At 36.8% G+C, this 45,395-nt stretch carries 33 protein-coding genes and 6 tRNA genes; 6 read left to right on the top strand and 33 right to left on the bottom strand.

The window, feature by feature from the left end; all coding sequences use genetic code 11:
- Nucleotides 1-1,661: glycosyl hydrolase family 28 protein (locus WMO38_RS13120; RefSeq protein WP_349163008.1), on the bottom strand; the 1,661-nt coding region annotated here is incomplete at its 3' end.
- A gap of 407 nt (nucleotides 1,662-2,068) precedes the next feature.
- Here WMO38_RS13120 and trhA point away from each other — a divergent pair.
- Complete coding sequence (trhA, locus tag WMO38_RS13115) at nucleotides 2,069-2,758, top strand: PAQR family membrane homeostasis protein TrhA (protein WP_349163007.1); 690 nt, start codon at nucleotides 2,069-2,071, stop codon at nucleotides 2,756-2,758.
- On the opposite strand, the gene WMO38_RS13110 is transcribed toward trhA, so the two are convergent.
- The 7 genes from WMO38_RS13110 to WMO38_RS13080 all read right to left on the bottom strand — a co-directional run bounded on the left by WMO38_RS13110 (nucleotide 2,748) and on the right by WMO38_RS13080 (nucleotide 14,680).
- Nucleotides 2,748-3,677: an AEC family transporter gene (locus WMO38_RS13110; protein WP_349163006.1), complete on the bottom strand. Its 930-nt coding sequence runs from the start codon at nucleotides 3,675-3,677 to the stop codon at nucleotides 2,748-2,750. The genes trhA and WMO38_RS13110 overlap by 11 nt on opposite strands.
- Nucleotides 3,678-3,682: 5 nt before the next feature.
- Nucleotides 3,683-5,011: an alpha-amylase family glycosyl hydrolase gene (locus WMO38_RS13105; RefSeq protein ID WP_349163005.1), complete on the bottom strand. Its 1,329-nt coding sequence runs from the start codon at nucleotides 5,009-5,011 to the stop codon at nucleotides 3,683-3,685.
- 297 nt (nucleotides 5,012-5,308) lie between these two features.
- Nucleotides 5,309-6,157 (bottom strand): peptidoglycan DD-metalloendopeptidase family protein, encoded by an 849-nt coding sequence (locus WMO38_RS13100; RefSeq protein WP_349163004.1) that lies wholly within the window; start codon nucleotides 6,155-6,157, stop codon nucleotides 5,309-5,311.
- Nucleotides 6,158-6,280: 123 nt separating this feature from the next.
- On the bottom strand, nucleotides 6,281-7,201 hold the full coding sequence (locus WMO38_RS13095) for a SpoIID/LytB domain-containing protein (protein WP_021866673.1): 921 nt from the start codon (nucleotides 7,199-7,201) through the stop codon (nucleotides 6,281-6,283).
- A gap of 180 nt (nucleotides 7,202-7,381) precedes the next feature.
- Nucleotides 7,382-9,853: a glycogen/starch/alpha-glucan phosphorylase gene (locus WMO38_RS13090; RefSeq protein WP_186837106.1), complete on the bottom strand. Its 2,472-nt coding sequence runs from the start codon at nucleotides 9,851-9,853 to the stop codon at nucleotides 7,382-7,384.
- 136 nt (nucleotides 9,854-9,989) lie between these two features.
- Nucleotides 9,990-13,208 carry an isoleucine--tRNA ligase gene (gene ileS / locus WMO38_RS13085; protein WP_349163009.1) on the bottom strand — a complete coding sequence of 1,073 codons (3,219 nt, stop codon included), beginning with the start codon at nucleotides 13,206-13,208 and terminating at the stop codon, nucleotides 9,990-9,992.
- A gap of 455 nt (nucleotides 13,209-13,663) precedes the next feature.
- Entirely contained in the window at nucleotides 13,664-14,680 is a 1,017-nt protein-coding gene (locus tag WMO38_RS13080; protein WP_349163003.1) for a sugar kinase, read from the bottom strand.
- Between the two features lie 169 nt (nucleotides 14,681-14,849).
- Here WMO38_RS13080 and WMO38_RS13075 point away from each other — a divergent pair, with 169 nt between their 5' ends.
- The gene (locus WMO38_RS13075; RefSeq protein WP_349163002.1) at nucleotides 14,850-15,287 is read left to right on the top strand and encodes a MarR family winged helix-turn-helix transcriptional regulator; all 438 of its coding nucleotides are present in this window, start codon (nucleotides 14,850-14,852) and stop codon (nucleotides 15,285-15,287) included.
- 21 nt (nucleotides 15,288-15,308) lie between these two features.
- Here the strand turns inward: WMO38_RS13075 and WMO38_RS13070 are convergent, their stop codons facing one another.
- The 3 genes from WMO38_RS13070 to WMO38_RS13060 form a co-directional block, all read right to left on the bottom strand.
- Entirely contained in the window at nucleotides 15,309-16,433 is a 1,125-nt protein-coding gene (locus WMO38_RS13070; RefSeq protein WP_349163001.1) for a 5-methyltetrahydropteroyltriglutamate--homocysteine S-methyltransferase, read from the bottom strand.
- Between the two features lie 147 nt (nucleotides 16,434-16,580).
- Nucleotides 16,581-17,480, bottom strand: coding sequence for a LysR family transcriptional regulator (locus WMO38_RS13065; protein WP_349163000.1), 900 nt, complete (start codon nucleotides 17,478-17,480; stop codon nucleotides 16,581-16,583).
- Nucleotides 17,481-17,483: 3 nt separating this feature from the next.
- Nucleotides 17,484-18,374, bottom strand: a complete 891-nt coding sequence (locus tag WMO38_RS13060; RefSeq protein ID WP_186837103.1) for a LysR family transcriptional regulator — start codon at nucleotides 18,372-18,374, stop codon at nucleotides 17,484-17,486.
- Nucleotides 18,375-18,645: 271 nt separating this feature from the next.
- On the opposite strand from WMO38_RS13060, the gene WMO38_RS13055 reads away from it, so the two are divergent.
- The 3 genes from WMO38_RS13055 to WMO38_RS13045 are packed head-to-tail and all read left to right on the top strand — an operon-like array spanning nucleotide 18,646 to nucleotide 21,648.
- Complete coding sequence (locus WMO38_RS13055; protein WP_349162999.1) at nucleotides 18,646-19,947, top strand: adenylosuccinate synthase; 1,302 nt, start codon at nucleotides 18,646-18,648, stop codon at nucleotides 19,945-19,947.
- Nucleotides 19,944-20,885, top strand: a complete 942-nt coding sequence (gene pyrB, locus WMO38_RS13050; protein ID WP_349162998.1) for an aspartate carbamoyltransferase — start codon at nucleotides 19,944-19,946, stop codon at nucleotides 20,883-20,885. The genes WMO38_RS13055 and pyrB overlap by 4 nt, the downstream gene beginning before the upstream one ends.
- Before the next feature lie 43 nt (nucleotides 20,886-20,928).
- The gene (locus WMO38_RS13045; protein ID WP_349162997.1) at nucleotides 20,929-21,648 is read left to right on the top strand and encodes a YoaK family protein; all 720 of its coding nucleotides are present in this window, start codon (nucleotides 20,929-20,931) and stop codon (nucleotides 21,646-21,648) included.
- 64 nt (nucleotides 21,649-21,712) lie between these two features.
- Here the strand turns inward: WMO38_RS13045 and WMO38_RS13040 are convergent, their stop codons facing one another.
- The 3 genes from WMO38_RS13040 to WMO38_RS13030 all read right to left on the bottom strand — a co-directional run bounded on the left by WMO38_RS13040 (nucleotide 21,713) and on the right by WMO38_RS13030 (nucleotide 26,914).
- The gene (locus tag WMO38_RS13040) at nucleotides 21,713-22,198 is read right to left on the bottom strand and encodes a QueT transporter family protein (protein WP_021866830.1); all 486 of its coding nucleotides are present in this window, start codon (nucleotides 22,196-22,198) and stop codon (nucleotides 21,713-21,715) included.
- Between the two features lie 193 nt (nucleotides 22,199-22,391).
- Nucleotides 22,392-24,770, bottom strand: a complete 2,379-nt coding sequence (locus WMO38_RS13035; RefSeq protein WP_349162996.1) for a hypothetical protein — start codon at nucleotides 24,768-24,770, stop codon at nucleotides 22,392-22,394.
- 53 nt (nucleotides 24,771-24,823) lie between these two features.
- Entirely contained in the window at nucleotides 24,824-26,914 is a 2,091-nt protein-coding gene (locus WMO38_RS13030; protein ID WP_349162995.1) for an efflux RND transporter permease subunit, read from the bottom strand.
- Nucleotides 26,915-27,098: 184 nt separating this feature from the next.
- Here WMO38_RS13030 and WMO38_RS13025 point away from each other — a divergent pair, with 184 nt between their 5' ends.
- Nucleotides 27,099-27,743 (top strand): TetR/AcrR family transcriptional regulator, encoded by a 645-nt coding sequence (locus WMO38_RS13025; RefSeq protein WP_349162994.1) that lies wholly within the window; start codon nucleotides 27,099-27,101, stop codon nucleotides 27,741-27,743.
- A gap of 98 nt (nucleotides 27,744-27,841) precedes the next feature.
- Here the strand turns inward: WMO38_RS13025 and WMO38_RS13020 are convergent, their stop codons facing one another.
- The 19 genes from WMO38_RS13020 to WMO38_RS12930 all read right to left on the bottom strand — a co-directional run bounded on the left by WMO38_RS13020 (nucleotide 27,842) and on the right by WMO38_RS12930 (nucleotide 45,395).
- Nucleotides 27,842-28,693 carry a deoxyribonuclease IV gene (locus WMO38_RS13020; protein ID WP_021866826.1) on the bottom strand — a complete coding sequence of 284 codons (852 nt, stop codon included), beginning with the start codon at nucleotides 28,691-28,693 and terminating at the stop codon, nucleotides 27,842-27,844.
- Nucleotides 28,683-29,549 (bottom strand): 16S rRNA (cytidine(1402)-2'-O)-methyltransferase, encoded by an 867-nt coding sequence (rsmI, locus tag WMO38_RS13015; protein WP_349162993.1) that lies wholly within the window; start codon nucleotides 29,547-29,549, stop codon nucleotides 28,683-28,685. The genes WMO38_RS13020 and rsmI overlap by 11 nt, the downstream gene beginning before the upstream one ends.
- A complete protein-coding gene (locus tag WMO38_RS13010) occupies nucleotides 29,542-30,291 on the bottom strand; it encodes a tRNA1(Val) (adenine(37)-N6)-methyltransferase (RefSeq protein ID WP_186837536.1) in 750 nt (249 codons plus the stop codon). The genes rsmI and WMO38_RS13010 overlap by 8 nt, the downstream gene beginning before the upstream one ends.
- A complete protein-coding gene (locus tag WMO38_RS13005; protein ID WP_021866823.1) occupies nucleotides 30,284-31,198 on the bottom strand; it encodes a PSP1 domain-containing protein in 915 nt (304 codons plus the stop codon). Before WMO38_RS13005 ends, WMO38_RS13010 begins: the two co-directional genes overlap by 8 nt.
- 32 nt (nucleotides 31,199-31,230) lie before the next feature.
- Complete coding sequence (locus tag WMO38_RS13000; RefSeq protein WP_021866822.1) at nucleotides 31,231-32,223, bottom strand: DNA polymerase III subunit; 993 nt, start codon at nucleotides 32,221-32,223, stop codon at nucleotides 31,231-31,233.
- A 73-nt stretch (nucleotides 32,224-32,296) separates the two neighbouring features.
- Nucleotides 32,297-32,737: a YaaR family protein gene (locus WMO38_RS12995; protein WP_021866821.1), complete on the bottom strand. Its 441-nt coding sequence runs from the start codon at nucleotides 32,735-32,737 to the stop codon at nucleotides 32,297-32,299.
- 14 nt (nucleotides 32,738-32,751) lie between these two features.
- A complete protein-coding gene (locus WMO38_RS12990) occupies nucleotides 32,752-33,351 on the bottom strand; it encodes a nucleoside/nucleotide kinase family protein (RefSeq protein ID WP_349162992.1) in 600 nt (199 codons plus the stop codon).
- 68 nt (nucleotides 33,352-33,419) lie between these two features.
- Nucleotides 33,420-34,829 (bottom strand): aminotransferase class I/II-fold pyridoxal phosphate-dependent enzyme, encoded by a 1,410-nt coding sequence (locus WMO38_RS12985; protein WP_349162991.1) that lies wholly within the window; start codon nucleotides 34,827-34,829, stop codon nucleotides 33,420-33,422.
- A gap of 46 nt (nucleotides 34,830-34,875) precedes the next feature.
- Nucleotides 34,876-35,115: a PF20097 family protein gene (locus tag WMO38_RS12980; RefSeq protein WP_349162990.1), complete on the bottom strand. Its 240-nt coding sequence runs from the start codon at nucleotides 35,113-35,115 to the stop codon at nucleotides 34,876-34,878.
- A gap of 66 nt (nucleotides 35,116-35,181) precedes the next feature.
- Nucleotides 35,182-36,222 carry a L,D-transpeptidase family protein gene (locus WMO38_RS12975; protein WP_349162989.1) on the bottom strand — a complete coding sequence of 347 codons (1,041 nt, stop codon included), beginning with the start codon at nucleotides 36,220-36,222 and terminating at the stop codon, nucleotides 35,182-35,184.
- Nucleotides 36,223-36,348: 126 nt separating this feature from the next.
- Nucleotides 36,349-38,007: a hypothetical protein gene (locus WMO38_RS12970; protein ID WP_349162988.1), complete on the bottom strand. Its 1,659-nt coding sequence runs from the start codon at nucleotides 38,005-38,007 to the stop codon at nucleotides 36,349-36,351.
- 11 nt (nucleotides 38,008-38,018) lie between these two features.
- On the bottom strand, nucleotides 38,019-40,310 hold the full coding sequence (locus WMO38_RS12965; protein ID WP_349162987.1) for a tetratricopeptide repeat protein: 2,292 nt from the start codon (nucleotides 40,308-40,310) through the stop codon (nucleotides 38,019-38,021).
- 345 nt (nucleotides 40,311-40,655) lie between these two features.
- Nucleotides 40,656-44,621 carry a type VI-A CRISPR-associated RNA-guided ribonuclease Cas13a gene (gene cas13a / locus WMO38_RS12960; RefSeq protein ID WP_349162986.1) on the bottom strand — a complete coding sequence of 1,322 codons (3,966 nt, stop codon included), beginning with the start codon at nucleotides 44,619-44,621 and terminating at the stop codon, nucleotides 40,656-40,658.
- Nucleotides 44,622-44,803: 182 nt separating this feature from the next.
- Nucleotides 44,804-44,876 (bottom strand) — tRNA-Phe (locus WMO38_RS12955).
- A gap of 4 nt (nucleotides 44,877-44,880) precedes the next feature.
- Nucleotides 44,881-44,954: transfer RNA gene (locus WMO38_RS12950), tRNA-Met, on the bottom strand.
- 67 nt (nucleotides 44,955-45,021) lie between these two features.
- Nucleotides 45,022-45,103: transfer RNA gene (locus tag WMO38_RS12945), tRNA-Tyr, on the bottom strand.
- 33 nt (nucleotides 45,104-45,136) lie between these two features.
- A tRNA-Thr gene (locus WMO38_RS12940) sits at nucleotides 45,137-45,208 on the bottom strand.
- A gap of 6 nt (nucleotides 45,209-45,214) precedes the next feature.
- Nucleotides 45,215-45,287, bottom strand: a tRNA-Val gene (locus WMO38_RS12935).
- 34 nt (nucleotides 45,288-45,321) lie between these two features.
- Nucleotides 45,322-45,395 (bottom strand) — tRNA-Asp (locus WMO38_RS12930).

Raw genomic sequence — 45,395 nt, 5'->3', positions numbered from 1 at the left:
TCAAAGAGAACGTCCTGAATACCATTACCTGTGTGGCTTCCTGCTGCAAGTCCGCCGTGACCTTCACGAAGGAAGTTGTTAAACATCCAGATTTCTGAGTTTGTCTGAATTCCACAGTCTCTTGCTGCCTCACCTACAGAAGCACCGAAACCTAAGTTATCGTCACCTGTATCTGTGAAGTTACCCCAGCAGACAACATTCTGTGAGCATCCAAATCCAAGACCATCACCATTGTTGCCATCAAATGAAAATACTTTTACATTTGTTGTAGCAATATTTCTTGAATCAAGAATATTTACTGAGTGGTTTGATGGATTCTCAATTGTGATATCACCAACATATACATTTTCACAGTTTCTCATAATGAGAAGGCTTGAACGTGTTGCATATGCATTCTTTAAATCTGTATCAGAAATACCTGTTGCATTTTTATCAAGTGCTGCAATCTGTTCATCTGAATATTTACGTGTTCCATCTTCGTTAAATACATTTGCAAGGTATTTTCTTGCTGAATCAGCAGCCTGAACGCCATAATCAAATACCTTCTTATTATTACCACCTACATATCTTGGTGTACCCCATGTCTTTGTGTCTGCAGGGTCGCCTGCCTGTATACTCTCACCCTTGTTAGATGTATAGCCGTCTCCTTTTATTGTATCTTTAATGCCATACTTCCAGCCATTACCATAAAGAGTACCTGTACCTGTTACTCTTACATTTGTAATAGGATTTGACTCGTCTGCTGTCATTGCATTTACAAGTCCCCATCCTCTTGTATCTGTATAGAATGGATACATAAGGAAGCCGATTTCAAAATGGTCGCTGTTTGGTGATGCCCAGAGTGTACCATTTACTTCAAGTGTCATATTGCTCTTGAGCCAGAGAGCACCACTTACGAATACCTTTCCGTCTGTATTTTCAGGGATTACAACTTTGCCGCCTTCAGGACATGCATCAATTGCTGCCTGTATAGCCTTTGTATTCTTTACAATTTTTTCATTTATTTCATCATTATAAGTTACATAACCTTCTGATTCCTCAGCACCAAAATCCTTAATATTAAGAGCTTCTGCTTTGGCAGTTGTTTTCTGTTTAATTTCCTTGGCAGTTCCAAGTTCCTTGCCATCTTTATCGATTGCAACAACCTTGAATGTATATTCTGTATCAGCTTCAAGACCTGTAGCTCTGTAAGCATGGATATCTACATTTACCATGTCTATATCACTTTTGCCCTGAGCTGTATAATAATCATAGAAAGAATCCATATACTGTGAAGCCCATGCTGCATTTACCTTATAATTTTCTCTTGCTGTACCTGCAAGCTTTCCATTAATGTAGACATTATAATCTGCTACATTGTCATATTTCTCCGGCTTCTGCCATACAAGACCAATGCTTGATTCGTCATATGCAAGTGTTGGCACCTGTAAATCTGTAATATCACTAGAACCTTTTGTCTTATCAAACAAAGGACTCTCAAGTTCCTTTGTACCAAATGTGTCGCTTGAAATTACATCAAATACGTTCTTATTTACGTACTTGTCATGTCCGTCTGTTGTTGGCAGACCAGCGGCTCCTGTCGTAACTCCAGCAAAATTCACTGAGCCGACCGCCATCAGTGCAGCAAGACCAAGTGCCGCTGCTTTTCTGAATCTCCTCATAAAATCCTCCTTTTGCACTCTTTGTGCCTATAGAAATAATCTATAGAATAACTCTTTATACAGGTTTTAAAAACTTGGGGTGACCATATACACCCCATTTGTAAAAACCCATCTTAAATAAAATACATTATTTTCACGACTTTTGCACAAGTATTTTATTTAAGTATCTTTATCATAAAACATTGTGCATTTTTTGTCAATTTAATTTAAGTTTATTTTAGTTTTTTGTGCATATTATATATTTTTCATTGAATTTCCGAGGATACAGGCTGATTTTATTGTGAATATTTTTTACATAAATTTTACATAGATGTATTGATTTTTTATACTTCTTGATATATCATCATTACATCAACACGTAGTTTTAATTACTACTTGTCATTGTTTTAATGAAAGGAATGATTTTTATGACTAATTTTACAAGTAACAATAATCACTTTAAGATAAAAGATCCCGGCAGTGCAATTACACATTTTATAGGAATGCTTATGGCTGTATTTGCAGCAACGCCTCTTATAATACGTGCATTGTCCGCACCGGACACTGTGCATGTTATTTCTCTTACTATATTTATAGTAAGCATGATTCTTTTATACGCGGCAAGCACAACATACCACACATTCGACCTTTCTCCAAAGGTCAATATGATTTTTAAAAAGCTTGACCACTGCATGATATTTGTGCTTATTGCCGGTTCATACACGCCAGTATGTTTAATCGTACTACATGGGCACATCGGACTTGTCCTTCTTGCTCTTGTATGGGGAATTGCCGCTCTTGGAATCATTTTCAAACTCTGCTGGGTAACATGTCCAAAATGGGTTTCTTCAGTATTGTATATTCTCATGGGCTGGATTTGCGTTCTTGCATTTACACAGATTATTAATGCACTTCCAAAAGCCGCATTCAATTGGCTTCTTGCCGGTGGAATTATATATACAATCGGCGGTGTCATTTACGCACTGAAGCTTCCTATATTTAATGCACAGCATAAATATTTTGGGTCACATGAAATCTTTCACTTATTTGTTATGGCAGGAAGTATATGCCATTTTATTATGATGTTTAAATATGTAGCGATAATGCCTATTTTATAATATTTGTTAATATAAGTGCATATAATGGCAATGTTATTATAGAAAGAAGTGTCGTAAATACAACCGAACCTGATGCAAGATTCTCATCATGTCCGAATTCTATTGAAAACATTGTTGTTATAGCTGCACAAGGACATGCCTCAAGCATAAGTGCAACCATTGCTGTTGTACCGTTACCACCGATAATACACATTACAAGAAGGCATGCTGCCGGAATAAGAAAAAGCCTTATTCCTATAACTTCAAACAGACGCTTGTTTTTTAAAAGAACGGCCATACTGCTGCCCGCAATAGTTACACCTGTTATAATCATTGAACCCGGTGTATTTATTGCGGCAATCATTGAAAGCGGAGTGCCTATAATATCCGGCACATGCACATTTAATCCATATAGAATAAGTCCTATAAACACAGCAATTATACACGGTGCCGTAAGTATACTCTTTGCAATCTCTTTTACATTTACTTTTTTCGTGACAGACGAATATCCAACCGTCCACAATAAAATATTGTATACAGTAACATATACACTTGCATAAAGTATTCCCTCAGCACCGAAAAGTGCCTGAATAAGTGGGAATCCCATATATGCTGCATTGGAGAATCCACATGCAAACCGCATAATTCCTCTGTCTTTATTTTTCTTTGAAAATAAAACCGCATAAGTAATTACAAGTCCTGTTCCAACCATAAGTATACTATATATAAGCATTCTGACAAGATTTCCTGTCATTGATGAATCATGTTCTACAAGATACGAATTTACAATCATTGCCGGAACTACAAGATACAAAAGCAGATCAGACAATGCTTTTTTACCTTCTTCCTTGATTACTCCTGTTTTAAAACATATGAAACCTGCAAGTATCATAAGAAACATCTCAAGTACCTGCTTTGCTGCTATAATTGCTAAATCCATAATTTCTATCTCTCTGTTTTCCAAAATACACATGAATATGGCTGTAAATCACTTCCTCCGCCAAAATCATGCTCTTTTCCTGTTATCAAATCAACTGCCTTTCCCGATCTTGCATCAAAATCAGCATGATATACATTGCTGTCAGAATTAACAGCAACGATAACTCTTTCTGTGTCACATTCTCTTTCAAATATAAGCTGCTTCGGCATTGTAAGAAGATTTCTGTAACCTCCGTAACACAATGCCTTGCTTTTTTGTTTCGCATTTGCAAGAGCCGTTATCCAATCAGTAAGTTCATTATGTTCCGGCTTTTCTATTGCAGGACGCAATGTGTTGTCGCCATTACATTTTTCTCCTGTAATTCCCCACTCACTTCCATAATAAACACCGGGCACTCCGGGCATGCCAAACAAAAGACCATATACAGGAAAAAGATTATTTTTATCTTCAAGAATACTTGCAATTCTTGTAACATCATGATTGTCAACAAAAGAAAACAGATGTTTTCCACGGTATATGCACCACTGTTCATTTCCAAATTGTCTGTTAAGGCTATATGCTATTTCATGCATGTTTGAAGAATTAAAACTTGAATAAATGCCTTTATAACATTCATAATTTGTAACGCTGTAGCATGCGTTATCATTAACCCATTGGTTATAATCTCCGTGAAGAGTCTCACCCATTAATACAAATCCGTTCTTCAACCCATCGGTAAAATGTCTCAATTCTGACAAAAACTGCCTGTCCAGACAATATGCAACATCAAGCCGCAAGCCGTCTATGTCATATTCATTAACCCAGTTTTTTACCGCGTCAAACAAATATTCTTTTACTTCAGGATTTGACAGATTAAGTTTTACAAGCTCATTACAGCCTTCCCAGCTTTCATACCAGAATCCATCATTATAATTGGTATTTCCATCAAACGATATGTGAAACCAGTCCTTGTATCTGCTGTCCCATTTTTTCTGTCTTACATCTTCAAATACAAAAAATCCACGTCCTGCATGATTAAATACTCCATCAAGCATAACTTTCATGCCTGATGCATGAATCGCATCGCAGACTTTCTTAAAATCTTCATTTGTTCCGAGACGCCTGTCCACTTTATTATAATTCCTTGTATCATAACCATGTGCATCACTCTCAAATAATGGATTAAATAATACGCATGACGTTCCCATTGACTTAATATGGTCTATCCAATCCAGAATTCTTAAAATTCTATGATTCCCGGCCTCTTCCTCACATTCACCACTATTATTTACCAACGGTGCTCCACATAAGCCAAGTGGATATATCTGATAAATTACTGCTTCGTCAAACCACATATTAAGGACCTCCTTTGGTCTAACCTGATATTCCATCACTATATTGCGTTTTATCCCAATCATGCTCCGTCACATTTGTACGCCCTGTGATAATATCAGAATATCTGTATTTTTTTAAGGTGTCAAGGCTTATAAGCATATTTATATGTACCGCGGGAGCATATCGCCCCCACATCTATATAAAGCACCCGGCACATCCTATATATCCACCCAATACAACAAAATTTCTGCATTTACAGCAATGACAACCCTTACAGCCTTTTTGTAAATTTTTAACCGGATGCCGATTATCTTACGTTATTCAAAATAATCCATCGGATTAACAGGTATTCCGTCTTTTGTAAGTTTAAAATACAAATTTGCACCCTCTTTTACATAATATGCACTTGGTTCTGCTACTGTTCCAAGATGCTGTCCTTTGTATACACTATCACCGGATTTTACGTTGACGCCGTCAAGCAAACCATATGTCGCCTCATAGCCATCCCCAAGTCCTACGGTAACTGTTGTTTTTGTCTCTTCACTATCAACTACTGACTGGACAATTCCATCTGCTGCAACAGCAACGCTGTCCCCCACATTTGCCGCAATAGAAATTGCCGGATTGCATTTGTATACATTAAGCGATTCAAAATAAATCGTACTGTCCATGCTGTACTTTAAAACAACATCTCCATTTACAGGACGTAAAAGACTGTCTGACTCACTAAATGAATATGCATCAAGAGGATTCTTTTTTACCGAAGCCGCCACCGGAACCTGTTCCTGCTTGTCATCTGCCTGTAAATCTTCATTTACACTATTTTCATTTACGCTATTTGACGAAACATCTGACGTACTTCCTGGGCCGGAATTATTAACCGATGCTATTTCATTACCCATAGGGTCATCATCACCCGTGGCTGCATCTTCTTTAGAATCTGACGAGTCGGTGTTTTCAGGCTCTACTCCTCCATCCTCCGTTCTTATTGCAACATTATTCTGCGTTCTCTCATTAAGGTCAACTACATTATTTTTATTGTCATTGGCACGCCTGCTCTCTTTCACAACTGAATAAACACCTGCCGAAAGCGTAAGTATAACCGCACAGGCAACTATTGCAGAAATAATTTTCTCTTTTCCCCAACCTTTACTCTTGCCTTTCATATTAACATAACCTCCATTGCTACAATTTATGTTAATATGTTGCCCGATTTATACAGGATTATTCAAACTGTCTTTCTTCATTATTATTACACGAACCGATACCACTGTGTCCTTTATATGATTTTATCTGCTCACAATTGCTACACCGGAATAAAATTTATTAATTATATCTTCATATGTACTGCCCGAACGTGCCATAATATTTGCAGTATAAAGGCTGACTCCGAATCCGCTTCCCTTTCCTTTGGTTGTAATTTTTCCATCTTTAATTGCAAAAAAAGGCGAATTAAGTCCCAGTATTTTTGCAAATACATCACCCGACATTACAACATTTCCCACTTGAATTTTTGTCACATACCCCATATTAGTCTGTGAAACCACCTGAATATCGCCAAACGGATTATTTTCATCCAGCCCGGAATCCTTATATGCGGTATTTATTTTTTTTACAAACTGTTTTTTTGAATATTCCTCAGTTTTGAGAAAATCAGGGCTTGTCATATCTTCCGGGCAGTCTGCCGGCACCAGATATGCATAATCCGCTCCCAGAAGTTCCGTGCCGGAAAGCGTCTTTTCATTGCACACACGCGAATATTTTGCATCAATCAGATTATTATTATATGTTATAACCATCTGACCTGTTGACATTACACTGTCATTTACATGATTATAATATTCCTCGAAATTATTCCCCCATTCATTTTTCATTACATTTTTTGTGAAATACTCCATGCCAAGCGTTTCGCTGTCAACACTCATCTCATCCCCCATAACACGGTAAATATCTGTTCTTATCATTATACCCATAGCCTTTAACGTTTCCGTCTCATCACCTGACTCAAATCTTTTTGCGAGAACCATTGTGACAAATTCATTTACCGATACAGATTTTGTTCCATTTTTATATTTAACATTAACCCTCGGTCCATAAATATTTTCCTGAGATACCCCCTGCGAATCATCAGAATTAACCGACAAAGTTATCACAGCCGGCACAGCAACATATATACAAAATATCAATATGACCGTAAGTATTTTTTTCATATCTGCAAAAAATCCCCTCTTAATCAAGAATTCATCAAGCCGGAATAATCCAACATAGAATCATAGAAATAATCCGGCATAGAATCATATGATATAAAAGCATATGCAGCTAAAATAAAAAATATGCCCCGCACCGTCAAAACGGTAAACGAGGCATACTCATTATAAATTTTTATAAAATTATTTCACATCCGGAATGTGAACTTTTTCAAGCTTCCAGATATCATGAACATATTCTTCAATAGTTCTGTCTGATGAGAACTTACCGGCACTGGCAATATTTAACATCATTGACTTCGCCCATGCCTTTTCATCAGAATACCTTTCGTTAATAATCTTCTGTGCATCAGCATATGAACGGAAATCCTTGAGTATAAAGTATGTGTCCGCTCTTCTGCCGCCCTGATTATTAAGGAGTGAATTGTAAATATCTCTGAATCTTTCTGTATCATCAGGAGAATATTTGCCATTGATAAGTTCCATCAATACCTCACGGATATTCTGGTCATTATTAAATATCTCCATTGGGTCATAACCGCCCTCATTTTCATAGCGAATAACTTCATCAGATGAAAGTCCGAATATTACGGCATTTTCAATTCCGACTTCCTGAACAATCTCAACATTAGCACCATCCATTGTACCAAGTGTCATGGCTCCGTTGAGCATGAACTTCATATTACCTGTACCTGATGCTTCCTTTGATGCTGTAGAAATCTGTTCGCTTACATCTGCTGCCGCGAATATGATTTCACCGTTTGAAACTCTGTAATTTTCAATAAATACTACCTTAATCTTGCCATTAATTGAAGCATCGTTATTAATTACATCTGCAACGCTGTTGATAAGTTTGATTGTCTGCTTTGCAATCTTATAACCTGCGGCTGCTTTTGCACCAAAAATAAATGTTCTTGGCTTAATATCCATATCAGGATTCTTCTTTACTTCATTGTAAAGATACATTACATGAAGAATATTAAGAAGCTGTCTCTTATATTCATGAAGTCTCTTAACCTGGACATCAAAAATAGAATTCGGGTCAACATCAATTCCATTATGCTCTTTTATATATTTTGCAAGGCGAACCTTATTTTTATACTTAATCTGCATAAGCTCCTGCTGGCATTTTGCATCATCAACATATACTTTAAGCTTTTTAAGCTGTGTTAAATCTGTAATCCATCCATCGCCGATTTTGTCTGTAATCCATGCTGCAAGAAGCGGATTTGCATGAAGAAGGAATCTTCTCTGCGTGATACCATTAGTCTTATTATTGAACTTCTCCGGCATCATTTCATAGAAATCTTTAAGTTCCTGCTTTTCAAGAATCTCCGTATGAAGTTTTGCAACACCATTTACAGAATATCCTGCACATATTGCAAGATTAGCCATCTTAACCTGACCATCATAAATAATTGCCATCTTGCGGATTTTATCCTGATTGCCTGGATACTTAGCCTTTATTTCTTCTACAAAACGACGATTAATCTCCTCCACAATCTGATAAATTCTAGGAAGAAGTCTTGAGAAAAGCTCAATTGGCCATTTTTCAAGTGCTTCTGCCATAATTGTATGATTTGTATATGCAACAGTCTTAGTTGTTACATCCCATGCTTCATCCCATTCAAGACCTTCTTCGTCCATGAGAATTCTCATAAGTTCCGCTACAGCTACTGTAGGATGTGTATCATTAAGCTGGAAAGTTACCTTTTCATAAAGCTTTCTTACATCATCATGTCTTTCCTTATACTGTGCAATCGCACGCTGTACGCTGGCTGATACAAAGAAATACTGCTGTTTTAAACGAAGTTCCTTACCCGCATAATGATTATCATTAGGATAAAGTACCTCAACAATATTCTTTGCAAGGTTCTCTTCCTCAACCGCTTTCTGATAATCACCCTTATCAAATGAACTTAAATTAAATGTATCTACCGGTTCTGCATCCCATATTCTTAATGTATTAACTGTATTTACGCCATATCCAACAACAGGAACATCATAAGGAATAGCTGTTACAGCTCTGTAATCCTCCTGAACAAACATATCTCTTCCTGTCTTTTCATCTCTGTATGAACGTACATATCCTCCGAACTTAACTACTGTCGGATATTCAGAACGCTTAATCTCAAACGGATTACCGTCTTTAAGCCAGTTATCAGGAACTTCTACCTGATAGCCATCTTTAATCTCCTGCTTAAACATACCATATTTATAACGTATTCCGCATCCATATGCCGGATATTCAAGTGTTGCAAGTGAATCAAGGAAACATGCGGCAAGTCTTCCCAGACCACCGTTACCGAGTGCTGCATCAGGTTCCTGGTCCTCTATGACATTAATATCCATGCCAAGTTCTTCAAGAACTTCCTTCATTTCATCATATGCCATAAGATTAATCATATTGTTACCTAAAGCCCTGCCCATAAGGAATTCCATAGACATATAGTAAACAGTCTTTTTATCCTGTTTTGCATATTCCTTCTGTGTCGCAATCCATCTATCAATTATAATTTCCTTTACAGCATATGCTACAGACTGGAAAAGCTGCTGTTTATCTGCCTCATCAATATTTTTTCTGAATAAGGATTTACAGTTGCTTATAATATTTTTCTTGAATTCATCTTTATTAAACCATGAAGTATTACTCATTCATTTTTCCTCCTGAAATATGGTATTGATAAAATGTTTAAAGCATTATAATTATACTACATTAATTACTTAAAATGCAAATAAGTGCCCGGTTTATTTTTACCAAAACCGGACACTTTTATAATCTGCTGTTTAATTACTGTTTTTCAACGCCTAAAGTTACATCTTCGCCGTTGATATTCCAATCCTTTGTAAATCCTTTTGCTTCACCGGCAATAATATTGTCAGCAAGTACAACTGCTTTAACCTGTTCTGCATTTTTCTCCATAAGAGCTGCAATCTTATCATTTCCAGAAACATATACATTGATTCTGTCCATAACTTCAAATCCTGCATCCTTACGCATTGTCTGGATTTTACTTACAAGTTCTCTTATAAAACCTTCCTCGATAAGTTCAGGTGTAAGCTTTGTATCCATAACAACTGTAATTCCCTTATCAGAATTGGCAACATATCCTTCTGCCTGAACCATCTCGATAAGGAGATCTGCCTTTTCGAGCTGAATATCCTGTCCATTTACAGAAAGTGTGATATATCCTGCATTGTTAAGGTCATCCATAGCCTTATTGCCATCAAGTTCTGAAAGCTGCTTTCTGATTTCACCGAGGAACTTGCCATACTTAGGTCCCAATGTTTTAAGCTGCGGCTTGAATGTGTATGATGTGAAATCTCTTACATCATCCTTATATTCAACGCTCTTTACATTAAGCTCATCTGCGATAATATTTGTAAAGAAATCATCAAGTTTCCATGGTGCTTTGATAAACATCTTTCCGATTGGCTGTCTGTTCTTGATATTTGTTGCATTTCGGCATGCACGTCCGATTACAACTGCATTAAGGACATCTTCCATGTTCTCTTCAAGTTTTGTATCAATCCAGTCTTCATTTACCTTAGGGAAATCGCAAAGGTGAACGCTTATAGGTGCTGTCTTGTCAATGCTGCATACAAGATTTCTGTAAATGCTCTCTGTCATAAACGGAATCATTGGAGCTGCTGCTTTACAAAGTGTAACAAGTGTTGTATACAATGTCATGTAAGCATTAATCTTATCCTGTTCCATTCCCTTTGCCCAGAATCTCTCACGGCATCTTCTTACATACCAGTTAGAAAGTTCATCAACAAAATCTTCAAGAACTCTTGCAGTCTCTGTAATCTTGTAGTTGTTAAGATTGTCATCAACAGTCTTAACCATTGTATTTAACTTTGAAAGAATCCATTTATCCATTACCGGAAGCTTATCATATTCCAAAGTATATTTTGTTGCATCAAAATCATCAATATTTGCATATAATACGAAGAATGCATATGTGTTCCAGATTGTACCCATGAACTTTCTCTGACCTTCTGTAACAGCCTTGTCATGGAAACGGTTAGGAAGCCATGGTGCTGAATTTTCATAGAAATACCAGCGGATTGCATCTGCTCCGTGTTTCTGTAATGCATCAAACGGATCTACTGCATTGCCCTTTGATTTACTCATCTTCTGGCCGTCAGCATCCTGAACATGTCCTAAAACGATAACATTTTCGTAAGGTGCCTTGTTAAATAAGAGTGTTGAAATAGCAAGAAGTGAATAGAACCATCCTCTTGTCTGGTCAACAGCTTCTGAAATAAACTTGGCTGGGAACTGCTGTTCAAATAATTCCTTATTTTCAAATGGATAGTGATGCTGTGCAAATGGCATTGAACCTGAATCGAACCAGCAGTCGATAACTTCCGGAACTCTCTTCATTGTGCCGCCACACTTGCCACACTTGCATGTAACCGCATCGATATATGGACGGTGAAGCTCGATATCATCAGGACAGTTGTCTGAATGTTCCTTGAGTTCTGCAATGCTTCCGATTGAAAGCATTTCGCCACAATCCTCACACTGCCAGATATTAAGCGGTGTACCCCAATAACGGTTACGGCTGATACCCCAGTCCTGGACATTTTCAAGCCATGCTCCAAAACGTCCTGTTCCGATTGTCTCTGGAATCCAGTTGATTGTCTTATTATTAGCAATGAGATTAGCCTTAACTTCAGGATCTGTCATCTTGATAAACCATGACTCTCTTGCATAATAAATAAGAGGTGTATCACATCTCCAGCAGAATGGATAATCATGCTCAAACTTAGGTGCGTCAAAAAGCTTTCCTTCCTTATCAAGGTCTTTTAATACTTCCGGATCCGCTTTCTTAACAAATAATCCGGCATAAGGTGTTTCTTCTGTCAAATCACCCTTGCCATCAACAAACTGAACAAATGGAAGGTCATATTTTCTGCCTACTTTGGCATCATCTTCACCAAATGCAGGTGCAATATGAACGATACCTGTACCATCTGACATAGTTACATATGTGTCACATGTAACAAAATGTCCCTTCTTGTGCTGTTTTGCGGCACAATCAGCTGCACACTGATATAATGGTTCATACTCTTTATACTCTAAATCCTTACCTTTGTAAGTCTCTAATACTTCATAATCAATACCGGCACCATTTGCGTCTTTTGCATCCTCATCAAGTGACTCGCCTTTTACAGTCTGTCCCGCCTTAACTGCAAGTCCGCCTAATACTTTGTCAAGAAGTGCCTCTGCCATATAATAAGTATATCCATCAGCAGCTTTTACCTTAACATATGTCTCATCAGGATTTACACAAAGGGCAACATTAGACGGAAGTGTCCAAGGCGTTGTTGTCCATGCAAGGAAATAAGCATCTTCGCCGACAACCTTGAAACGTACTACTGCTGAACGCTCTTTTACAGCCTTATATCCCTGTGCAACCTCATGAGAAGAAAGAGGTGTGCCACATCTTGGACAGTAAGGAACAATTTTAAAACCTTTGTAAAGAAGTCCCTTATCCCAAATCTGCTTTAAAGCCCACCATTCAGACTCGATAAAGTTATTGTCATAAGTAACATAAGGGTTATCCATATCAGCCCAGAAACCTACAGTAGATGAGAAATCCTCCCACATGCCCTTATATTTCCATACACTCTCTTTACAATGCTTGATAAATGGCTCAAGACCATACTCTTCAATCTGTTCCTTGCCATCAAGTCCGAGCTTCTTTTCAACTTCAAGCTCAACAGGAAGACCATGTGTATCCCATCCTGCCTTACGTGGAACCATGTATCCTTTCATTGTACGGTATCTTGGAATCATATCCTTAATAACTCTTGTAAGGACATGACCGATATGAGGCTTACCATTAGCCGTTGGAGGACCATCATAGAATGTATATGTCTCTCCCTCTTTACGATTTTCAATACTTTTTTCAAAAATGTCATTTTCTTTCCAGAACTTCTCGACTTGTTTTTCTCTATCAACAAAATTAAGTTCCGGTGATACCTTTTCGTATACCATCTTAAAAATCCGTCCTTTCATAATTGTGCCAATTCTAATAATCTGCGTCACCAGCAAATGCTCCATGCACATAAAACAATCTGATACCCGCATTAAAAAAGCCCCTGCCGTAATAAACGACAGGGGAATTATCGACCTAATCTTAATTACGACATACCAGCATATGCGTCCCTTTTAACGGTAGGATTTCCGTCCCGGCTTAATTGAAGTGCTTTCATGTTCCGCTACGCTTACACGCCCGAAACAAACTCCGTTCAGCCCGGATGCTTGGAAGTGATGTTCAGATATAAGCTACTCGTACCGGCTCTCACCACCCCGGCTCGCTGCGACTTTTCCTTATATCCTACTGTCTTCGTCATTGCAGTTGGCTTTATTGTATATAACAAGGTCTGAAATGTCAAGCACTTGTCTGCCTTGCTCTTATCTTAGTACAAATTGTACTAAAAATCACATAATTATCTTTGTACATCAAATGAAGCATTGTTCATAAGTCTCTTAATCTGATCTACACTTGTGATATTTGTATCGCCTCGGATAGCATGCTTCATTACAGAAGATGCAACAGCAAAATCAACTGTCTCCTGTGGTGTCATATCATTCTGCATAAGTGCATAAATAAGACCTGATGAAAATGCATCACCACCACCGACACGGTCAACAATTTCAAAGTTAATCGTCTTACTCTCATAAGTCTCTCCATTAGTATAGAAGAAAGCTTTGAGAGAATTGTTGCTGCCTGAGTGAACATATCTTACAGTTCTTCCGATTGCTTTCATATGATACTGCTCATCAATAGCCTTAAATACTCTGTCCATATCCTTAAAAGACGGATCCATTGTAAGACCATCTTTGACATCTGTTCCGTCTGGATTGTATACATGAATAGGTTCTATACCAATCAATACATCTACATATGGAAGATACTTACTAAGAACATCTCTGGCTGTACTGAATGACCATAATGTACTTCTGAAATTAGGGTCAAAACTTACAGTAAGTCCAAGCTTCTTTGCAGCCTTAACAGCCTTGTCTATAAGGCGGCGGCAGTTATATGAAAGTGCCGGTGTAATACCGCTTAAATGAAGCCAGTCATAATCTTTTAATATATTTTCAAAATCTACATCCTTATAGTCATATTCAGCAAATGCAGAACCCGAACGGTCATAGATTACCTGTGAAGGTCTTACAGATACACCCTCTTCAAGATAATACAGTCCCATTCTTCCGTCTGCCTTTATAATATGCTTTGTATGTACATCATTTGCCTTAAAATAATTAATAGCAGACTTACCAATATCTGAATTCGGAAGTACAGTAAAGAATGTACTGTCAACTCCGAGATTTGCCAAAGATACTGCCACGTTTGCCTCAGCACCGCCATAATTTACAATATAATTATGAGTAGATACAATCTTTTCATAATTTGGCGGAGATAATCTTAACATCAATTCTCCGATTGCTATGAACTTCATATATTTCTCCTTTTTAGTAACGAACTACATATACATATTTATGATACTACGTAAGGTACAAAAAAGCAAATCAAATTCATTGCAAATAGGACTTATTTCGTATATACTATAGAAAAAGATTCGTATTTTATTATTAAAACATATTACAAAGAAAGAGCAGGTGCTTCTTATGGATACATTTGAAGTTTTGAATAATTTACTTGTAAAACTGTTTAATGACATTTTAGACGTAGAGGAAAAAGCCCTCATAACTGATGAATTCAAAGACATTTCTGTTACAGACATGCATATTATTGAAGCCGTTGGAACAGAAGAACCACGTACAATGACTGCCATCTCCAAAACACTCGGAGTTACAATGGGAACACTTACTATAGGAATGAATGCACTTGTCAAAAAGGGATATATAATACGTACACGCAATCCGAAAGACAGAAGAATCGTATTTGCCACACTCACACCAAAAGGCGTGAGTGCATACAAACATCATGCTGCATTTCACAAAAACATGATTGACAGCGTTATGGATAGTCTGAACGAAGAAGAGGCTGCCGTTCTTACAAAGTCTCTCAACAAACTTGAAGACTTTTTCGGTCAGTGGAAGTAATCCGGCACTGCCGTTCTTATTCTATTTTCCCCATATCTCTTCTGCGATTTCTTTAACAAGTTTAAGTTTTGCCCACTGCTCATCTTCTGTGAGCTTATTTCCGATTTCGCAAGATGCAAATCCACACTGCGGACTAAGATATAATCTGTCAAGAGGGGCAAACTTTTCTGCTTCACGGATTCTTGCTATCACCTGTGCTTTATCCTCAAGTACAGGTGATTTTGTTGTTATAAGACCAAGCACAACCTTCTTATTGCCTGAAACCTTTGCAAGAGGCTCAAATCCACCTGAACGCTCATCATCAAATTCAAGATAATATGCATTTGCATTTTCCTCGCCGAAAAGCACGTCTGCAACGGGTGTATACGCACCGCTGCTTGCATATGTAGAATGGAAATTGCCACGGCACACATGTGTATTAATAATCATATCCTCCGGTGCCTGGTCAATCACTCTGTTATTAATATCTTTATATAATTTCTGGACTTCTTTTAATCCTTCAAATGTCTTTTTCCCATATACCAAAGTTGCTGTCTTATCTGCCAGCATGCCCCATGTACAGTCATCAAGCTGAAGATTGCGGCAGCCTGCTTTGTATAAATCATCAATAAATGAAGCATAAGCCTTTACAATATCATCTGCAAGTTCATCATCAGATGAATAATACTTTTCTGTCTCAACTCTGTTGAAAGGCATTGTAAACTGTGCAAAGAACTGTGCCGGTGCAGGAATTGTCTGTTTTGCAACTGTTTCTTCGTCCTCAAACTGCTTTACAAATCTGAAATGTTCCACAAATGGATGTTCCTTTGAAGATTTTATCTTTCCAACAAGAAATGTATCATCAATCATTGCAGCTTCACCATGGAACGGAAGTCCTGTCTTTGTCTCAACATGTCCCACTCCGTCAAATCCCCACATAAAATCAAGATGCCATGTTGCTCTCCTGAACTCGCCATCTGTGATAACATGGTATCCTATTTCTTTTAATCTGCCTACAAGTTCCGTAATCGTTTCATCTTCAACCTTCTTTAACTCATCATATCCGATAGCACCATCATCAAACTTTCTTCTTGCCTCCTTTAATTTTTCAGGACGTAAAAAGCTTCCAACATGGTCATATCTGAATGGTGTTTCTAATCTGCTCATCTATTTTTCCTCCAAATTTATAATAATTTTCTGTTTTCTGTGAGTCTTATTATAAATTGAAGTTTTGTCATCTGTATAATACATAAAAATATATGTTCGACATAGTTTAAAACTATGTCAAATTATTCTATTTGATATTACTTCCCATTATTGCAGATACTTTTTTAATGCTTCAATATATGTATTTCCAAGCCTGCTTATCATGCCTTTTCTATGTGTGATATATCCTATACGCATGTCTTTTTCATCTGCAAGCGGAACTGCAATTATATCTTTTCCATTAAGTTTTTTGTCAATAATTCCGCTGCATACCGTATATCCGTTTAATCCTATAAGCAGATTAAAAAGCGTTGCACGGTCTCTCACCCTGATATTTTTCTTTCTTTCATAAGTTGAAAATATTTCCTCTGAAAAATAAAACGAATTGTGCTCTCCCTGTTCATATGACAGATACGGATATGCTTCCAGCTGTTCATTTGTAATAATTTGCTTTCCAGCCAGTGGGTTCCTCCTGCTTATGAAAACATGTGGTTTTGCCGAATAAAGCTGATGGAATTCCAAATCATTGGATTTTAAAATTTTATTAAGAACGACATCATTAAAATCATCCATAAAAATAATTCCCAACTCACTGTTCATCTTAGCAACATCTTCTATAATCTCATACGTCTGCGTCTCACGTATGCTGAAATCATATTCATCCTGTCCATATTTTTTTATCAAATCAACAAATGCATTAACCGCGAATGAATAATGCTGCGTTGAAATACAGAATTTCTTCTTTCCACCACCGCCACCTTTATATTTATCTTCAAGAACCTCTGCCTGTTCCAGCACCTGCCTCGCATATCCCAGAAAATCCTCACCGTCTTTTGAAACAATTATTCCTTTATTAGTTCTTGTAAATATTTCAATATTCATTTCTTTTTCAAGTTCGTGTATTGCATTAGTAAGGCTCGGCTGTGAAATATATAACTTTTCTGCAGCCTCTGTAATCGTTCCTGTCTGTGCAACTGTTATTGCATATTTTAATTGTTGAAGTGTCATATTCTACCTGCCTTCCATAATAACTTTCTGCAATTCTCTTGCCGCAGAGTTGAGTGGATGTCTTGAATCGTATACCATACAGATATTTCTTCCGGGAATTTCATCTCTTAACTGGATTCTGACAATTTCATTTTTATTAATTGCCTCTGCCGCCATCGGCTCTGGAATAAATGCAAGCCCAAGTTCACTCTTCACAAGAGGAAGTATCTGGTCTGTCGTTGCCGCCTCCGTGTCCGGATTAAGTTCAAGTCCATGCGACAAAAATATTTTGTTATAAAAATCATACGTTGCTGTCTCTCGTCCAAGACATATAAGCGGATAATCCTTTAATTCGCTGAGCGAAAGTTCCTGGCTTCCAAGTGCCGTAAATGTTTTTCCACCTATAAGAATCTCCCTGAACGGAACTAATTTCACGCTTTTTAATGGTGACTCAACATCTGCTGGCGTGGATACAACCGCAAAATCAATTATTCCATTCTTAACTGCATCTATCGCCTGAGGTGTTGAGTGATTATATATTTTCAGCCTTATTCCCTGATACATCATATGAAACGATTTCAATTTATCAAGAAGAAATATATTAAGAGCCGTCTCGCTCGCTCCGATAGAAATACTTCCGTGCGAAAGGCTCATGCTGTCAGAAAGTTCCTCCTCTGCCTCAAATATCTGTGCCATTGCCGCTGAGACCCTTATGTACAGTTTTTCACCCTCAGGCGTAAGCTCAACTCCTCTGTTTGTTCTCACAAACAGAAGTGTGTTAATCTGCTGTTCCAGACAATTCATTGCTCTCGTAACATTTGGCTGGCTGTTTCCAAGTACATGTGCGGCTTTTGTAAAATTATGATACTTCGCCACATAGAAAAAAATCTTATAATACTCAAAATTTACATTCATAACCCCCTGCCTCCTGTTTATTCTTATTATGTCAGAAATCTGCAACCGCTATAAACGTTCATCTGTCATATCAATTGCTTATGTTTATTATATCAATTATAGTTTTTACTTATCGCAAATTCAATAGTATAATTTAGCCAATTCTGAAAAAGAAAACAAGGAGGAAAAGCCTCTGCTCCCATAGCGGTCGCATTTTCCCTCGGAAAACAAGGAGGAAAAGCCTCTGCTCCCATAGTGGTCGCATTTTCCTTCGGAAAACAAGGAGGCTAATATGCTTACAGCAGTAACAGGAATCAACTGGGGCGATGAAGGCAAAGGCCGTGTAATCGATCTGCTTGCCGAAAATGCCGATGTTGTTGTCAGATATCAGGGCGGAAACAACGCCGGACATACAGTTGTAACAGACAACTGTAAATTTGTACTTAATCTTCTTCCATCAGGAATATTACATCCTGATGTCACATGCGTTCTTGGTGATGGCATGGTTGTAGATTTAGACCATCTTGAAAACGAGATTGAAAGCATAAGAGAGAAAGGAATTGTAATTTCTCCTCAGAATTTAAAGCTCTCAAAGCATGCTACTATATCAATGCCATGGCATAAAATTCAGGATGAACTTGAAGAAGACAGGCTTGCAAAAACAGGTTCTGCCTTTGGTTCTACACGCCGCGGCATTGCATACGCATACAGCGATAAATATAAGAAAAAAACATTGCGTCTCGGCGACCTTCTTCATCTTGACAAACCACATATTCAATCAAGATTAAAAACTATGCTTGAATACAAAAATCTGGAACTGGGCGGCTGCTACCACCAAGCTCCAATGTCTTATCCGGCTCTTTTATCATGGTGTAAAAAAAAGGCTGAACAATTTGCTCCATATATTACAGATACCGGAAATTACATTACAGCTGCCCTCTCCAATCACCAAAAAGTTGTTCTTGAGGCTCAGCTCGGTGCCATGCGTGACATCGATTATGGAATTTTCCCATACACCTCAAGCTCATCAACTATCTCCGCATATGGTCCTATCGGTGCCGGCATTCCGGGAACTTTGCCTGACCACATCGTCGGTGTGTTAAAGGCTTATTCTACATGTGTCGGTGCAGGACCATTCACGGCAGAAAAAGCAATGCCGGAAAAATGGATGGAATCACTAAGAAAATCCGGCGGTGAATACGGTGCTGCAACAGGACGTCCTCGCCGTGTCGGTCCATTTGACGCCGTAGCCTCTGCTTATGGTCTGAAATGCCAGAATGCTGATAAAATCGCACTCACAAAACTGGATGTGTTAAGCCGGATGGATGAAATTCCGGTAATCACAGCATATAAATTAAACGATGAACTCATAACTGAATTTGATCCATTAGACGATTTAGACAGCATGACTCCTGTCATCCAAACGCTTCCCGGCTGGAATACTGACATTTCAAAATGCAGGAAATATGAAGAGCTGCCTGAAAATGCAAGAAAATACATTGAAACTCTTGAACATCTTTTGAATCATGAGATTCAGTTTATCTCTGTAGGAGCTGAAAGAAATCAATATTTGACAAAGGGAGAATGGTTATGAGACACTTGATTGACACACTTGATTTTACACTTGAAGAAACTAAAAACATATTGGACCTCGCTGACAGGATCAAGCAAAATCCTGATTCCTATAGCCATGTTGCCGATGGAAAAAGAATTGCAACACTCTTTTATGAGCCAAGTACAAGAACACGTCTGTCATTTGAATCAGCAATGCTCAGCCTCGGCGGTCAGGTAATCGGATTCGCCGGTGCTGAAATGTCGAGTGCAAGCAAAGGTGAAACAGTTGCCGATACTTCCCGCGTTGTAAGCTGCTACGCCGATATTATTGCAATGAGACATCCAAAAGAAGGTGCTCCGCTGGTTGCATCAATGTATTCTTCAATTCCTGTAATAAATGCCGGTGATGGCGGTCATAATCACCCGACACAGACTCTCATCGATTTAATGACCATAAGACAACTGAAAGGCCACCTTGATAATATTACTATCGGATTCTGCGGCGACTTAAAATTCGGACGAACTGTACACTCACTCGTAAACAGTCTTGTGCGTTACGAAAACAACCGTTTTTACTTTATCTCTCCCGATGAATTAAAAGTGCCCGCATATACAATAGAAGACACATTAAAACCTTATAATTCAGAATATTATGAGGTTTCAAGCCTTGAAGAAACACTTCCTAAGCTTGATGTACTCTATATGACACGAGTACAAAAGGAACGTTTTTTTAGCGAAGATGAATATTTACGCCTCAAAGATACATATATTCTCAACCGTGAAAAACTTAATCTTGCCAAGCCTGATATGCCGGTTTTACACCCACTTCCAAGAGTTGATGAAATATCAACAGACGTTGATGACGACAACCGTGCTGCATATTTCAAGCAGGTACAGAACGGAAAATATGTACGTATGGCAGTAATTATGGCCTTACTTGAAATTACCGACCCACTTACCGGTCAAAAAGTGTTATAATGTTAAAACATTACCCAAAAAACACTTTACGGAGGAATATAAAATGAAACACAAAATACACGGACAGATGTCTGACTCATTCTTAACCGCCGCATTTTTATCAGTTTCAGGTGGTCTACAGGACGCATACACATACATATTCCGTGGAAAAGTATTTGCCAATGCACAGACAGGAAACATTGTGTTGTTAAGCCAGAGCATTGCAGAAAAGAACTGGCATCTTGCACTTCATTATCTTGTGCCGCTTGTATTTTTTGCTTTGGGCATTGCCGTCTCGGAATTCGTACACATCAAATACCGTAAAATTCAAAAATTCCATTGGCGGCAGCTTGTGGTTCTCAATGAAATAATTCTTCTTTTTGTGGTAGGTTTCCTGCCTCTGGAATTGAATCTTCTTGCCAACGCAATTGTTTCATTTTCATGTGCAATGCAGGTACAGGCATTCAGAAAAGTAAACGGATATGCATTTGCAAGTACAATGTGCATCGGCAATATGAGAAGCGGTGTTGAATCACTTTGTGCATACGTTAAAACAAAGGATAAAAAAATCCTTCATAAATCGCTTTGTTACTGGGCTATTATCATAATGTTTGCAATTGGTGCAGGACTTGGCGGATATTTCATTAAGTTCTTTAACATGCGTACCATCTGGGTTTCATGTGGACTCTTATTTGTAAGTTTTATGATTATGTTTATAAAAGAAGATGTTCCCGAAATAGAAAAAGATGTGCGTAAACTTGAAAAAGATATTAAAAAACAGTAAAAATCACCCCCGGTAGTCAGCACTTACTGACCGCCGGGGGTTTTAGACTTTTAAATATTTAATTTTATAAATCTTTGAATATCTGATGTCTGTATTTATTCAATGCAAACAGAAGAAGCATACCGAGAATACCACATACAATAATCTCTCCGCCGCCTACCGTAAGCATAAAGAATGGAATCATTCCCTCACTGCCATACGCATATTTTAATACCCATGGTACTATAATTGTGTTGGCAATAATTGGAGGAAGAGGGGCAAGCCATTTGTTTTTACGAAGCAAATATGTACCAACTGCACCAATAAGTGTTGCAATGCTTCCGAATACAATATCCCAGATTACTGCTCCGCCAAGTATGTTAGCGATGAGACAGCCGATAAACAATCCCGGTATAGCCGCCGGTGTAAAGTATGGGAGTATTGTCAATGCTTCTGCAACCCTGAACTGTATCGGACCAAAGCTCCAATAGTCAAAAACAATGACAAGCACTACGTAAATCGCAGCAATAACTGCACCTTGTGTAATAAACACAGCCTTTTTGTTTTTCATATTAAATTTTCTCCTTTAGTTTTGTTTTACGAGTGGAAGGTCTCGAACACTCGGATATCTAATGTCGCATGACATCACCCCAAAAGACCTTTAATTTACTATGGGGCAACTCATAGAGAATATCATAAGTCTTTCGGGGTGTCAATTATAAAATCAATTTATTTATAAGCCTTTTGTTACTTTCCGGAATCAATTATTTTGTGATTCCTTCAGTCTTATATATGAACTTGACAGTTCCCTTAACATCATCAGATTTACCTGCAAATGACTGGTAATCATTACCTAATTCTACAATCTTCTTGATTGTATCGACTGCATCCTGTGCGTCGTTCTTAACAAGATTTGCAAGCTTCTGAACGCCTGTTTCATTGAATTCAATCATACCGTCTTTCAATGTGATTGAACCTTCTGCAAGCTGGTCAACGCCATCAGCAAGTGTAGCTGATGCACTTCTAAGCTGTGATGTACCCGCCTTTAATGCTGATGCACCTGAATTAAGTGTTTCATTATTTGACTTGAGAGTTGAAAGACCATCACCTAACTGCTTAGTACCGCCTGTAAGCTGGCTGCCGCCTGCCTGAAGCTTATAAAGTGCTGAGCACACTGTTTCAGCCGCAGGATTAAGTTCATCAAATGAGCCGATGCCCATCTTTAACTTCTTAGCACCTAAACTAATCTGACCTGCTCCATCCTTAATCTGACCAAGACCTCCTATAAGCTGTTTAGCACCATTTGAAAGTGCTTCAAGGCTTTGAGAAAGGTTATATCCCGTTTCTGGGTCTACTGTCTGTGTTGCTGTATTGTATACAGTATTTAATGCTGTATACACTCCTCCGTTGCTTACTGCCTGAAGAAGAAGTCCCATCTCTGCTGTATATAATGAATCAAGCTTTTTATATGCACCGCCTGTTATCTGGCTTATTGTGCCATTTACTGTGTCAAGCTGTGTCTTTATAGCTGTATTATATGCACTTAAAGTATCAAGCTTAACTGCCGCCGTGTAAGCTGTGATATATTTAGTAAATAATGCTGTCACCTTTGACTCATCTGTCAAATCACCTGACAAATCTGTTGCTGTCTTTATTGTCATATCAACACCGCCTGCAAGCTGCCCAACCTGTGTAAGTATATCATTAAGCGTTGCACCATTCGGTAATGTTGTTGTGGCTGCAGTCTCAAGTGTCTTAGCAGATGTGAGTGCTGTCTGATACTTAACACCATATGTATCTGCATTTGACTTAATCTGGCTAAATGAACCGTTAAGAGTTGCAGACAGCTTATCAATGCCTGCACTGAGTGTATTTGCACCCGGTATAAGCTGATTTTGTATTCCGCCCACAAGTGCATCTGCGCCATCGGCAAGCTGTGCAACACCTGTTAAAATCTGACTCTTGAATGTATCAGAAAGTGCATTGATACCTGATGAAAGCTGGTTAGCACCTGCATCAAGAGCTGCAACGCCGTCTGTCGCACTTGCAACACCGTCCGTATACTGGCTAAGACCACTCTGAAGAGTGCCTGCACCATCATCAAGCTGTGCAACACCGCTTGTTAAATCAGGAACATTTGACTGAAGTTGTGCAATACCATCAGAAAGTGTTGTTGCACCGTCTGCAAGCTGATTTCCCGCATCTGACAGTTTGTTAATCTGGCTGTTTAAATCATTAAGATTAATATCATCAAGATTTGCATCTGTAAGAAGATTTGAAGTTGCTACAGAAAGTGTCATATCAAGTGAAAAATCAGTAACATCAGCACTAACCTCAAAATATTCAGGAATATCAAGGTCTGCTTTCTTTCCGTCAAAGCTTATGTTAAGGCTGTCTTTAAGACCCGGCATTGTAATACCTACAACAACATTGCTGTCTGAAGCCTCTACAACCTTACCGTTTGTAACTTCAACATTGCTGAAGTTATCATTCGGAAGCATCATTCCCGTAATCATTGTAAACGGTACATATGCCTGTTTTGACTTGCCGTTTACTGTAATAGTCTTTTTAAGGTTATTTGTATAATCAAAACGAATCTTTACCTTACCGCTCTTGCCAGCAAGCTGGTCTGCCGAAATCTCTTTGCCGTCAAGGTAATATGTAACCTTCATTGTAACAGGTGCCGCTTCATCTGAAGTTCCCTGATATGTAATGCTGTTACCGTCTGCTGCCCAGCTGAGCTTAGATCCGCTTGCTGTAAATGTCTCATCACCGTTTAAGTTACTTATGTTTTTAAGATTGGATACATCAGAAATAGTCTTCTGATTTGTTGCATTTTTAAGTTTTTCATTTACAAGGAGTTTGCTCTGCCTGCCTGATGCATCAGCAAATACATATACTGTCTCTTCCTTGCTGTTTTCTTTGCTTACTGTTGAAACATTTGACTTAGATGCTCCAAGAAGCTGGTCGTTTATGATACTTTCCAATGTGCTCTCAGCGTCACCTGACTTTGACTGCTCGTAAGCAACTGAATTTGTATCATTAACACTTGCTGTATTAGTGCCGCATGCTGCAAAACTTACAGCCATCATTGCAGCACACATGAATACAGATGTAAATTTAAACAATCTTTTTTTAATCATAATATAATTATCCTCCATTCAATCCTAGTTCCCGGAACTTACAGCCGGTAGTTTTAAGCCTGCTTTTTTGATTTATCGATAAATCCCATACTTGTATGAATAATAATCTTATCAAGAAGTACAAAAAATGATGGAAGTACAAATATAACAACTATCATACTTACGATAGCACCTCTTGCCATAAGTGAACAAAGAGAACCAATCATATCAACACTTGAGATAAGACCAACACCGAACGTAGCCGCGAAGAATCCGAGGGCACTTACGATGATTGACGGAATTGATGTTGAAAGTGCTGTTGTAATAGCTTCTTTCTTTGTAGCTCCCGCAAATCTTTCTCTCTTATATCTTGTAGTCATCAAAATAGCGTAATCGACTGTTGCACCAAGCTGAATTGTACCAATAACAACTGATGCAATAAATGGTATCGTTGTTCCGAGGTAATATGGAAGTCCCATATTAATGAAAATTGCAAATTCAATCGCTGCTACAAGAACAACAGGAAGTGAAATTGACTTAAATACCAAAAGAATAATAACAACAATCGCACCGATTGAAACAGCACTTACCCGCTGGAAGTCTGTATCTGTAATTGTAATCAGATCCTTTGTACAAGGTGCTTCACCAATAACCATTGATGTCGAATCATATTTCTTTGCAATATCCTGAATAGTTGTAATCTGGTTATTAATTTCATCTGATGCAACCTTGTAATCTGAACCAACCATCATAATCTGATGCTTATCACTTACAAGTTCTGACTTTAAACTCTCAGGTATAAGTTCCTTAGGAATCTCGTTACCTATTGCAGAATCAAGACCAAGAGCAAATGTTACACCGTCAAGATCTTTAATCTCTGTCATCATCTTATTTGCGTCTTTTGAATTCAATTCTGAATCTGCAAGAATCATATAAATTGAATTTACATCAAAGTTCTCTTCAAGTTTTTTGTTTGCAATTGAGCAATCAAGATTTGCAGGAAGTGTATCTGACAAATCATAATATACGTTTGTATGCTGATAACCGTAAATTGCCGGTCCTAATAATGCAACGAATATAACAATAAATATCCATGCATGATTTACAATGAATCCTGCCAGCTTATCAAATCTTGCCGGAAGAATCTCTCTATGCATTGTCTTTTCAAGTGCTTTATCAAATGTAAGAATAAGTGCCGGAAGAACTGTTACACAACATATAACACCGAATACAACACCCTTAGCCATTACAACACCAAGATCCATACCAAGTGTAAAACTCATAAAGCAAAGTGCTATAAATCCGGCAACTGTTGTAATTGATGAACCTACAACAGATGTAATTGTACTTGCAATCGCATGTGCCATAGCTTCTTTATGGTCATCACCATACTCTTCTTTCATTTCCTTGTAGCTGTGCCATAAGAAAATTGAATAGTCAAGTGTTACACCTAGCTGAAGAACAGCCGCAAGTGCTTTTGTAATATATGAAACCTCACCCATAAAATAATTAGAACCGAGGTTGTAAACAATTGCGATACCGATACTTAACATGAAGAATACCGGAACAAGGAATGAATCCATGAATAATGCCAATACTATGCAGGCAAGTATAACTGCAATCAATACATAAATAGGTGTCTCTTTTTCTGAAAGAGTCTTTGTATCTGTTACGACTGCCGACATACCGCTTATAAAGCACTGACCGTCTGTAACCTTACGGATTTCCTTAATCGCATTCATAGTACCATCGCTTGATGTTGTATCATCAAAGAAAATCGCAAGCATCGTTGAATCTTTGTCACTGTTGTAAAACTGACTTCTTAACTTTTCCGGTATCATCTCAAGCGGAATATCTCCACCTACGATACTGTTATAAGAAATAAGCTTTGCAACATGGTCAACATTTTCAATCTTATCTTCAAGCTTTGTAAGCTCACGTCCATGCATACCGTCAACCACAACAATCGCATAAGCACCTTTTTGAAACTCGTCAAGCAGAATATCCTGACCCTGCATTGTATCGATTTCCTTTGGCAGATAATAAAGAATATCATAATTAACACGGGTATTTATATAACCCAGAGCCGCAGGAATCAGAAGCAGAATACTGATAACCAAAATCGGAATTCTCGCCTTGACAATTCCTCTTCCTAATTTTTCCATTGTCTTCCTCCATTCTTATTTATGACTAATGGTCATTTCTTTCTTTCGTTGCACATTATAGCACAAAATGACCATCAGTCAATATTGTTTATAAAAATTTTATGACTTTTGGTCATTTATTTGACAAAAAAATATAATTGCGTTATTATGCACAAAAGAAATTCAATTTACGAGGCGTATTAACATGGGTAAAATAGAACTTAACAAGCTGCAAAAACAGACGTCCCTTTTAAATACTGCATATGAACTTTTTACAACAAAAGGCGTAAATAAAACATCAATTGCCGAGATTTCAAAGGCTGCCGGAATTGCAAAAGGAACATTTTATCTGTATTTTAAAGATAAATATGATATAAGAAATAAACTGATTTCACACGAATCAAGCAAGCTTTTCGGAAAAGCCAAGACTGCTCTTGACGAATATCAGATTCAGACAAAAAAGGTTGATTTTATAGACCAGATTATATTTATAGTTGATTATATAATTAATGAATTATCTCAGAATCAGTCATTGCTTGCTTTTATTTCCAAGAACCTGAGCTGGGGAATATTCAAACAGGCCCTGACCAAAAATGTTGCTCCCGAAGATGTCAATTTTCAGGACGTTTTTTATAAAATGATAGATGAGAGTGATGAGAAAATAGAAAATCCAGAGATAATGATTTTCCAGATAATCGAACTTGTCAGTTCAACGGCATACAGTGCCATAATTAACAAAGAACCTGTAGACGTTGAAACTTTAAAACCTTATCTTTATCAGACAATACGAACAATAATAATAAACCATCAATCCGGTGATGAAAAATATCTCCCAAAGTTTGGTATTTGATAAATCAGCCGCCAGAGTCTCATGTAAATATGGACTCTGGCGGCTGTCTGCTGTCCGGCGGTCATCTGTTGTACACCAGCGGCTATATTCATAAAGATTTATTTTCTTAAAGATTTTAAAAGTGCAATTTCTGCCGCATAGCCGGCAGCGTCATTCGGTGTTTCAAGATAAAACGGAAGATTAATAAGTGCAGGGTGATTGATAATCGCCTCAAACGCATCTTTTCCTATAGACCCCTCACCAATCTTTTCATGTCTGTCCTTATGGCTTGCAAAAGGGTTCTTTGAATCATTGATATGAATGGCTTTAAGTCTTGAAAGACCTATCACATCATCAAATTCTTTAATGACATTATCAAGATTTCCGACTATATCGTATCCCGCATCGTAAACATGGCATGTATCAAGGCATACACCAAGATGCGAATTAAGTTCAACCTTATCTATAATTGCTCTCAATTCTTCAAATTTTCTTCCAATCTCGGAGCCCTTGCCAGCCATAGTCTCAAGAAGCACAGTAGTTGTCTGTGATTCTTTGATTGTCTCGTTAAGCATCTCTACGATATACTCTGTACCTGTCTCAACGCCCTGTTTTACATGGCTTCCCGGATGAAAATTATAAAGATTTCCCGGTACATACTCCATTCTTGCCAGATCATCCGCAAATGTACGCTTTGCAAAATCCCTGATTGACTCATCTGCCGAGCATGCATTTAATGTATATGGTGCATGTGCAAGAATAACTTCAATTCCGTTCTCATCCGCAAACTTTTTAAATGCTTCAACATCCTTTTCGTCAATATCTTTTGCTGCACCGCCTCGCGGATTTCTTGTAAAAAACTGAAAAGTATTGCCACCGAGTGCAACAATCTCTTTTCCCATATTAAGAAAACCTTTAGATGCCGATAAATGGCAGCCTATTTTAAATTTTTGTGAATTTTCATTTGACATACTCGTTATAAACCTCCCTTTTAGATATTCCTCTGTCCTTTGCCGCAGCTTTCATTGCTTCCTTTTTATCCATTCCATCGGCAATATATTTGTCAACATGCTCAACAATACTCATGCTTTCCCACTGTGCCTGCTGCTCCTTTTTTATGTCATCACGCGATTTTCCTTCAATCACAAGGACGTATTCTCCGCGTGGCTCATTATTTTCATAAAATTCCACAACCTCTCCAAATGTCGTAAGAAATACATTTTCATGGCGTTTTGTAAGTTCCTTGCATACGGAAAGTCTCCTGTTTGCCCCAAAAACTTCTGTAAGTTCAGCAAGTGTCTTTTTCAGGCGGTGAGGTGCCTCATATATAATCATGGTTCTTGTCTCATTTTCAAGCTCAGAAATAACATCTCTTCTCTCCTGCTTGTCCGACGGCAGGAATGCTTCAAAACAAAATCTTCTTGTCGGCAGCCCCGACATAGTAAGTGCTGTCACACATGCTGCCGGTCCCGGAAGTGACGTCACTGTAATTCCCGCTTCATGACACTGTTTTACAAGTTCTTCTCCGGGGTCAGATATTCCCGGTGTTCCGGCATCTGTTATAACTGCAATGTCCGCTCCTGCTCTTAATTTATCAACAAGAACTTTTGCTTTGTCATACTTATTAAATTCATGATAGCTTGTAAGAGGCGTCTTAATATCAAAATGATTACAGAGCTTCATTGAATTCCTCGTATCCTCCGCCGCAATCAAATCAACCTCTTTCAGTGTCCTGAGAACACGGAATGTTATATCTTCAAGATTGCCTATCGGTGTTGCACAAAGGTATAAAATTCCCTGTCTTCCTTTATTTTCATATTCATTCATCAGCATTATCTCCATACATTTTCAAAAGTTCCTGCGTGTAGCTTCCGTCATGGTTGTATACAATCAGCGGCGGTTCGACATCAAGCTGCGGCTTTCCGCCCTTAACAGCTTCAATCAGCACCATATTAGCAGCTTTGTCATCATACGGATGAACCATTCTTATACGTTTAGGCTCAAGTCCATGTGATGTCATTGAGTCAAAAATCTGAACAAGACGCTTTGGCCTGTGTACCATAAAAAATCTGCCATGCACCTTTAAGCTGTCTGCTGCCGCCTTGACAACATCATCAAGATTACATAGCAATTCGTGCCTTGCAATCGCCTTTGCACTTTCAGGATTCACAATCCCATGCTTTTCCGTCATATATGGCGGATTAGTCGTAACTACATCAAATAATCTGCCTTCAGTAAGACTCTTTATTTCTTTAATATTTCCCTGCACAAATACTACATCACCGCTTATATTATTAAGACTGGCATTTCTTTGTGCCAGATTAAATGCCACATCCTGAATTTCTATTCCTACATACTTTGTCTGCGGATTCTTAGCGTGCATGAGAATCGGAATAACACCATTTCCACTGCACAAATCAAGCACACTGGCATTTTTCCCCGCTGTGGCAAATGAAGATAACAACACGGCGTCCATGCCGAAGCAAAAACACGCCGTATTCTGAATTAATCTATATCCTTTGCATTGCAGGTCGTCTATACGTTCGTTTTCACTAATTACATCATTCATCTGTAATATGAGACTGACCTTCCTTTCTCTCCAGTTCTTCAAGTTCCTTGAGTTCCTTGTCATTAATCTGGACTTTATCATTTTTGCGTCTTAACTTAAACTTCAGTTCAGATACCGGATATTCGCGGATTTCCTTTTCATCACCATCAAGAGTTACAGTAACTTTAACTCTCTGGCGAAGAACATTAACACTTGTAACCTCACCTTTCAGCTTATCTGAAGTTGTAACAAAATCTCCGACAGCCGGAAGTCTGCTGTTCAAATCTTCATATGCCTCTTCTTCATTTTTGAGACAACACATAAGTCGTCCGCACACACCTGAAATCTTTGTCGGATTAAGCGAAAGATTCTGTTCTTTTGCCATCTTGATAGAAACCGGAATAAATTCAGGCATATATGTTGCACAACATAATGGTCTTCCACATGCACCGATTCCGCCGCGAATCTTTGCCTCATCCCTGACACCAATCTGTCTAAGCTCTATTCTTGTTTTGAAAACAGAAGCCAAATCCTTTACAAGCTCCCTGAAATCAATTCTTCCGTCTGCTGTAAAATAAAATAGTATTTTATTATTATCAAATGTATACTCTACCTTTATAAGTTTCATTGCAAGCTTATGCTTTGCAATCTTTTCAAGACAAATTTTAAAGGCTTCCTTTTCTTTCTCTCTGTTCTTTGCCTCTCTTGCATCATCCTCCGGTGTTGCAACACGGATAACCGCTTTCAAAGGCTGTATAACCTTCTCATATTCAACATCACGTATTCCAAGAACAACATTGCCATATTCAACGCCCCTTGCTGTCTCAACAATAACATGATCTCCTTCCGAAATATCCGTATACTTTCCCGGTGCAAAGAAATAAATCTTTCCGGCACGTCTGAAACGAACACCAATAACCTTTGTCATCTATAAATCTCCATTCTCTATATCTAATACTTCTATACCGCCTGCTTTATCGCCATAATCAAAAGCTCAATAACCAAATCAAAATTGACATTTGCTTTAAGACGAATCTTAACCTTATCTATTGAATTGAGTATATCCTGCAATCCCTCATAAGAAAAATGTGATGCCTGACTTTTAATCTGCGACAGTTCATCCTTAAAAATAACTGGATTAACATCATTGGTACTCTTAAATACCAACACATCACGATACCACATAGCCATAAGGTCAAGATAATCATCAATTGTAAGTTTATAATTGGCAATATTCTTGACTTCAGCCATAATCTCTGACACAGTCATCTCCTGTGCATAACGCACAACATGCAGAACTTCGTCTTTAAGCTTGGCAAAATCACCTGATGTAACAATCGTAACAGCACGTCCTATATTTCCTTGTGCAAAAGCTGCCGCAAACTTAGTCTCGTAGTCTGTAACATCATAATTGTCTTTGAGATACTTAACTACAAGTTCATCCGCAACCGGCTTAAAATCAAGTCTTACACATCTTGACAAAATTGTCTGTAAAAATATATCCGCATTTGTCGTAAGCATAATAACAATACCATACGCCGGCGGCTCTTCAATAGTCTTTAACAGGGCATTCTGTGCCTGTACTGTAAGTTTTTCCGCCTCATCAATAATATAAATCTTATATCTGCTGCTGTAAGGCTTTATCTGCATATCACCTATAAGCTGCTCTCTTATATCATCAACACCGATACTGCCCGGTTTTTCATGTCTTATCCAGATAATATCAGGCTGGTTTGAACTGTCTGCCTGTATGCAGGAATGACATTCATTACATGGCTCTATGCCATGCTTTTCACACTGGAGTGTCTTTGCAAATAACTTTGCAATTGTCTTTTTGCCGGCACCAAGTCCTCCATTAAAAATATATGCATGGGAAACCTTATCCAGCTCTATGCTCTTTTGCAAATGCTCTTTTATCTTATCATGTCCATAAATATCTGCAAACGTACTCATTCCTGTTCCTCTTTCTGCTGCCCTGCAATTTCCCAGATTTTTATCTAAAAATTTTTTATTTTAAAATTCTTATTTACATTGAAATATCCAGCAGCAATCCTCTTATATCATCAACCTTTCCGACAATGGCAAGGTGATCTTTCTCATCTTTCATAAGCTCCGACGCCAGATCATCAAGATTCTTGTCCACAAGCTTGACAATGCCATACACTCTGTGTCTTCCTCTTCTGTCAAGAAAATTTTCTCTTGAAAACTGGTGAGACCTCGATGTTACCTCATTCATAAAACCTTTTACAAGCTCACGGTACTTCTTCATATCCTTAATATCCATGTGCTTTGCAATCTTATTACCCTGCTCAGTTATATCCTCCATCATGCCTCTCAGCTTTTCCTGAAGGTCTTTTTCCTCAATATTGCTAATCAGTGTAAATTTAAAAGAATCATCATGTGGCTTTTCTGCCTGCTTTGTCTCAACCTGCTGTGTCTTTGCTACATCATTTACCTTGATATCCATATTATATCACATCCTTATTCATAAACCAACTCTTTTAACGCCTGCCTGATTTCATCAACACAGTCATCAAATTCTCCATTATTAGCAAATCGTCTTGTTATACCGGATTTACGGATATTTTCCTCCGAAAAATCCTTTGCATCTGCCAGAAATCTTCTGCAAAGTTCCTCGTAATGCGGATTTTCCTGCTCCATCTCGCGTTTTACAGCCCTTATGAGCCTGACTCCGTCATCCACTTCTATATATATCGGCATAATATGCTCATTTCCGTAATACTCACAGAATTTATCATATGCTTCAAGCGTTCCGATTACAATATACCGCTTTCCAGAAGCCAAATCAATCTGTCCATCATCTGCCGTAAAATATTTCCACACTCCGAATACAGTATCATAACAGCGTATCTCTATTATTTTGTTCTCATTTTCAAGCCTTTTTGCAGTATCGTCATCAACAAAATGATATTCCCTGCCTTCAGCCTCACCGCTTCTTAGCGGTCTCGTTGTATACATTGTAATCTTATTAAGCCCGAGTGCCTTATCCTCTGACAATTCACGATAAATCCTATCCTTGCCGCTGGCACTCTTTCCCATTATAAATACTATTTCATTCATAATTACTTTTCCTGTTTTTATATTTAACCTGACATTTCTATTACTTCAGCTTTGTTTTATGCATTTAATCATAATACTGTTCTTTGTTTTACACATTTAATCAACGTGCTGCCGTCTGCCGCTTTCTCAACTCCGATTGCACTGAGTCCATGTCCAAGTCCGTCTTTTATAACATCAATAACTTCCTGCGTCACAACCTCACCTGCATTTACAAGGTTAATTCCCGGCGGATAAAAACATATATTTGAAGCTGCAATATGCCCAATGCTGTCACAGATATTGACAGTTTCATTATCGCAGCTGTCAGCTTCATACATATTCAATGCCACAACAGCCTTTACCAGTGCTGGACTATAACTTCCGGAATACTCATTTTCCGGCGTGTCAAGTTGCCGCAATGCCTCAATAAACCTGTCATAATATACCTGTTTATCTCCTACGCTTGTCATCGCAATACAATAATTGACCGAAGCCATTTCCAGCTGTATTCCATAATCATTCAATAATTTATCATACAGGTTTTTTCCGTCATTTACAACCAGCACAATTTTAGAAATGTCATCGACTTCCTGCAGCTTTATATATTTAAGTTTCTTTATTTCTTTTCTTAAATTTGTAAGTCTAAAAACATATTCGTCCATATAACCTGACGACACCGAATCGCACATATTATCTTCAAGAAACGTAAGACACCTTGAAATTCCCGCCATCAATATATATGACGGGCTTGTTGACTGATAAATATTCCAATATTTCTTCACCCTGTCTTTATCTATAAGATTTCCGTTAAGATGAAGAAGTGCCGTCTGCGTAAATGACGGCAGTGTCTTGTGAATACTCTGAATAACTGCATCTGCACCACATTTTACCGCACTTTCGGGAAACTTATCGTGAAAATTAAAATGTGCTCCATGTGCTTCATCGACAATCAGAACCGCCCCGAACCTGTGAGTCTCCTCGGCAATTCCTTTAATGTCGCTTACAACCCCCTCATATGTCGGAGAAGTAATAATAACCTCACAAGCCTCCGGATGTTCTTCAAGTGCTGCACGAACCGATTCCCTCGTTATTCCTGTGCATATACCAATTTCGTCAATTTCAGGATATATGTATACAGGATTCAATTCATTTAAAAACAATGCATTATTAACCGAACAATGAACATTTCTGGCAACAATAACAGTATCACCCTTTTTTGATGCACCACATATTGCTGCCATATTTCCTGCACTGCTTCCGTTCACTAGAAAAAGCGTCTCGTCAGCCCCGAACAGCTTCGCCGCTCTTTTAAAATCTTCTTTTATTATTCCGTCAGCATTATGCAGATTGTCAAACCCGTCAATCTCGGTAATATCAATTCCATACGGATTGCTCATACTGAAAATATCAGTATTTCTCTTATGCCCAGGCATATGAAGCGGGACATTATCCCCCGCCGCCAGCTCACTCAGGCGGTCATATAAATCTTTATTTTCCATATACAGCACCTTACTAAAAATGGAAGCATTTTCTGCTTCCATCTTCTTAATTACAATCTATCACTACAAATTTACATTCTCTGCAAGCCCACGCTCTTGTTCTGTCATTTGTAACCCCATTGCCAACACGTATATTTATGGCACCATGTTTTAATGCATCTCTTTTTGTAAAAAAATTACATAATTTATTATCAAAATATTTTTTCTCTGCCCAAATTAACATTCCTTTTTCGCTTGATCCAAGATAACCTGTTTCCATTTCTTTTTGACATTTTGGACACCTCATAATAATCTCCATTCCGCAGACGCTTTTGCATCAAAAACTATTTTCATGCTAATTTCTCATATTATCTTACTCAACAACTTTAAGCTTAACCGTCTTTTCAGCCACGCTTCCGATTGCATCTGTTACTTTATACTTAATGTCATATTCTCCGACCTGGTCGAATGTATAATGACCTATCGTAATAATTTTGCTTGTAATATCATTTCCGCAGGTATCTGTTGCATGAACATTGGCTTTAAGATTGGCTTTCTCTCCGACCTTTACCGTAATATCAGCTGCACCTGTTATAGCTGCACTGTTTTTAAGCCACGGATTTGCAGGGTCTGTATCAGTTGGATCCCATCCCGCATTAGGACTGTTTACAGGAATCTTAATACTTTCAGGTTTTCCAAGTGGTCCCGGATTGGCAGCATCATCATAGATTGTAACTTTTGTTCCAGCAGGACAATTATCATAAATCCACTTGACATCGCGGACTGCCATTCTGATACAGCCAAGCGACGCAACTGAACCCAGCTTATTATACTCTTCTGTCTCAAGTGCTGAACCCGTAGCTGAAAAATATGGTACTGAATGAAACAGATATGGACCACTTATTCTTACAACATAATGTCCATATGTGCTGTCAACCATAAGTCCCCATTCGTATTTATCAGAAGTTGTAAAATTTTCTCCTGTTATTGTCTCGTTGCCTTCGCGTCCACAAGATGCTGCAAATGCCTTAACCGCAACCGTATACTCACCTTTTCCGTCAATTCCATAAACAGTTACACAGTTTGCTGCTCTGTTGACCTTAATAAAATATGGAAAAGCCGCATCTGCAGGTGGTGTATAACTTACAACTTTTGAAGCAGGCTCTTTATCATCAATCCATACCACCTCTCTTGCCGCCGTTGTCTCCTCCGTTTCGGTTACAGTCTGTACTTTTTTATCATCATTATTTTTATTCTTAAAAATTCCATATCCAAAAAGCTTCATTGAACCAATAATCCCAAGCACAATAACCACTACAGCAATAACTGCCCACATTATAACCAGCGGAATATTTCTGCGAAACCAACTTTTCCTTCTTCTCAAATATTTATAATTAATATTTCCTTTATTCATAAATAATCATACCTCGTACATAATAAATCATATATTTTCTGACGTTTGTCTTTGCATATACCATTTTCTATTATAGTATACGTAATGTCTTATTGAAATAGTTTTTTTAATTTATTTTGTAAAGTATTATTTTTTTCTGTCCTTTCTTCTCGTTTTGATATACTCCCTGAAAATACCAAACACAATACACACTGCCAAAGCAACAATAACAACCATAATAATAACTTCTGCCGTTTTAGCATTATTTCCAAGATTATGCCATGAACCATCTTGTGAAAACATGTTAAACAATTCACAACTGTCAACCAGAGCCGAGAAAATTCCAAACAATGTAAAAATTCCCATTATAAACTGTATTTTATCACTGCTCTCTTTTTCCTCTTCTTCCCGCATTTCCCGCTGCAAACCATCCATAGCATTAAGCCCGGCTGTTACACTGTCAACATCTTCATCTATCCTCAGTCTCTTTTTGATGTAAATATAAAATTCACTCTGATGATGTATATGGCTTACCGACGTTGCCATACTCTTTGTAAGAAACAGATTAATCTCATTGTATAATAAATTGACATTTGTATCTGATTCTGATAAATGCATTTTGACAGCAGATATACCTGATTGTATTTTTTCCGCATAAAGCAACAATGAAAATGACTGATATAATGCTTTCATATACAGCGTAAAATAATCACTTCCAGCTTTTTTTAATAACTGTTCCTTAAATGTTTTCCTGTTATCCTCCGACGGCCATGCCAGATAAGAAACTCCCTCCTGTGTTGCATACCATATTACATCATCAAATGGATGTCTCATTTCATCAATAACATCACTTCCGTAATGATACGAATCATTATATCCGTTTGTCAGATGATATGATAATGAAATCCTGTCCTCCCTCAAATCTTTAAAATTATCTTTTTCAAAAGAGGCATATGTAAAAAGAATTGCTTTATCGGCAACTTTGATATCAGACACTACATCTGCATCCGGCTTATCCTCCCCAGAAATAATCCTGTATTGCAATTTTTCTGCATATTTACTTCCATTTTTTAATAAACTTTTATATGCACTTTTTCTTTCTGCCATATAATGTATATCAAGAAAATCCACCATATCATTAACCCATTTTCCAAATGAAAATGGAGAAATAACAGTTTTATGGTTATTTACTTCTTTTAAAATTAATCCGAATTGTGCATTTTCATCTGTTTCTTCCCAGATTGAAGCAGTTTTTCCATGATTCAGTTCTCTTATATAATTTTGAAATACTTTTAATTCATCAGAATTTATTCTTATATCTTTTTGGTGAAATCCTATCTCATACCATAACATTCCAAGACCATTTCTAAAAAGCATAATTCCGGCATTTGATATTTTAACTTTCCATGATTCCGGTAATTTACCATCATCCTGTTTATTCATATCCGGAAAATAAATTAAATCCTTTATGCTCTGACCATCTTTTTCAGCCGATTCCCTGCTTCTCCAAAACAGCCACTCACAGCCTGATTTCTGTTCTTTGGCTTCATTTTCATTATCCGCAAATCTGAATTCATCACGGATATATTCATATAAATCACTTTCCGGGGCAGCCTGCGTAACACATCTTCTTACCCAGAGCTTCTGGTCGCCTGATGGTATTTTCTTTCCTGTCTGCTTGTCTTTTTTAAATTTTTGTTGTTTCTGATTTTCTATTTTTTTACATGCATCCTCAAATAATTCATTGAATTTAAACGGCACGACATATCTTAAACATAATGCATCCAAATAATAAAAATTATTCATATTTTCCCATCCTAACGGTACATAAAAGTAAAATATTCTGTAAGCTCACCATATCTGACATTTCCGTCATCCGAAAATTTACGGTTCTTCAATATGTCAAATTTATCACATAAAAATTCTGCAAGTTTTTCTGTTACGGAATCTCTTAAAATAAAATTCTTTTCATATTGTGCTGCTTCAGCCTTTCCAAACTGTTCTATTGCACTAATCAGTGTGCCTTTTCTTGTCAGGCAATCACTTTTTAATAATGCAAATCTGTGTACTGCCTTATCATCATTTCTTTTTACAGCCATAATTTCCAGATATTTATAGGTGATTTCCCACGGATGACCACTTGGCCTGCTGCCTGTTTTCATATAAATTATCTTATCTATATTGCACAGCCTGCCCCAGAAAACATCATCTATTTCATCCTGATGAAAATAAAATATTCCCCTGATAAGAACATATATTGCATATTCAACAGAAAATAATGAATGTGCGGATTCCTCCATATCTGTTATATAACCAAACATCTGCCAATAAGTATTTTTCCCATCAAGATAGTCTGTAATTTCCCTGTCAAATTCAGGCTGCATATTCATGTCAGCATAATAATGCAACAAATATGACTGTGTTATCTTATAATTAGCCGTACCTTTTTCAAATATACTTAATGCTTTTCTGAAATATTTCTCAGCCTCGTTACTCCTTTTTAATGCATATAAACCTGCAAGCTGGCTTATCATTTTTGCCTCATCAAGAAAATCTGCATCATTCTCCTCATTCCAGATTTTTCTCTTTATATCCGATACAGCCTTATAATTGTCAATATTTTCCTTACAGATATTCAATGCCTTATCCCATTCAAACGCATCTGTCAGGCATCCTGCCAGCTTATTATTAGTTGCAAACATTGCATCTGTTCCAACATAATAAGCATATTTTTTACATTTTTTATAATATTCAAGTGCCGTGGCAGGAGCTCCTATATAACTAAAAACAGAAACTCCTGTATTATATAATTTAAATAAGGCTGTTGCCATCATCTCTTTACTTTTATACTTCAATGAAACTTTATCAGCCATAGATTCAAATTGTTCCATTAGATACAGTGATTTTTCCTGATTCAGATTATTTACCATAAGCAGTTCTTCAAGATTATTAACCCCGATTGTAAAATCCTCCGGTGAAATATTATCTTTTATCGCATCTTCTATATATGGAAACCACGTTTTTTTATAATACTCAGCGAACTTTCCCTCTTTTGTCATTGCATCATATGTTACAGACAATGCTTCATAATAATGCTTATTCTCATAACAGTTCCATGACTTTGAAAAATAATTATCTATCTCATCATATCCAAATACCATATTTTCATTTTGAGGATTAAGCTGCTTAACCCTGTCAACAATATCTTCCAGCCAGTCATCGGCACATGTATTATACCTGTACAGCCTGTACCCGAGAACTGAACATATACTGTCAGACAAATACAGAAATTCCATATTTTCTCTGTTTGCATTATACTTTATTGAACTTACATTAAGTTTATCAATCTTAACATTAATTTTGTCACTGCTAACCATCTCCTGTGCTATCAGAGTCCTATAAATATCAGGAGTCATTATCTTGTAATATCCATAATCAGAATTCTGATTGTAAATATTATCACTGTAAGCCTGTTCTTCAAACTGCTGGCGTAACTCCGGATCCATAAATCTTGTACTGCCAGTTGCTCTTGTCGCAATATCTATATTAATTGACGAAGCATGTCCGTCCGGATATAACGGATTATGAAAAATCAATCTGTTTACAACAGTACTTGCCATATGAAAATATCTGTTCGCTGCCCATTCATCATTGGCAAGCATGCCTGCATTTTCAGACAACAGTTTTTTCTTTCCGTCCGCACTTTTTATTATTGCAAATAAATGGTACATTCCTTTTCGTTTCGGAAGTTCCTTATCATCTTCACCCTTTAATGGATTTTGGTTGTAAGTTCCGTATTCTATGAATTCAGAAAGTGTCTCAGATATCTTTAATTTTACCGGCTTAATCACATTTCTGTCGCGGTCTCTGTTTCCATTTGAATGAAGGTCGCGTGGATACATCAGTTCACTTCCTGTATACTCACCGCTTTCCACCAAAGTATTTTCAACATCACTTATAGCCTTTTTATAATAAGATTTTATTCTTGCACGTTCTGCTAATACCTCATCGTCTTTATCCAAATCATCAAAAATCAGTCCGGCTATAAACAGCGGTTTATTTTCATTTTTTTCAAACTCACCATACTCATCCAACGAAATAGTTACCATGTCTCATCCTCACATAATCATTTATCACTATACATTATACTACATTTTATTATTATTGCGAATATCAAAACTTCTTTTTTACAAAAAAACTGTTACCGGATACTCATATGTACCTGATAACAGTTTTTTGTTTTGACAATATTCAAAACTGTCTCCAGCAGAATATTATCAGGAAATACAATTAAAAGGAGGATCTCAAATTTTATTGCCCTCTATATCGGACTGTCTCCATAGCAACATCTGCTGCTTCTAATATCAAAGTATCACTTTTAATCATACAAATCAATATCATTATCAAGTATGGTCATATAATTTACATGTATAATCTGCCTGTAATATTTTTACTTATCTGCTGAAATATAACAGATTATGCAACTGCTCCAAAAACACCTGATTTCTTATTTCTATCTCTACCTGTTTCACAATATCTTCATTAACTATTTTATATACATATTTATCAGATTTCAGATTCTTTATATTTATTATATTAATATCCATGTCATCTTTTATGCTTTGATTTTTATTGTTATAAGAAAATACCAAATCAGCAATAACACCATATCTCATTAGAATATTCTTAAATACAAGTGATATGCTTTTCTTTAATTTCGTGTCATAGACAAAAAAACTTTTGTATATATTACTTACAATGCTCATTATATTCATTGCCTGATTAGACATATATCTCATATGTGCAATATCATTTCTAAATCCGATAATATTCTCATGCTGGTTTATATCCTCAAATAATTCAAGTCCACATTCATATACATCCGTTCCGTTGCAATATTTCTTTAAAAATACCGGTATAGACTTTCCCGGACCTCCCTGTCCAATTCTTTTTGCATTGCCGGAATTATCAGTTTCAAATATTCTTAATTCATAATCATACATTGCAACAATCTGATATAATAATGCTCCTTCTTCAATATCAATAACATTATCACTTAATTTATGATACTTTTCATCCAAAACATTATCTGAATAAAATAATCTTATATAATGTATTCCTAACTGAAAATACATAAGGTCTCTTTCTCTCAGATATGCCCATTCTACAAACTGTGCCATAAAATCGTTTACCATATCTGCATATGTCGATAATTCAGTTAATTCAATACGATTTTTCAACTGCTGAAATTCACATAAGCTTCTCTGTTCACCCTCATTCTGACACACACCACTCTTAAAAACATCTTTTAAATCATTCTGTTTTTCATAATAATTAATTATGTCATTTTTAGTTACTTTTTTATAAATATTTGAGAATACTTCCGCATTACTATACATTTGGGCATATATCACATTTCGATTAATAATTACATTATCCCCTCCATAATATATCCCTATTATTTGTGAACCGTTATTTATTTTTTCACGACAGAAATCCTTTAATTCTGTAAGTACGTCTTCAGATTTATCATTAATAAAACCAACATATTTTGATAAAAAACTTACATATTCATCTTCACTATTAAAATAATCATTAATATTATTGCTGATTTTTCCAATATACTGTGCTGAAAACTCTAATGTTCTCACTATATCATCATAATATTGTATTCTCTTTACCATACCTGATTCTGTCAGATTTTTTACACTTTCTGCCCTTTTATCTATATTAGTTGCAAACTGAATATAATTTTTTATATTACCTATAAGATGATTCAACTGTTTTGGCATAAGAAAATGTGCAATCACATACCAGTCCAGCAGGGAATTATTTTTATCTATCTTTTCTTTTAAATCTTTATATATTTCTACCCCTTTTATCTGAGATTCAAAACTTTCCATTGTAACATCGCTTTTTATACATATATTATTTCTTAGAAATTCCAGTTCATGTGTCTGTTTTAAGTACTCAATAAAAAGTTTTTTTAATACTTTGTGTAATAACAATGGAAAATGCTTATAATTTTCATCTTTTCCTTTGTTTTTCTTCTTCTGCTCCATTGATTCTATATTCTTTTTTTCCTGATTCTGCATATTATAATCCGTCATTAAAATCTTACATATATCAGCAAATGACACATTATCACCATCAACCGAATAAATACGGTCTGCAAAATTTTTCAAAGCACTTTCCTCATTTGAAAGCATGCAATACAATGCTTTATATTCTTTTTTATCAATCGTCTTTAGTTTATTATATAACTCAGACTTCATTGTCTTAATTTTATCTTTGAACTTTTCTTTTAATTCAGGCTGAATTATAAATGCATTATAATATATTTCTTTTAACATGAAATATAATGAATTTCTATACTTCTCTTTCAACTCAGGATTTACAATGTTTTCATCAAAATCATCTTTAAAAATTTCATTTATTACATCCTGCATTGCTTTTCTCTTCAAAATGCGGCTAAAAGATGGTATCTGTACTTGTCTTATTACTCTTTTTTCTTTATATAAAAACGCAATAAGTTTATTGATATCCTCTAAACTATAAAACATCCACACATTATTACTGTAATATTTATCAGCATATATTATATTTATATCAGCTAAATCTTTTTCAAAAAGTATTTTTACATTGCTGCCGTCTGCGGCTGACTCGTTTTTTATTTTAGTCGTATAATGAACACTACTGTTTCTTATCCCGGCAAGGTGTTTCTTTATATCAATACATAAATCACTTACATCCAATTTGCCAAAATCTGATACTTTATTGTTCTCCGGCAATTTACTGTTTTCTGTACCCCAGCGGCTGTATCCGCCCCAATACTGCAAAATATTTTTCTCTGCATTATCTCTTATTACTTCAGAATTTCTAAATTCCTTATCGCTGTATTGCAATACATCACTGTTATTATCTTTTTTCGTTCTGTAATCCGACTTTATAACTGATTTTGCAAAAATATCTGCCGCAAAAGTAACATAAGCTGCAATATTTCTATCCAGTTCTTCTTCTGCCTTTATTCTTTCGTAATCAAATGATGTAATACCTTTTTCATATTTTTCTGAAACAATACCAAATCTTAAATCTGTTACTGCTTCATTTTTATTAAGCATATCTAACTTGTCTTTCATTGTGAAATGGTACACACCTTTTCCCAAATCAATATATTTAGCAGCTAAATATGACAAAAAATCTTTCCATAAATAATCGCAAATATATGCACATCCTAATCTTTCTTCTGATATTTTAGATTTTTTTGAAAATAATGTCTCTATAACACCTTCAAAATGCTGAAACCAGAATATACTTTCATCATCGCATAGCTTTGATGATGCATTTCTGTAATGTTCAATATTTGCCTCTCTGATTTTTAGTTCCAAATTCTGCTTTCTTTTATCAGTGCAACTATTTATATCAAAAAACATTTTATTATCTGAAATATTATATTTACTCCAGCTCACCTTACTCAATCCAGAATCTTCTTTAATATTCTCATATTCTTCTATCCCAGCAACATATAGTATTATTTTCTTTCTGATATCATACATCAGTTCTCTTTGTCTTGATGAATCTGCATATTTAATAAGATATTCCCATAACGGCTTTTTCTTTGTGTCTGCAATTGACAATTTCAATAATTTGTTACCATCAATATCTTCAACTTTAACCTTAGTATTCTGGTTTGAAATGGACTTTACCAATAAATCTGTATTCTTAGTTCTTTTGTCTTCTTTCATATAAGAAAATAATATATACATCTCATATTTTTCTTTTTCATCCGGCTCTCTCTGACCCTCAAGACAATAGAATCTCATCGACTTTTTTACTAATTCCGGTAAATTATATGTTTTTATCTCTCCTGATTTTGTTTTATAACTTACATCTTTTCTTAAACTTTTTCTCAGAGAACAATTAACCAGAGCTGAAATAACAATATTCTGCTCATTTTGTGGAATTACAATTTTTTCATATATGAATTTTTTTGATTTACTTTTTGTCTGTTTATCATAATATTTATTCTTATTATAAACATTATCTCTATCTGTTCTGTAATTAACCGCATCATTTGTTTTCGGATTCTGAATATCCGGAATAAACTGCATCGCTTTATAATTAAATGATTTATTATTCACATATTGTTTTACAAAATTGATATAACATCTCTTTAAATTATTAGCATACCTCTGCAAATTCTTATCTATTATTACTTTCTGATTATTAAATGGCGTATACAGCCTGCTCTTTTTATCTAATGCCTCATTAACTACTTTTCCTGTTTCAGCTATTACATCATTATAATTACCATTTTTATCTTTTTTTACTGGTGCTTCATACAAAATTCCCCCTAGCTCTGATTTGTCACCATTTAAAGCAACCGCCATTCTTCGATGATTTACTTTCGATATCTTCATAATAGTAATATTCTTCTCCCTTTTCATCCGTACCAATATTTTGTATTCTTTTTTATAGAATACTTTTTATTTTATAAATTGTCAATGATTATTTAACACATTTGTGTGAAAATATAATTTAACTTATTACAATAACAAAAAAGAACCCAATCTTTCAAAAAGATTGAGTTCCCTAACAAAAGTGCCTAGAGCCGGAATCGAACCAGCGACACGAGGATTTTCAGTCCTCTGCTCTACCGACTGAGCTATCTAGGCGTAGTAGCGGGGACAGGATTTGAACCTGTGACCTTCGGGTTATGAGCCCGACGAGCTTCCGAACTGCTCTACCCCGCGTTATTTAATTGATACACAACATTATATGTTACACAAAATCAGTTTATTCTTAAAAAGTAAAACTGAATGGGCGGAGAAGGATTCGAACCTTCGAAGGCATAGCCAGCAGATTTACAGTCTGTCCCCTTTGGCCACTCGGGAATCCGCCCTAATATTATTGAGATAAAATATCGTCAATAAAAAGCCGACAGTCGGAGTCGAACCAACAACCTGCTGATTACAAATCAGCTGCTCTGCCATTGAGCCATGTCGGCATATGATGGGACCTACAGGGCTCGAACCTGTGACCCTCTGCTTGTAAGGCAGATGCTCTCCCAGCTGAGCTAAGATCCCATAATATACAAAAATACAATATTAAATTGTAAAGCGACCCGGATGGGGTTCGAACCCACGACCTCCGCCGTGACAGGGCGGCGCTCTAACCAGCTGAGCCACCAGGCC

Source organism: Lachnospira hominis (ex Hitch et al. 2025) (assembly GCF_040096395.1).
Classification (GTDB): Bacteria; Bacillota; Clostridia; order Lachnospirales; family Lachnospiraceae; genus Lachnospira; species Lachnospira hominis.
This window is presented reverse-complemented; position numbering and strand designations above follow the sequence as displayed.

Excerpts from the sequence above, each read along its gene's own strand:
- WMO38_RS13055 (WP_349162999.1), top strand. The coding sequence starts at position 18,646 with ATGCTTACAGCAGTAACAGGAATCAACTGGGGCGATGAAGGCAAAGGC.
- WMO38_RS13065 (WP_349163000.1), bottom strand. The coding sequence starts at position 17,480 with ATGACACTTCAACAATTAAAATATGCAATAACAGTTGCACAGACAGGA.
- ileS (WP_349163009.1), bottom strand. The coding sequence starts at position 13,208 with ATGGTATACGAAAAGGTATCACCGGAACTTAATTTTGTTGATAGAGAA.
- WMO38_RS12985 (WP_349162991.1), bottom strand. The coding sequence starts at position 34,829 with ATGGAAAATAAAGATTTATATGACCGCCTGAGTGAGCTGGCGGCGGGG.
- WMO38_RS13030 (WP_349162995.1), bottom strand. The coding sequence starts at position 26,914 with ATGGAAAAATTAGGAAGAGGAATTGTCAAGGCGAGAATTCCGATTTTG.
- WMO38_RS13005 (WP_021866823.1), bottom strand. The coding sequence starts at position 31,198 with ATGACAAAGGTTATTGGTGTTCGTTTCAGACGTGCCGGAAAGATTTAT.
- WMO38_RS12970 (WP_349162988.1), bottom strand. The coding sequence starts at position 38,007 with ATGAATAATTTTTATTATTTGGATGCATTATGTTTAAGATATGTCGTG.
- WMO38_RS13080 (WP_349163003.1), bottom strand. The coding sequence starts at position 14,680 with ATGAAGTTCATAGCAATCGGAGAATTGATGTTAAGATTATCTCCGCCA.
- WMO38_RS12990 (WP_349162992.1), bottom strand. The coding sequence starts at position 33,351 with ATGAATGAAATAGTATTTATAATGGGAAAGAGTGCCAGCGGCAAGGAT.
- WMO38_RS13100 (WP_349163004.1), bottom strand. The coding sequence starts at position 6,157 with ATGAAAGGCAAGAGTAAAGGTTGGGGAAAAGAGAAAATTATTTCTGCA.
- WMO38_RS13105 (WP_349163005.1), bottom strand. The coding sequence starts at position 5,011 with ATGTGGTTTGACGAAGCAGTAATTTATCAGATATATCCACTTGGCTTA.
- WMO38_RS12980 (WP_349162990.1), bottom strand. The coding sequence starts at position 35,115 with ATGAGGTGTCCAAAATGTCAAAAAGAAATGGAAACAGGTTATCTTGGA.
- WMO38_RS13020 (WP_021866826.1), bottom strand. The coding sequence starts at position 28,693 with ATGTCAAATGAAAATTCACAAAAATTTAAAATAGGCTGCCATTTATCG.
- trhA (WP_349163007.1), top strand. The coding sequence starts at position 2,069 with ATGACTAATTTTACAAGTAACAATAATCACTTTAAGATAAAAGATCCC.
- WMO38_RS13040 (WP_021866830.1), bottom strand. The coding sequence starts at position 22,198 with ATGAAAAACAAAAAGGCTGTGTTTATTACACAAGGTGCAGTTATTGCT.
- WMO38_RS12965 (WP_349162987.1), bottom strand. The coding sequence starts at position 40,310 with ATGGTAACTATTTCGTTGGATGAGTATGGTGAGTTTGAAAAAAATGAA.
- WMO38_RS13095 (WP_021866673.1), bottom strand. The coding sequence starts at position 7,201 with ATGAAAAAAATACTTACGGTCATATTGATATTTTGTATATATGTTGCT.
- WMO38_RS13000 (WP_021866822.1), bottom strand. The coding sequence starts at position 32,223 with ATGAGTACGTTTGCAGATATTTATGGACATGATAAGATAAAAGAGCAT.
- WMO38_RS13070 (WP_349163001.1), bottom strand. The coding sequence starts at position 16,433 with ATGAGCAGATTAGAAACACCATTCAGATATGACCATGTTGGAAGCTTT.
- pyrB (WP_349162998.1), top strand. The coding sequence starts at position 19,944 with ATGAGACACTTGATTGACACACTTGATTTTACACTTGAAGAAACTAAA.
- rsmI (WP_349162993.1), bottom strand. The coding sequence starts at position 29,549 with ATGAATGAATATGAAAATAAAGGAAGACAGGGAATTTTATACCTTTGT.
- WMO38_RS13025 (WP_349162994.1), top strand. The coding sequence starts at position 27,099 with ATGGGTAAAATAGAACTTAACAAGCTGCAAAAACAGACGTCCCTTTTA.
- cas13a (WP_349162986.1), bottom strand. The coding sequence starts at position 44,621 with ATGAAGATATCGAAAGTAAATCATCGAAGAATGGCGGTTGCTTTAAAT.
- WMO38_RS13075 (WP_349163002.1), top strand. The coding sequence starts at position 14,850 with ATGGATACATTTGAAGTTTTGAATAATTTACTTGTAAAACTGTTTAAT.
- WMO38_RS13035 (WP_349162996.1), bottom strand. The coding sequence starts at position 24,770 with ATGATTAAAAAAAGATTGTTTAAATTTACATCTGTATTCATGTGTGCT.
- WMO38_RS13045 (WP_349162997.1), top strand. The coding sequence starts at position 20,929 with ATGAAACACAAAATACACGGACAGATGTCTGACTCATTCTTAACCGCC.
- WMO38_RS13090 (WP_186837106.1), bottom strand. The coding sequence starts at position 9,853 with ATGAGTAATACTTCATGGTTTAATAAAGATGAATTCAAGAAAAATATT.
- WMO38_RS12995 (WP_021866821.1), bottom strand. The coding sequence starts at position 32,737 with ATGGATATCAAGGTAAATGATGTAGCAAAGACACAGCAGGTTGAGACA.
- WMO38_RS13060 (WP_186837103.1), bottom strand. The coding sequence starts at position 18,374 with ATGAATGTAAATTTTGAGTATTATAAGATTTTTTTCTATGTGGCGAAG.
- WMO38_RS13010 (WP_186837536.1), bottom strand. The coding sequence starts at position 30,291 with ATGAATGATGTAATTAGTGAAAACGAACGTATAGACGACCTGCAATGC.
- WMO38_RS12975 (WP_349162989.1), bottom strand. The coding sequence starts at position 36,222 with ATGAATAAAGGAAATATTAATTATAAATATTTGAGAAGAAGGAAAAGT.
- WMO38_RS13110 (WP_349163006.1), bottom strand. The coding sequence starts at position 3,677 with ATGGATTTAGCAATTATAGCAGCAAAGCAGGTACTTGAGATGTTTCTT.